This window comes from Streptococcus sp. 517s (assembly GCF_054445985.1).
On record NZ_CM136847.1, the window covers coordinates 553,725 to 611,395 of the forward strand.

46 protein-coding genes and 4 pseudogenes (2 of these 50 cut by a window edge) are annotated in these 57,671 nt (G+C 41.0%); 47 read left to right on the forward strand and 3 right to left on the reverse strand.

Features of this window, described 5'->3' with window-relative positions; genetic code table 11:
- From ACVX3R_RS03025 to ACVX3R_RS03080, 12 genes are all read left to right on the forward strand, one after another.
- Positions 1 to 1,071: the 3' portion of a putative polysaccharide biosynthesis protein gene (locus tag ACVX3R_RS03025; RefSeq protein ID WP_458795410.1), read on the forward strand. The gene continues 552 nt to the left of window position 1, outside the view; only the last 1,071 of its 1,623 coding nucleotides appear in the window; its start codon lies off the left edge, out of view; its stop codon occupies positions 1,069 to 1,071.
- Positions 1,072 to 1,274: 203 nt separating this feature from the next.
- Complete coding sequence (locus tag ACVX3R_RS03030; RefSeq protein ID WP_458795411.1) at positions 1,275 to 3,233, forward strand: peptide ABC transporter substrate-binding protein; 1,959 nt, start codon at positions 1,275 to 1,277, stop codon at positions 3,231 to 3,233.
- Positions 3,234 to 3,378: 145 nt separating this feature from the next.
- A complete protein-coding gene (locus ACVX3R_RS03035) occupies positions 3,379 to 4,473 on the forward strand; it encodes a cystathionine gamma-synthase (protein ID WP_458795412.1) in 1,095 nt (364 codons plus the stop codon).
- A gap of 7 nt (positions 4,474 to 4,480) precedes the next feature.
- Complete coding sequence (locus tag ACVX3R_RS03040; protein WP_458795413.1) at positions 4,481 to 5,647, forward strand: MalY/PatB family protein; 1,167 nt, start codon at positions 4,481 to 4,483, stop codon at positions 5,645 to 5,647.
- 92 nt (positions 5,648 to 5,739) lie between these two features.
- Complete coding sequence (locus ACVX3R_RS03045; protein WP_458795414.1) at positions 5,740 to 8,835, forward strand: DEAD/DEAH box helicase; 3,096 nt, start codon at positions 5,740 to 5,742, stop codon at positions 8,833 to 8,835.
- 47 nt (positions 8,836 to 8,882) lie between these two features.
- Positions 8,883 to 9,494 carry a cystathionine gamma-synthase gene (locus ACVX3R_RS03050; protein WP_458795415.1) on the forward strand — a complete coding sequence of 204 codons (612 nt, stop codon included), beginning with the start codon at positions 8,883 to 8,885 and terminating at the stop codon, positions 9,492 to 9,494.
- 11 nt (positions 9,495 to 9,505) lie between these two features.
- Positions 9,506 to 10,840: a UDP-N-acetylmuramate--L-alanine ligase gene (gene murC, locus ACVX3R_RS03055; RefSeq protein WP_458795416.1), complete on the forward strand. Its 1,335-nt coding sequence runs from the start codon at positions 9,506 to 9,508 to the stop codon at positions 10,838 to 10,840.
- 9 nt (positions 10,841 to 10,849) lie between these two features.
- Positions 10,850 to 11,317 (forward strand): GNAT family N-acetyltransferase, encoded by a 468-nt coding sequence (locus ACVX3R_RS03060; protein ID WP_007518436.1) that lies wholly within the window; start codon positions 10,850 to 10,852, stop codon positions 11,315 to 11,317.
- Positions 11,314 to 11,817, forward strand: coding sequence for a GNAT family N-acetyltransferase (locus ACVX3R_RS03065; RefSeq protein WP_458795417.1), 504 nt, complete (start codon positions 11,314 to 11,316; stop codon positions 11,815 to 11,817). The genes ACVX3R_RS03060 and ACVX3R_RS03065 overlap by 4 nt, the downstream gene beginning before the upstream one ends.
- Before the next feature lie 74 nt (positions 11,818 to 11,891).
- Positions 11,892 to 13,643: an endolytic transglycosylase MltG gene (gene mltG, locus ACVX3R_RS03070; RefSeq protein WP_458795418.1), complete on the forward strand. Its 1,752-nt coding sequence runs from the start codon at positions 11,892 to 11,894 to the stop codon at positions 13,641 to 13,643.
- A gap of 61 nt (positions 13,644 to 13,704) precedes the next feature.
- Positions 13,705 to 14,187 (forward strand): transcription elongation factor GreA, encoded by a 483-nt coding sequence (greA, locus tag ACVX3R_RS03075; RefSeq protein ID WP_000818770.1) that lies wholly within the window; start codon positions 13,705 to 13,707, stop codon positions 14,185 to 14,187.
- Positions 14,188 to 14,263: 76 nt separating this feature from the next.
- Positions 14,264 to 15,628 (forward strand): amino acid permease, encoded by a 1,365-nt coding sequence (locus tag ACVX3R_RS03080; protein WP_458795419.1) that lies wholly within the window; start codon positions 14,264 to 14,266, stop codon positions 15,626 to 15,628.
- Positions 15,629 to 15,663: 35 nt separating this feature from the next.
- Here the strand turns inward: ACVX3R_RS03080 and ACVX3R_RS03085 are convergent.
- Positions 15,664 to 15,801: pseudogene (locus tag ACVX3R_RS03085) on the reverse strand (transposase); the annotation flags it as partial.
- Between the two features lie 381 nt (positions 15,802 to 16,182).
- Positions 16,183 to 16,305, reverse strand: a pseudogene (locus tag ACVX3R_RS03090) (helix-turn-helix domain-containing protein); the annotation flags it as partial.
- Between the two features lie 645 nt (positions 16,306 to 16,950).
- On the opposite strand from ACVX3R_RS03090, the pseudogene ACVX3R_RS03095 reads away from it, so the two are divergent.
- The 21 genes and pseudogenes from ACVX3R_RS03095 to ACVX3R_RS03195 all read left to right on the forward strand — a co-directional run.
- Positions 16,951 to 21,051, forward strand: a pseudogene (locus tag ACVX3R_RS03095) (Spy0128 family protein); the annotation flags it as partial.
- A 33-nt stretch (positions 21,052 to 21,084) separates the two neighbouring features.
- Positions 21,085 to 23,907: pseudogene (locus ACVX3R_RS03100) on the forward strand (Spy0128 family protein); the annotation flags it as partial.
- 186 nt (positions 23,908 to 24,093) lie between these two features.
- Complete coding sequence (locus ACVX3R_RS03105) at positions 24,094 to 24,504, forward strand: GNAT family N-acetyltransferase (protein ID WP_458795420.1); 411 nt, start codon at positions 24,094 to 24,096, stop codon at positions 24,502 to 24,504.
- A gap of 59 nt (positions 24,505 to 24,563) precedes the next feature.
- The gene (locus ACVX3R_RS03110; RefSeq protein ID WP_458795421.1) at positions 24,564 to 25,160 is read left to right on the forward strand and encodes an HAD family hydrolase; all 597 of its coding nucleotides are present in this window, start codon (positions 24,564 to 24,566) and stop codon (positions 25,158 to 25,160) included.
- A 147-nt stretch (positions 25,161 to 25,307) separates the two neighbouring features.
- Positions 25,308 to 25,517 carry a helix-turn-helix transcriptional regulator gene (locus ACVX3R_RS03115; RefSeq protein ID WP_001107495.1) on the forward strand — a complete coding sequence of 70 codons (210 nt, stop codon included), beginning with the start codon at positions 25,308 to 25,310 and terminating at the stop codon, positions 25,515 to 25,517.
- On the forward strand, positions 25,507 to 25,980 hold the full coding sequence (locus ACVX3R_RS03120) for a DUF6773 family protein (RefSeq protein WP_458795422.1): 474 nt from the start codon (positions 25,507 to 25,509) through the stop codon (positions 25,978 to 25,980). The genes ACVX3R_RS03115 and ACVX3R_RS03120 overlap by 11 nt, the downstream gene beginning before the upstream one ends.
- On the forward strand, positions 25,970 to 26,458 hold the full coding sequence (locus ACVX3R_RS03125; RefSeq protein ID WP_458795423.1) for a DUF6773 family protein: 489 nt from the start codon (positions 25,970 to 25,972) through the stop codon (positions 26,456 to 26,458). Before ACVX3R_RS03120 ends, ACVX3R_RS03125 begins: the two co-directional genes overlap by 11 nt.
- 116 nt (positions 26,459 to 26,574) lie before the next feature.
- Positions 26,575 to 28,035 carry a nicotinate phosphoribosyltransferase gene (locus tag ACVX3R_RS03130; protein ID WP_458795671.1) on the forward strand — a complete coding sequence of 487 codons (1,461 nt, stop codon included), beginning with the start codon at positions 26,575 to 26,577 and terminating at the stop codon, positions 28,033 to 28,035.
- On the forward strand, positions 28,032 to 28,856 hold the full coding sequence (gene nadE / locus ACVX3R_RS03135; RefSeq protein WP_458795424.1) for an ammonia-dependent NAD(+) synthetase: 825 nt from the start codon (positions 28,032 to 28,034) through the stop codon (positions 28,854 to 28,856). The genes ACVX3R_RS03130 and nadE overlap by 4 nt, the downstream gene beginning before the upstream one ends.
- Positions 28,857 to 29,013: 157 nt before the next feature.
- Entirely contained in the window at positions 29,014 to 29,565 is a 552-nt protein-coding gene (locus ACVX3R_RS03140) for a GNAT family N-acetyltransferase (RefSeq protein WP_458795425.1), read from the forward strand.
- A gap of 163 nt (positions 29,566 to 29,728) precedes the next feature.
- A complete protein-coding gene (gene ccdA2, locus ACVX3R_RS03145) occupies positions 29,729 to 30,439 on the forward strand; it encodes a thiol-disulfide oxidoreductase-associated membrane protein CcdA2 (RefSeq protein WP_458795426.1) in 711 nt (236 codons plus the stop codon).
- 13 nt (positions 30,440 to 30,452) lie between these two features.
- Positions 30,453 to 31,016 (forward strand): redoxin family protein, encoded by a 564-nt coding sequence (locus ACVX3R_RS03150; RefSeq protein WP_458795427.1) that lies wholly within the window; start codon positions 30,453 to 30,455, stop codon positions 31,014 to 31,016.
- A 9-nt stretch (positions 31,017 to 31,025) separates the two neighbouring features.
- Positions 31,026 to 32,138: a peptide-methionine (R)-S-oxide reductase MsrB gene (gene msrB, locus ACVX3R_RS03155; protein WP_458795428.1), complete on the forward strand. Its 1,113-nt coding sequence runs from the start codon at positions 31,026 to 31,028 to the stop codon at positions 32,136 to 32,138.
- Between the two features lie 70 nt (positions 32,139 to 32,208).
- Positions 32,209 to 32,946, forward strand: coding sequence for a response regulator transcription factor (locus ACVX3R_RS03160; RefSeq protein WP_458795429.1), 738 nt, complete (start codon positions 32,209 to 32,211; stop codon positions 32,944 to 32,946).
- On the forward strand, positions 32,943 to 34,634 hold the full coding sequence (locus ACVX3R_RS03165; protein ID WP_458795430.1) for a cache domain-containing sensor histidine kinase: 1,692 nt from the start codon (positions 32,943 to 32,945) through the stop codon (positions 34,632 to 34,634). Before ACVX3R_RS03160 ends, ACVX3R_RS03165 begins: the two co-directional genes overlap by 4 nt.
- A 109-nt stretch (positions 34,635 to 34,743) precedes the next feature.
- Entirely contained in the window at positions 34,744 to 35,307 is a 564-nt protein-coding gene (locus ACVX3R_RS03170; RefSeq protein WP_458795431.1) for a TIGR01440 family protein, read from the forward strand.
- Between the two features lie 2 nt (positions 35,308 to 35,309).
- On the forward strand, positions 35,310 to 41,180 hold the full coding sequence (locus ACVX3R_RS03175) for a ZmpA/ZmpB/ZmpC family metallo-endopeptidase (RefSeq protein WP_458795432.1): 5,871 nt from the start codon (positions 35,310 to 35,312) through the stop codon (positions 41,178 to 41,180).
- A gap of 74 nt (positions 41,181 to 41,254) precedes the next feature.
- Positions 41,255 to 42,973, forward strand: coding sequence for an aminodeoxychorismate synthase component I (pabB, locus tag ACVX3R_RS03180; RefSeq protein WP_458795433.1), 1,719 nt, complete (start codon positions 41,255 to 41,257; stop codon positions 42,971 to 42,973).
- Between the two features lie 123 nt (positions 42,974 to 43,096).
- The gene (locus ACVX3R_RS03185) at positions 43,097 to 44,056 is read left to right on the forward strand and encodes an ROK family glucokinase (protein ID WP_458795434.1); all 960 of its coding nucleotides are present in this window, start codon (positions 43,097 to 43,099) and stop codon (positions 44,054 to 44,056) included.
- Positions 44,057 to 44,149: 93 nt separating this feature from the next.
- Positions 44,150 to 44,584: a GTP pyrophosphokinase gene (locus ACVX3R_RS03190; RefSeq protein ID WP_458795435.1), complete on the forward strand. Its 435-nt coding sequence runs from the start codon at positions 44,150 to 44,152 to the stop codon at positions 44,582 to 44,584.
- 52 nt (positions 44,585 to 44,636) lie between these two features.
- On the forward strand, positions 44,637 to 45,476 hold the full coding sequence (locus tag ACVX3R_RS03195; RefSeq protein WP_458795436.1) for a thymidylate synthase: 840 nt from the start codon (positions 44,637 to 44,639) through the stop codon (positions 45,474 to 45,476).
- Between the two features lie 42 nt (positions 45,477 to 45,518).
- Here ACVX3R_RS03195 and ACVX3R_RS03200 read toward each other — a convergent pair whose 3' ends face one another.
- Positions 45,519 to 45,689 (reverse strand): DUF3042 family protein, encoded by a 171-nt coding sequence (locus ACVX3R_RS03200; RefSeq protein ID WP_458795437.1) that lies wholly within the window; start codon positions 45,687 to 45,689, stop codon positions 45,519 to 45,521.
- A gap of 120 nt (positions 45,690 to 45,809) precedes the next feature.
- Here ACVX3R_RS03200 and miaA point away from each other — a divergent pair, with 120 nt between their 5' ends.
- The 14 genes from miaA to ACVX3R_RS03270 all read left to right on the forward strand — a co-directional run.
- A complete protein-coding gene (miaA, locus tag ACVX3R_RS03205) occupies positions 45,810 to 46,694 on the forward strand; it encodes a tRNA (adenosine(37)-N6)-dimethylallyltransferase MiaA (protein ID WP_458795438.1) in 885 nt (294 codons plus the stop codon).
- Entirely contained in the window at positions 46,687 to 47,925 is a 1,239-nt protein-coding gene (gene hflX / locus ACVX3R_RS03210) for a GTPase HflX (RefSeq protein WP_458795439.1), read from the forward strand. Before miaA ends, hflX begins: the two co-directional genes overlap by 8 nt.
- Complete coding sequence (locus ACVX3R_RS03215; RefSeq protein WP_458795440.1) at positions 47,918 to 48,541, forward strand: cystathionine beta-lyase; 624 nt, start codon at positions 47,918 to 47,920, stop codon at positions 48,539 to 48,541. Before hflX ends, ACVX3R_RS03215 begins: the two co-directional genes overlap by 8 nt.
- Before the next feature lie 14 nt (positions 48,542 to 48,555).
- On the forward strand, positions 48,556 to 49,485 hold the full coding sequence (rnz, locus tag ACVX3R_RS03220; protein WP_458795441.1) for a ribonuclease Z: 930 nt from the start codon (positions 48,556 to 48,558) through the stop codon (positions 49,483 to 49,485).
- A gap of 20 nt (positions 49,486 to 49,505) precedes the next feature.
- Positions 49,506 to 50,261, forward strand: a complete 756-nt coding sequence (locus ACVX3R_RS03225) for an SDR family NAD(P)-dependent oxidoreductase (protein ID WP_458795442.1) — start codon at positions 49,506 to 49,508, stop codon at positions 50,259 to 50,261.
- Positions 50,262 to 50,463: 202 nt separating this feature from the next.
- Positions 50,464 to 51,033, forward strand: coding sequence for an SMI1/KNR4 family protein (locus ACVX3R_RS03230; RefSeq protein WP_458795443.1), 570 nt, complete (start codon positions 50,464 to 50,466; stop codon positions 51,031 to 51,033).
- 18 nt (positions 51,034 to 51,051) lie between these two features.
- Positions 51,052 to 51,489: a hypothetical protein gene (locus ACVX3R_RS03235; protein ID WP_000394429.1), complete on the forward strand. Its 438-nt coding sequence runs from the start codon at positions 51,052 to 51,054 to the stop codon at positions 51,487 to 51,489.
- A gap of 2 nt (positions 51,490 to 51,491) precedes the next feature.
- Complete coding sequence (locus ACVX3R_RS03240) at positions 51,492 to 52,556, forward strand: ankyrin repeat domain-containing protein (RefSeq protein ID WP_458795444.1); 1,065 nt, start codon at positions 51,492 to 51,494, stop codon at positions 52,554 to 52,556.
- Positions 52,557 to 52,597: 41 nt separating this feature from the next.
- Entirely contained in the window at positions 52,598 to 53,188 is a 591-nt protein-coding gene (locus ACVX3R_RS03245; RefSeq protein ID WP_458795445.1) for an SMI1/KNR4 family protein, read from the forward strand.
- The gene (locus ACVX3R_RS03250; protein WP_458795446.1) at positions 53,185 to 53,934 is read left to right on the forward strand and encodes a hypothetical protein; all 750 of its coding nucleotides are present in this window, start codon (positions 53,185 to 53,187) and stop codon (positions 53,932 to 53,934) included. Before ACVX3R_RS03245 ends, ACVX3R_RS03250 begins: the two co-directional genes overlap by 4 nt.
- 18 nt (positions 53,935 to 53,952) lie before the next feature.
- Entirely contained in the window at positions 53,953 to 54,909 is a 957-nt protein-coding gene (locus ACVX3R_RS03255; RefSeq protein WP_458795447.1) for a hypothetical protein, read from the forward strand.
- A 196-nt stretch (positions 54,910 to 55,105) separates the two neighbouring features.
- Positions 55,106 to 56,857, forward strand: a complete 1,752-nt coding sequence (locus ACVX3R_RS03260; protein ID WP_458795448.1) for a glycoside hydrolase family 13 protein — start codon at positions 55,106 to 55,108, stop codon at positions 56,855 to 56,857.
- 52 nt (positions 56,858 to 56,909) lie between these two features.
- Complete coding sequence (locus ACVX3R_RS03265) at positions 56,910 to 57,632, forward strand: DUF4241 domain-containing protein (RefSeq protein ID WP_458795449.1); 723 nt, start codon at positions 56,910 to 56,912, stop codon at positions 57,630 to 57,632.
- Between the two features lie 11 nt (positions 57,633 to 57,643).
- Positions 57,644 to 57,671 carry the start of an SMI1/KNR4 family protein gene (locus ACVX3R_RS03270; RefSeq protein WP_458795450.1) on the forward strand. Its footprint extends 530 nt past the window's final position, so 28 of the gene's 558 nt are visible here — the first part of the coding sequence; its start codon is at positions 57,644 to 57,646; the stop codon falls past the right edge of the window.

Here is a 57,671-nt window from a genome sequence, read left to right on the forward strand (position 1 = left end):
ATGAAAATCGGATCAGGGGATTACTTATCAGCGGTTACTCAGTCTACCTTTGCAGCCTTTGTGGGGATGGTGGCAAGTTTTGCAGTTTTGATTTATTTTCTTTCTAAGGAGGGACTGCTCCAAAAGGTATTTGAAACACGAGATAAGATCAATAGTAAGCGACTTTTAGTCGATACCATCAAGGAAGCCATTCCCTTTATCCTGACAGGATCAGCCATCCAGCTCTTCCAAATTTTAGACCAAATGACCTTTATCAATAGTATGAAGTGGTTTACCAACTACAGCAATGAAGACTTGGTTGTCATGTTTTCTTATTTCTCTGCCAATCCTAATAAAATCACCATGATTTTGATCTCTGTAGGGGTTTCGATTGGGAGTGTTGGCTTGCCGCTTTTGACGGAAAACTATGTAAAAGGTGACTTGCCAGCGGCGGCTCGCCTAGTTCAAGATAGCCTCACCATGCTCTTCTTATTTCTACTGCCGGCAACGGTTGGAGTGGTCATGGTAGGGGAACCTCTTTATACAGTCTTTTACGGTAAGCCAGATAGTTTGGCCATGGGCTTATTTGTCTTTGCAGTTTTGCAGTCTACTATCCTAGGCTTGTATATGGTCTTGTCTCCTATGCTTCAGGCCATGTTCCGAAACCGCAAGGCAGTTCTTTACTTTGTCTATGGTTCTATTGCTAAGATCGTCTTGCAATTGCCAACCATTGCCATTTTTCACAGCTACGGTCCTTTGATTTCAACGACTATCGGCTTGATTATTCCGAATGTCTTGATGTATCGAGACATCTGCCAGGTAACGGGTGCTCGTCGAAAGATTATCTTGAAGCGAACCATTTTGATTACCATCTTAACCCTTGTCATGTTTATCTTAGTTGGCTTCTTACAATGGCTACTCGGTTTTGTCTTCCAACCAAGTGGACGTTTCTGGAGTTTCCTTTACGTAGCTCTCATCGGAGGGCTTGGAGGAGGTCTTTATGGTTTGATGAGCCTACGGACACGACTCTTAGACAAGATAATAGGTAAAGCCCAAGCGGACCGACTACGGACACGATTGAAAATATCGTAAGAAGATTTATAAATAAAAGCAATGAATTTAACCTTTCTTTAATAGAAAGGTTTTTATAGTACATTTTTCTTAAAAAAGGAGAACTTTTTCTAAAATTAAGAGTAGAAAAATCTGTTTTTTTAAGTTTTTCTTCAGAAATTGCTTGACTAAATAAAACCAAAGCTGTATAATAAGACAAATCTTTAAAACAGGAGGTTCTGGAAATGAAAAAGTCTAAGGCCAAGTATCTGACACTTGCAAGTGTCGTGTTAAGCGCAGGTATCTTACTGAGCGCATGTGGAAACTCAACTAGTTCTTCTAAAACATATAACTATGTTTATTCGAGCGATCCATCTAGTTTGAACTATCTTGCAGAAAATCGTGCAACAACCAACGACATCGTTACTAATTTGGTAGATGGATTGATGGAAAATGACCAATACGGTAACTATGTTCCATCATTGGCAGAGGATTGGACTGTTTCTCAGGACGGTTTGACCTATACTTACAAATTGCGTAAGGATGCAAAATGGTATACCTATGAGGGTGAAGAATACGCCCCTGTAACGGCCCAAGACTTTGTCACTGGGTTGAAATATGCTGCTGATAAAAAATCCGAAGCCTTGTACCTGGTTCAAGACTCTGTAGCTGGTTTGGATGATTATATCAACGGTAAAACAACTGACTTTTCAACTGTCGGTGTTAAGGCGATTGACGACCAAACGGTTCAGTACACTTTGACACGTCCAGAATCTTATTGGAATTCTAAAACAACTTCAACCATTCTCTTCCCTGTCAATGCAGACTTCCTGAAATCAAAAGGGGATGACTTTGGTAAGGTAGACCCTTCTAGTATTTTGTACAATGGACCTTTCTTAATGAAATCTTTTGTTTCAAAATCTGTTATCGAATTCAAGAAAAATCCCAACTACTGGGATGAAAAAAATGTCTTTGTGGATGATGTGAAATTGGCCTATTATGATGGTAGTGACCAAGATGCACTAGCACGTAACTTTGTAGAAGGAGTCTATAGCTACGCGCGTCTCTATCCAAATAGCTCAAGCTTTGAAGGAATTAAAGAGAAGAACAAGGATAACATCATCTATAGTATGCAAAACGCAACTTCTTATTACTTGAACTTCAACTTGGACAGAAAATCTTATAACTTCACGTCTAAATCCTCAGATATCGAAAAGAAATCAACCCAAGAAGCAGTTCTGAATAAAAACTTCCGTCAAGCCTTCAACTATGCTTATAACCGTACAGCCTATGGAGCACAATCTCAAGGGGAAGAAGGAGCAACAAAGATTATTCGTAACTTGGTTGTACCTCCAACATTTGTAAGTATCAACGGAAAAGACTTTGGTGATGTTGTTTCAGAAAAGATGGTCAACTATGGCCAAGAATGGCAAGGAATTAATTTTGCAGATGCACAAGACCCATACTACAATCCTGATAAAGCTAAGGCTAAATTTGCGGAAGCCAAGAAAGAATTGGAAGCTAAGGGTGTGCAATTCCCAATCCACTTGGATGTATCTGTAGACCAATCAGCTAAAAAAGGTGTACTTGAAGCAAGCTCTTTGAAACAATCCATCGAATCTGTTCTAGGAGCTGAGAATGTGGTTATCGATATCCAACAATTATCAACAGATGACTACGATAATTCTAGCTACCTCGCTCAAACCGCAGCTCAAAAAGACTTTGATATCTATAATGGCGGTTGGAGTGCTGACTACTTGGATCCATCAAGCTATCTAGATATCCTAAATGTCAATAACGGAGGTATGTTGCAAAACATTGGTCTAGAACCAGGTGAGGTCAATGACAAGGCTAAGGCAGTTGGTCTGGATACTTACACTCAAATGTTAGAAGAAGCGAACAAGGAGCAAGAACCAGCAAAACGTTATGAAAAATATGCTGAAGTTCAAGCTTGGCTCGTTGATAGCGCCCTTGCTATTCCAAACGTTTCTCAGGGTGGAACACCGACCTTGAGAAAGACAGTTCCATTCTCATCACCATTCTCACAAGCTGGAAATAAGGGTGTCGAATCATACAAGTATCTCAAGTTACAAGATAAGACTGTAACGACTGATGAGTATGAAAAAGCTAAAGAAAAATGGCTGAAAGAAAAAGAAGAATCAAATAAAAAAGCCCAAGAAGAACTGGCAAAACACGTTAAATAACCAGTCTATTTAACAGGAAAAACGATAGTTTCTTAAGAAACTATCGTTTTTGTATAGTTTGAAACTATAACTAGCTCTTGAAAACAAGAAAATGAGTTAGTGAAAATAAATGATACAATAGTTACTATAGATTTGGAGGTATTGTATGAGCAAAGAACTACACATCAACACAATTTTGGCTCAGGCAGGGATCAAGTCAGATGAGGCAACAGGTGCCTTAGTAACGCCGCTTCATTTTTCAACCACTTATCAGCATCCAGAGTTTGGTCAGTCTACTGGATTTGACTATACGCGTACTAAAAACCCAACTCGTAGTAAGGCGGAGGAGGTTTTGGCTGCAATCGAATCAGCGGACTATGCCCTAGCAACGAGCTCAGGTATGGCCGCGATTGTACTGGCCTTTAGTGTTTTTCCAGTAGGAAGTAAAGTCTTGGCTGTGCGAGATCTTTATGGGGGTTCTTTCCGTTGGTTCAACCAAGTGGAGCAAGAAGGCCGTTTCCATTTTACCTATGCCAATACAGAAGAAGAGTTGATTGCTGAGTTAGAGAAAGATGTGGATGTTCTCTATATCGAAACGCCAACCAATCCCTTGATGTTGGAATTTGATATTGCTAAACTAGCCAAACTAGCTCATGCCAAGGGTGCCAAGGTAGTGGTGGACAATACCTTTTACAGTCCGATTTACCAACGTCCGATTGAAGATGGTGTGGATATCGTTCTTCATTCAGCCACCAAGTATTTAGCAGGGCACAATGATGTCTTGGCTGGGGTGGTTGTGACTAATAGTTTAGAACTATATGAACAACTTTTTTACAATTTGAATACGACAGGTGCGGTCTTGTCACCATTTGATAGTTATCAGTTGATTCGCGGTCTTAAAACTCTACCTCTTCGTATGGAACGTTCTACAGCCAATGCCCAAGAAGTGGTTGCTTTTTTGAAGGATTCACCTGCTGTCAAGGAAGTGCTCTATACAGGACGTGGAGGTATGATTTCCTTTAAAGTAGTGGATGAAAAACGTGTTCCTCGCATTTTAAATAGCCTCAAGGTCTTCTCTTTTGCGGAAAGTTTGGGTGGGGTAGAGAGTCTGATTACCTATCCGACAACTCAAACCCATGCGGATATTCCAGCAGAAGTGCGCCATTCCTATGGCTTAACAGATGACCTCCTGCGCTTGTCAATCGGGATTGAAGATGCTAGAGATTTGATTGCGGACTTGCGCCAAGCTTTGGAAGGATAAGACAGATATGGGAAAATATGATTTTACAAGCCTGCCCAATCGTTTTGGGCACCATACCTATAAATGGGAAGAAGCGGAAACTGATCGAGAAGTTCTACCAGCCTGGATAGCAGATATGGACTTTGTGGTTTTGCCTGAGGTTCGACAAGCTGTACAAGCCTACGCAGATCAATTGGTCTATGGCTATACTTATGCAAGCGATGCTTTGATTGAGTCGGTTCAGGACTGGGAAGCCAGTCAACACGAGTATCACTTTGACAAGGATGCCCTCGTCTTTATCGAGGGAGTGGTGCCGGCCATCTCAACAGCTATTCAAGCCTTTACAAAAGAAGGAGAGGCTGTTCTGATTAATACACCGGTCTATCCACCTTTTGCTCGCAGTGTCAAACTCAACAATCGCCGATTGATTACCAATTCTTTGGTAGAAAAGAATGGTCTGTTTGAGATTGACTTTGACCAGCTGGAGAAGGAATTGGTGGAAGAGGATGTGAAGCTTTATATCCTTTGCAATCCCCACAATCCTGGTGGACGTGTCTGGGAAAAGGAAGTGTTAGAAAAGATTGGCCATCTCTGCCAAAAACACGGTGTTTTGTTGGTTTCAGATGAGATTCACCAAGATTTGGCCCTCTTTGGTCACAAACACCAGTCTTTCAACACCATTGATCCTGCTTTTAAAGACTTTGCCCTTATTTTGAGTAGTGCCACTAAAACCTTTAATATTGCTGGGACCAAAAATTCCTATGCAGTTATTGAAAATCCAAAGCTTCGTGTGGCTTTCCAAAAACGCCAGTTGGCCAATAATCAGCATGAAATCTCAGGCTTGGGATATTTGGCGACAGAAGCTGCCTACCGTTATGGCAAGGACTGGTTAGGAGAGTTAAAGGAAGTCATTGAGGACCACATTAACTATGTAGTGGATGTTTTGGACAACGGAACTAAGATTAAGGTCATGAAACCACAAGGAACTTACTTGATCTGGCTTGATTTTTCGGCCTATGATCTAACGGATGACCGCTTGCAAGAGCTTTTGAGAAATGAAGCCAAGGTTATCTTGAACCGAGGTTTGGACTTTGGAGAGGAGGGAACTCTTCATGCCCGCCTCAATGTAGCTATGCCGAAGTCAGTACTAGAAGAGGTTTGCCAACGCATCGTGACCACTTTTGCTACACTTTAAAAATCCAGCCTTCTAGGAGAAAAGTCTTTCTAGAAGGCTATTTTCATAGGGGAAAATGTGGTATAATGAAAAGATAAGATAAAGGGGTAACTATGGCTAAATTGATTCCAGGAAAGTTGCGCATGGAGGGTGTTACTCTCTATGAAACGGGCAATATTGAGATTATCAAGGAAAAAGGGAATCGCCTCTATACTCGTGTGGCGGGAGAAGACTTGCGCTACAGTTTAGAGGATGATCTTGTTTTTTGTGCTTGTGATTTTTTCCAAAAAAGAGGATACTGTGTTCATCTCGCAGCGCTCGAGCATTATCTGAAGAACGACGAAGAAGGCCAGGTGATTTTACAAGCCTTAGAAAAAGGACATGAAGAGCAAGAAGAGGTCGAAACCAAGGTTAGTTTTGGTGGTAGTTTTTTGGAGCGTATCCAACCTCAGAAGAGAGAGAAAATCTACACTTTGTCGGCTCAAGGCCAGGTGGAATCTGGGACCAATCGCCTCCTCTGGACTCTCCGAATCGGTTTAGTTGATAGTCAAAAATATTATGTCATTCGTGACATCCCTCTCTTTTTGAAGGTTTTAGTCCATCGAAAGCCATATATGATTGGGAAATACTATGAAAATGACTTGTCTTGGGAGGCTTTTGATACAGCTAGTCAAGATGTCCTTACTTTTTTATGTGGCTTGATTGAGGAGGGACTGAGTCAAGACCTCTTTTTCCCCAATCAAGGTCGTCACCTCTTTTTCCCTCTAACCTTTTTTGAGCAGGGAGTGGAGTTGCTGATGAACTTGGAGGATTTTCATTTTGAACACCAGATTGATAGTTATGAAAATCTTCTCTTTCATGATTTAGATTCAGAAGCAAACCTTTTCTCTTTTTCCGTGCAGGAGTATCCAGATTACTTTGAGATGGAGATTTCTGAAAGTGAGCGAGTCAACGTATTCTATGGAGGGGCAGTTCTCTTTCGTAAGGGGAATCTTTATCTCTTAAATCCTAAACAAATCAGTCTCCTAAAGGAAATAAAGGAGCTTCCTCAGGAGGAGAGAGGGAGAAAATACCTCCAGTTTGACAACAGTGATCGTGACCGCCTAGCCGCCTGTCTGCCCTTGTTTGGACAGCTGGGCACAGTTTCTGCTCCTGAGCGCTTGCAAATCAGATCCTTTTCACCAATCTTTTACTTTGATAGGGAGGATGACGGCCGCATCCGCTTGGATATCCAGTTTGACTATGGAGAGGTTAAGGTGACTAGTCGTCAACAGCTGGAACAATTACCATTTTCAAGCGATGCCGTCTTGGAAAACCAGCTATTTCAAGTCTGTCTAGGAGCTGGTTTTGAGGCCGATTTTCAGTCTTGGAGACAGGCTTTGAAGCCAGAAGCGGTTTATTCTTTCTTTCACCATACGATTCCAGCTTTTGAGAAGTTGGGTCAGGTTTTCTTGTCTGATGAGATAAATCAGCTCTACAGCGTCCAAGCTCCTCAGGTTCAAATTGAGTCCAAGGGAGGACTGTTGGAAATCCAATTTGATTTCCAAGGGATTGCCCAAGAAGAGATTGATCAAGCTCTTAAAGCCCTGACCAGCAATCAGGATTTCTATATCAGTTCTTCTGACCAAGTGTACTTTTTTGATGAGGAAACCAAGCAGATTCGTCAAAATTTGCAGGAACTGGGTGTTGAGATAAAAGATGGTTCTTTTCAGGCTCGAAAATCTCTGGCTTATAGCCTTTCTCAGCTTTTCGAAGGTCGAGACAGGATCTCCTTCTCAGAGGAATTTCAGCATTTAGCTCATGATTTGACCCATCCAGAGGACTTTCCTTTGGGAGATTTATGGGTGCAGGCGAGTTTGAGAGACTATCAGGAAAAAGGTGTCCGTTGGCTTCAGATGCTTCATCGCTATGGCTTTGGTGGCATCCTAGCCGATGATATGGGATTGGGAAAAACACTGCAAACCATTGCTTTTTTGACTAGTCAAGTGACAGAAGATAGTCGGGTATTGATTTTAGCACCGTCAGGTTTGATCTACAATTGGGCAGATGAATTCAGAAAATTTGCCCCACAGTTGGATGTGGCTGTCGTTCATGGTTTGAAAGCGAATCGAGAAGCGATTCTTTCTGAAAATCACCAAATCTATGTGACTAGCTATGCTACCTTTCGTCAAGACAGCGAGCTTTATCAAGAGATGGACTTTGATTTTCTCTTCTTAGATGAAGCTCAGGTCATGAAAAATGCCCAGACTAAGATTGCTCAGAGTTTGCGCCAGTTTGTGGTGCCGGCAGTCTTTGCTTTGTCAGGTACACCCATCGAAAATCATTTAGGAGAGTTGTGGTCTATCTTTCAAATTGTGCTTCCGGGTCTCTTACCAAGTAAAAAGGAGTTTATGAAATTACCAGCTGACCGAGTCGCGCAGTTTATCAAACCTTTCGTCATGAGGCGTAAGAAAGAAGAAGTCCTTACAGAACTGCCTGATCTGATCGAAGTCGTCTATAAAAATGAACTGGAAGATCAGCAGAAGGCCATCTATCTGGCCCAGTTGCAACAGATGCGAGACCGTCTAGCCCAAGTGACAGACCAAGAATTCCAGAGAAGTCGGGTAGAAATTTTATCTGGTCTCATGCGTTTGCGTCAAATCTGTGATACGCCAGCCCTCTTCATGGACGATTACCAAGGAGCCAGTGGTAAATTGGATAGTCTCCGAGATTTATTGCTACAAGTGGCTGATGGTGGGCATCGGGTCTTGATTTTCTCTCAGTTCAAAGGAATGTTGGAGAAAATCGAGCAAGAACTCCCAAATTTGGGCTTGACTTCCTTCAAAATTACGGGTTCAACTCCTGCTCAAGACCGGCAAGAAATGACTAAAATATTTAATCAAGGGGAAAGGGATATCTTTCTCATCTCCCTTAAGGCGGGTGGTGTCGGTCTCAATCTGACAGGAGCTGACACCGTCATCCTAGTGGACCTCTGGTGGAATCCTGCTGTCGAGGCTCAGGCTATCGGACGAGCTCACCGAATGGGACAGGAGCGGAAGGTAGAGGTTTACCGTTTGATTACTAGAGGAACCATTGAAGAAAAGATTCAAGAACTCCAAGAACAGAAGAAACACCTGGTTTCTCAAGTTTTGGATGGGACAGAATCGCGTGCGAGTCTCAGTCTGGCAGAAATTCGAGAAATTTTAGGGATTTCTGAAGCCAGCACTTGAAAAATCAAGACAATACGCTATAATGAAGTGTTGAAAGGAAATACAAAATGAAACAAGATCGATTTCCACTGGTGTCAGATGATGAGATCATGCTGACTAAAATGCCAGTCATGGACTTGTACGATGAGTCAGACTTTATTAGCAATATCAAGGGTGATTACCGCGATAAAAACTATTTGGAATGGTCTCCTATCAATGAGGAACAGGCTGTAACGCCTTCGGTAGCTAGCAAGGAGTCAAAACCAGGCCCAGAACCTAAAAAAGTTGAAAAAACGTATGCTGAGTTGGCTCGAGAAGAGGCGCGTGCGGATCTGAAGAAGAAACGTTCGGCCAAGTATTTGACTCAGGATGTTAGTCATACTAGACGACACAATGGTTCAACACTTGTTCGTCAAGGAAACCAACCAACAGCACCATTTCAAAAGGAAAATTCAGGCGAGTTTGCTAAATTTAGTAAAAACTTGAGCCAGTCCCACTATATTCTAGCCGAGGAGGCTGACCAGGTAGTAATTCCAACTCCGAAATCTCAAACGGAAAAGGCTAAAAAAAACAACTATGATTTTCTAAAGAAGAGTCAAATCTATAATAAAAAGAATAAGCAAACGGAACAGGAACGTCAGGTTGCCCAAGAGTTGAATCTGACAAGAATTACTGAGTAAGGGAGAAAAGCATGTCAAAAACATATCATTTTATTGGAATCAAGGGATCAGGGATGAGTGCCTTGGCCTTGATGTTGCATCAAATGGGACACAAGGTTCAAGGGTCAGACGTTGAAAAATACTATTTTACTCAACGTGGACTAGAGCAGGCAGGAATTACGATTCTTCCTTTTGATGAAAAGAACCTGGAAGGGGATCTTGAAATTATTGCTGGAAATGCCTTTCGTCCAGACAACAATGTTGAAATCGCCTATGCCGACAAAAATGGTATCAGCTACAAACGTTACCATGAATTCCTAGGTAGCTTTATGCGTGACTTTGTCAGCATGGGGGTTGCAGGAGCGCATGGTAAGACATCAACGACTGGGATGCTGTCTCACGTTTTGTCTCACATCACAGACACTAGCTTCTTGATTGGGGATGGAACGGGTCGAGGTTCTGAAAATGCTAAGTATTTTGTTTTTGAATCTGACGAATATGAGCGTCATTTCATGCCTTACCACCCAGAATACTCTATCATCACCAATATTGACTTTGACCATCCAGACTACTTTACAAGTCTAGAGGACGTTTTCAACGCCTTTAACGACTATGCCAAACAAATTACTAAAGGTTTGTTTGTCTACGGTGAGGATGCTGAGTTGCGTAAGATTACAGCCAATGCTCCAATCTATTACTATGGCTTTGATGCTGAGGGAAATGACTTTGTAGCTAGCGACCTTCTACGTTCTACAACTGGTTCGACCTTCACCGTTCATTTCCGCGGACAAGAGTTGGGTCAATTCCACATTCCAACCTTTGGTCGTCACAATATCATGAATGCGACAGCCGTTATTGGTTTACTTTATACAGCAGGGTTTGACTTGAACTTGGTACGTGAACACTTGAAAACATTTGCTGGTGTCAAGCGTCGTTTCACTGAAAAGGTTGTCAATGGAACCATTATTATTGATGATTTCGCCCACCATCCAACGGAAATCATTGCGACCTTAGATGCGGCTCGTCAGAAATACCCAAGTAAGGAAATTGTTGCAATCTTCCAACCACACACTTTTACTAGAACCATTGCCCTATTAGACGACTTTGCTAAAGCTTTGAGCCAGGCAGATGCTGTTTACTTGGCGAAAATCTATGGATCAGCCCGTGAGGTGGACCATGGTGACGTCAAGGTAGAAGACCTAGCAGATAAAATTAAGAAGAAAAGCCAAGTCATCACAGTTGAAAATGTATCACCACTCCTTGAGCATGATAATGCAGTCTATGTCTTTATGGGAGCAGGAGATATCCAAACCTATGAGTACTCATTCGAGCGTCTTTTGTCTAATTTGACAAGCAACATCCAATAAGAAAAAAGAATGGAAATTCCAATCACCATAGGACGGGCTACTTTATCGGATTTAGAAGAAATTGTAGCAATTGAAGAATCTTGTTTATCCTCAGAAGAAATAGTGAGCTACGAATTTTTAGAAGAGAGTATCCGTAAGATTGCGGATACCTTTCTTGTAGCTAGAGATGAAAACCAGCTCGTGGGTTATGTTTTAGGAGAGTCTCAGTCTCTTCATCCCACATGGATAGAAATAAGATCATTTGCTATTCATCCTGACCATCGCGGACAAGGTTTGGGGACCCTTCTTCTTGCTAGCTTGAAACAAGTGGCAGTGGAAGGAGGGTATGAGTATCTTCGCTTGACTTGTCCTGATGACTTGCTCTCTTATTTTGAGATGAATGGCTTTGTTGAGGAAGAAGTGCCAGAAGCTTCATGCGCAAGATTTTCGGGATGGAATCTGATTTGGGCCAATCCTTTTTATCAGGAGGAAGTATGAAAATCAGACAAGCAAGATTTTCGGATTTAGATCAAATTTTAGAGATAGAGCTGGAGAATTTCTCCCTTGAAGAGGCGATTCCTCGTTCGGTCTTTGAGGTGCACTTACGTGAAATTCAGACCAGTTTTCTGGTAGCTGAAAAGGAGGGACGTATCCTTGGGTATATTGAAGGTCCAGTCGTCCCACATCGTCATCTACAAGATCAGTCCTTTACAGAAGAGATAAAAGACTATAGCCATCGACCTGGAGGCTATATCTCTGTGACTTGTCTCTCCATAGCTAAGGAGGCACAAGCCTTGGGCGTGGGGAAAAGACTGTTAAGGGCTCTGAAAGAAGTCGCTTTAGAACATGAACGAGAAGGTATCAATTTGACCTGTCATGACTATCTCATCCCTTATTATGAAAAAAATGGCTTTGTTAACGAGGGAATATCCCAGTCAAGCTTTGCGGGTGAAAGTTGGTATGATATGGTTTGGCAACCGGAAAATAAAGAAAACTAGCTAGGGAATGCCCTAGTTGGTTGCTTTTCTGCGACTTTTAAGATATAATATTATGGATTGTCAACAAGGAGGTAATGCTTTTGACTGAAAAATCAAGAGAAGAAGAAAAATTAAGCTTTAAAGATCAGATTCTACGTGATTTAGAGAGTGTGAAAGAACAAGATAGAAGAGAGAAAGAAGTAGACATTCCAAATCTGACAGCTTCATCATCTCAAGCTAGTTCAGTAACTCCTGCAAATCCTGAATCTGATATTTCAACAGAAGAGTTGATGGCTGATTCCCTATCTGTTGTCGATAAAATTCTAAAGAATGCGCCGAGTGTTCCTCCACTTTCGAGTGCTGAAGCTGATGAAACGGATGAAAAAGAAGAGAAAGAGATTAGACAGCCTATCATTGACAAGATTGAAGTTGTAGAATCTGAAGAACCTCTAGTAGAACCGATTCAGCCAGCTGAAGAACCTGTAGTGGAACCCGTTCAACCTAAGGTGGAACCAGTTGAACTTGAACCTGAAGATAAAGAATTTAACGATACTCCGACCAAGATAGATGTGACTTATAAGACAGAAGAGGCCAATACATCAATTCCTTCTTCTGAGAATAAAGCTGAAGCACTAGTTTCAACTGGATCCTCAGACAGATTAACGGAGGAATCACGTCGTAACCGTCGTCGTAAAGGCAAAAAACCAACCAAGAAAAAGAAGAAATCAAAGGCCAAAGGTTTCCTAGTAACCTTTTTAGTCCTCTTGGTGTTTGTGGCTGCTGGTGGATACTTTGGATACGGTTACGTTCAAGACTCTTTGAAACCTATTGATGCGAGCTCTAAGGAGTATATGACAGTTCAAATTCCAGAAGGATCAAATGTGCAACAAATTGGGAGCACTTTGGAAAAATCTGGCTTGGTCAAACATGGACTTATCTTTAGTATTTATGCTAAGTATAAGGGTTCAGACTTGAAGTCAGGTTATTACAATTTGAAGAAGAGCATGAGTACGGATGACTTGATTCAAGAATTGCAAAAGGGTGGAACTCCTGAACCTCAAGAACCAGTGCTTGCAAACTTAACTATTCCGGAAGGTTATACCTTAGAGCAAATTGCTCAGACAGTAGGTCAACTCCAAGGTGATTTTAAAGAACCTCTTACAGCGGATGCTTTCATGGCAAAAGCTCAAGATGAAACCTTCATCTCCCAACTAGTAGCCAAGTATCCAAACCTTCTTGGAAGTCTTCCAACAAAAGACAGTGGCGTTCGTTATCGCCTTGAAGGTTACCTTTTCCCAGCAACCTACACTATCAAAGACAGCACCACAGTTGAAAGCTTGATTGATGATATGTTAGCAGCTATGGACAAGGCCATGTCACCGTATTACACTACGATCAAAGAAAAGAATCTGACAGTTAATGAATTGCTCAGTATTGCTTCTCTTGTCGAAAAAGAAGGTGCTAAGACCGAAGATCGTAAATTGATTGCGGGAGTTTTCTATAACCGCTTGAATCTTGGTATGCCACTTCAAAGCAACATTGCTATCTTGTATGCTGAAGGGAAACTTGGCCAAAAGATTAGCTTAGCCGATGATACTGCAATTGATACTACGATTGATTCACCTTATAATGTTTATACACATCTTGGCCTCATGCCCGGACCAGTTGATAGTCCAAGCCTCGATGCAATTGAAGCAAGTGTAAATCAGACAAAGAGTGAGTACTTGTACTTTGTAGCTAATGTTGAAGACGGTAAAGTGTACTTTGCAACGACAAAAGAAGAGCATGACCAAAACGTTGCAGAACATATCAATAGTAAATTAACACAATCAAGTAGTTCAAACTAAAATTATGTGGTTTTCCACATAATTTTGTTTTAAAAAAGTAATAGAAAAGAAAGTTGAAAAAATGGCAGAAAAAACTTACCCAATGACCCTTGAAGAAAAGAAAAAGTTAGAAAAAGAATTAGAAGAATTGAAACTCGTTCGTCGTCCTGAAGTCGTAGAGCGTATCAAAATTGCTCGTTCGTACGGGGATCTTTCAGAAAATAGTGAGTACGAAGCAGCTAAGGATGAACAAGCTTTTGTTGAAGGACAAATTTCAAGTCTAGAAACAAAAATTCGCTATGCTGAAATTGTTAATAGCGATGCAGTTGCCCAAGATGAGGTAGCAATCGGTAAAACAGTAACAATCCAAGAAATCGGTGAAGAGGAAGAAGAAGTCTACATCATTGTCGGTTCTGCAGGTGCGGATGCTTTCGCTGGGAAGGTATCAAATGAAAGTCCGATTGGACAAGCTTTGATCGGCAAAAAAACAGGCGATATTGTTACGATTGAGACACCTGTTGGTAGTTACGATGTCAAAATTTTAAAGGTTGAAAAAACAGCCTAAATAGAATGAAAATGGAGTAGTGGAGGTCTTGACTTGCTCAACTCCTTTTTGATTTTTTGAATAAATAGGAGACTATATGAGTTCAAATAAGAAAAAAAATAAAATGGAGCGTGGCTTAACCAATCGCCATGTTCAGGTGATGGCCATTGCGGGGACAATCGGAACAGGACTTTTCCTAGGTGCTGGTCGTTCTATCAGCCTTACTGGACCTTCTATCATCCTGATTTACATGATTACAGGAGCCTTTATGTTTTTGATGATGAGGGCTGTTGGGGAGATGCTATATCAGGATCCAGAACAACATACTTTTATCAACTTTATCACCCGTCATTTGGGGAAAGGCTGGGGGTATTTCTCTGTTTGGTCTTATTGGTTGTCTGTTGTCTTTATCGGTATGGCAGAAATCACTGCGATTTCGCATTATGTTCAGTTTTGGTTTCCTTCTTGGCCTAGTTGGTTGATTCAGATTGTTTTTTTAACGATTTTGGCCTTGGTCAATCTGATTGCGGTTAAGCTCTTTGGGGAAGTCGAGTTTTGGTTTGCTATGGTTAAGATTGTGGCTATTTTAGCTATGATTGCAACAGGGGTCTTTATGGTCTTGACAGGATTTGAAACACCATATGGTGCCGCAAGTCTGGCAAATATCAGCAATCAATTCTCTCTTTTCCCAAATGGAGTCATGAACTTTGTCATGGCCTTTCAAATGGTATTTTTTGCCTATCTGATGATTGAATTTATCGGAGTGACAACCTCTGAAACGAAGAATCCTCGTCAGGTTTTGCCAAAAGCAGTTAAAGAAATTCCTCTCCGAATTGTCTTCTTCTATGGTGGTGCTCTATTAGCCATTATGTCTATTATTCCCTGGAGAGAACTTGCTTCTTCAGATTCACCATTTGTAACGGTTTTTGAGCTAGCAGGTATCAAGTGGGCGGCAGCTCTGATTAACTTCGTCGTTTTGACGTCGGCCGCATCTGCTCTTAATTCGACCCTCTATTCAACAGGGCGACACCTCTACCAGATTGCCCATGATTCACCCAATCGCTTCTTAAAAGCGATCAAGGCAGATACTCTTTCTCGCCATAATGTTCCACAAAATGCTATTATTGCTTCAGCAATCTTAATTGCTCTGGCTGCCTTTATCAATGTTTTGCCAGGTGTTTCCGATGCCTTTGCTTTGATCACGGCGTCTTCATCAGGTGTTTACATCGCGATTTATATCTTGATTATGGTGGCCCACCTCAAATACCGCAAGTCACAAGACTTTATGGCGGAGGGCTACCTCATGCCCTATTACCGTTTTCTAAATCCTTTAACCATGCTCTTCTTTATCTTTGTCTTTGTAACCCTCTTTTTACAAGAATCTACCTTTATGGGAGCAATTGGTTCAGCTATCTGGATTATCGGTTTCGGAATTTATAGCCAGTGGAAATTTAGAAAATAAGGGCTCTTTGTCAACTGTAGTGGGTTGAAGAAAAGCTAAGATCGAGAAAGGACGAATTTCGTCCTTTCTTTTTTGATGTTTAGAGCGATGAAAATCCGTTTTTTGAAGTTTTCAAAGTTCCGAAAACCGAAAGCATTGCGCTTGATGACCTTGATGAGGTTATTAGCGTCTTCTGGTCTTTCGTGAATGGTATGAGAAATAGAAATTTTTCCTCTGTTTTCGACATGACCTTTTGTATGATGTGTTTTCCCACGATGACGGAGCTTGCGAATGACACCACGAGCACCATGTGAAAGCTTGTCGTCAAAGTGACTGCGATAGATGGCTCTATAAATCGTTTGATAACTAATAACAGCTTTTCCATACTCTAATCGCAACAGGCCTTCTATTTCTTCAGGAGACCATTGATAATCGAGAAATAGATGCTTGACGGTATTGCTTAAATTGTGATCTATTTCAAGCATTCGTTTCTGCCCACAGTGTGATTTAGCAATATGGTAAGATTCCTGTGCATGACTTGGAGAATAGCGTCCTTCTCTTAGATGTCGTTTCCACTCGCGACTAATACTAGACGGATGACGATGGAGCAACTTAGCAATTTGAGAAAAATTTAGGCCTTGCATACGGTAAATGAGAATACTCTCACGCTCATCTATGGTAAAATGATGGTAGCTCATAAGATTTCCTTTCGTAACTAGTTGGTTCAATTCTATTTTACTAGAAAATCTTATGAGTTTTTATTGTGCACTTATATTGTATATTCAAGACAACAAAATAGGATCTATAATTCCCTACAGTGATTTTACTCACTACATTTTTGAGCGAAGAAAAGTATCTAGGAGATTGTTAGTTATAAATCATAGTCATCCGCTATAAGCTCCAGAGGTTGGAGTAAAAATTTAACCTTGAATATAAAAAACGAACAAAGTCAGTTTTTCTGATAATTAGAATTCTATCTTATTCGTATTTTGTCTCGTTTATCGAGTATAAGGTCTCTTAAAATTAAGATTTTTTCCGCCCAGAGATTCAAATTTTGAAGGTGTTATATTAAAAATAATTGCGAATGTTGATGTATTAGCTATAAAAAAGAAGTATAAATATTTTAAAATGAAATAAATGTAGGACAGCGGATGCAGTATGCACCTTAAACTTAAAAAGTAACTGAAATAGCTATCGAAATTCATATGAGTTATCTCTGAAATACATTCAGAAATTTTTCTGCTTATTGAGAATAATTAAAGAAAATTATAAAAATTTGTCTTCTACAAAATGTTATGGTAAAATACACAAGAGAATGATAATAGTAATATAGGAGATAACGAATGAAAAGAATGTTTTCCGAATCTAAAGAACGTTTTTCTATTCGCAAGTACACTATTGGTGTCGCTTCCGTGTTGTTGTCAACACTGGTATTTGTGGAAGGAAACGTTTATGCGGATGAAGTGAAGAATAATACAGAGTCACAAACTTCAGTTGTCACACAAGAGAATCAAGGCGAGAGACACAAGGAATCTGGTCTTGAAGCAAATGAAGCTGTAACACCAGCTGAGTCAACCTCTCCAACTTCAAACGCCAGTGTCGAAGCCCCTGCGCATGTGGTTAAAGAGGAGAAGACTGAAAAACAACTAAATGAAGTTGCAACACCAGCTAGCACTAGTGTTACACCAGCTGAGTCAGCTTCTCCAACTTCAAAAGCCAGTGCCGAAGCCCCTGCACATGTGGTTAAAGGGGAAAAGACTGAAAAACAACTAAATGAAGTTGCAACACCAGCTAGCACTAGTGTTGCACCAGCTGAGTCAGCTTCTCCAACTTCAAAAGCCAGTGCCGAAGCCTCTTCATCTGCAGCTAGCGAGAAAAAAACTGAGGCGCAACCTACAACTAGATCAAGACGGTCTAAAAGAGAACTGCCTTCATCAGGTGGTGCAACAACCTATGTAAAAACAGGTGATACAATTACTGTACAAAATCCAGATGTTGAGGTGAATTTTCCAAATGGTAACGGATTGTTTACGCCAGTAGAAACTGTCATTCGCATGAATATGCCTGATAGTTTAACCATCAAACGCAATGATAAACTGGTAGTTGATATCCCAGATGCTATGAGAATCCCTACAAGTTTGCACTATGATGTGACGGGACCAGATGGTCAAGTTATTGGGAATGCTTTCTTGGATTCAATCAATAACAAAGTAATCACTACTTTTACAGATTATTTTGAAAAAAATACTCTCGGAAAAAATTATACGTTAAACATTAGTACAGGTTGGAAAGCGAATGTTAAGCCAAATGTTCCAACGGAACTCAATTTCAATGGAACCAAGATTACAGTAACAGTAGGCCCCGAAAATGCTCCAGCACCAGCAGCAAAATCAAAGGTTGAAAAATACGGAGAAGCAGTAACAGGACATCCTGAATTAATCAGATGGACCATCCGTGTAAATGCAGGAAGTCTAGTAGCTCCACAGGTTTTAAACAACTACCAATTGATTGATAGTCTTCCAGATGATCAAGAATTAGTTCAAGATGGTGATCCAGTATTAAAGGAGTTTGATGACCAAAGAAAAGCTGCATGGAGAGCAGGGCATGCAACACCAATTCCTGACGATCATGTGGATTTGTGGAATGGAAAAGCTCTCAGAGCCGAAAAGGTTCAGTCAATTTCACCGTGGGTATCTAAAGGAAATGCAATTCAATTATTAGAGAATATCAAAACAAGTTCGTCTGGTTTTTCATTCAAGATAGCACAACTGAACGAAATGATCTACGTTCGTTATATGACTAGATTGAAGAATGTTTCAGCGCACCCGACACTTGCAGAATTGCAACAAAAACACGGAAATGATATCAAAATCACCTATAACAATGGAGAAGAGTATAGTTATCAAGCATCTTTTGCCTTTAAGGCAGGAGGATCTGGTTCAGCGACAAAAGCAAAAAAACCAGCAAGGGTTGATTTATCATTTACTAAACGTTTGGACGGAAGAAATTTAAAACGTGGCGAGTTCACTTTTAATTTGATTGATAGTACGGGTAAGGTTGTTGATACTCAAACAAATGATAGTTTTGGGAATATTACTTTTGATCCACTCTTGTTTAACTCTGCAGGAACCTATCATTATACAGTTGAGGAGGTCACTGGTTCAGAAACTGGTATGACTTATGATCCAATGAAAGCTAACGTAACAATCACGGTAAATGCTAACGGAGATTCCTACGTAGCTCAAACAACTATGCCAACTGATACTGAGTTTAACAATACTTTCAAATCATCTCCTGTTAAGGTAAATCTGGAATTTAATAAAGAACTTTCAAATGGAACATTGAAAGCTGGTGACTTTAGCTTCACATTGGCTGGTGATAACAATGTAAATCAAACTGTGACTAACAAGGCTGATGGGAAAATTACCTTCAGCGAATTGTCATTCGATAAAGTTGGTGTCTACAACTACACTGTTAAAGAAGTGAAGGGGAACAAACCTGATGTAGACTACGATGAAATGACTATCGCAGTTAAGGTGACTGTAACAAAAGATGAGGATTCAGGTCTGTTAACTGCCAAAACAGAGATAACTGCAACAGGTGGTGAAGCAACTGGTACAGATGATACAACTTTCAATAATCACGTTGTTCCACCAGTAAATGTAGAGTTTGACTTCTCCAAGAAATTGAAAGGTCGCGATCTGAAAGCGAATGAATTCACATTCAAACTGTATGACGAATCAGGCGCAGAGGTAGCAACTGCAACCAATGATGCAACTGGCAATGTGAAGTTCACGGGTATTGAGTATAGTGCTAGCGATCTTGGAATAGATGCTTCAGGACAACGGAATTCAAGTAAGACCTTTAACTATACTGTAAAAGAAGTTATCCCAACAACGCCAGAAACTGGAATGACCTATGACCAAATGGAAGCAAAAGTGACAGTGACTGTTACTAAGTCAGGCCATACTTTGGTTGCAACCACACCATCTTATTCATCAACAAATGGTGTGGATGCAGATGGAAATGCAACGACAGGTGTAGATACAGAGTTCAACAATACCTTTACACCAACCCCAGTGAAGGTAAATCTTGAGTTCAACAAGTCTCTCTCAAATGGAACATTGAATGCTGGTGACTTTAGCTTCACATTGGCTGGTGATAACAATGTAAATCAAACTGTGACTAACAAGGCTGATGGGAAAATTACCTTCAGTGAATTGTCTTTTGACCGCGAAGGTGTTTACAACTATACTGTTAAAGAAGTGAAGGGTGATAAATCTGATGTAGACTACGATGAAATGACTGTCGCAGTTAAAGTCACTGTTACGAAAGATGCTACAACAGGTCTTTTGAGTGCTAAGACTGAAATGACTTCATCAGGTGGTGAAGCAACAGATGCAAATGACAGAATCTTCAACAACCATGTTGTTGCTCCAGTTAAGACTAGATTTGACTTCAGCAAAGCCCTTGCAGGTCGTCAGTTGCAAGATGATGAGTTTACTTTTGTCCTTAAAGATGCTTCTGGGAACGTTATTCAAACGAAGAAGAACAAAGCGAATGGTGTTATTGCCTTTGACGATTTGACATTTACAAATGCTCAAGTTGGAACTCACAAGTACACAGTAGAAGAAGTTCAAGGTTCACTTACTGGGGTAACTTATGACACCATGAAAGCTGAAGTAACGGTTGCTGTTACCAAATCTGGTCATACCCTTACAGCAACCAAAGCCCTTCCAACAGATACTGAGTTCAACAATACGTTCACCCCAGCAGCGACAAGCGCACAATTCAGTTTCACTAAGAAATTGGAAGGAAAAACGCTTGAAGCTGATGCCTTCACCTTTGAATTGCTTGAAAATGGCCATGTAATCCAAACGAAGAAGAATAAAGCTGACGGAACGATCCAATTTGACGCGATCTCCTACGCAGCAGAAGGAACTCATACTTATACCGTTCGCGAAGTAGCCGGAACAGATACCAATATCGATTACGATTCAATGAACGCTACTGTGACTGTAAATGTCACAAAAGACGCTCAAACAGGTCTGTTGAACGCTGCTGTAACAATGCCAGCTGATAGCGAATTTAACAACTATGCAGTAGCCCCAGTCACAGCGCAATTTGACTTTAGTAAAGTCTTGGCAGGACGCACTCTAAAAGCTGGTGAGTTCAGCTTCGTCTTGAAAGATAAGAATGGTACGGTTCTACAAACGAAGACCAATGATGCTTCAGGTAAAGTAGCCTTCGATGCGCTTACATATAAGAACAATGAAGTTGGCGAGCATAAGTACACTGTAGAAGAAGTAGCTGGTTCAGAAGCAGGAATGACTTATGATCCAATGAAGGCAGAGGTGACAGTGACTGTAACGAAAGCAGGTCATACCCTTACAGCAACCAAAGCCCTTCCAACAGATACTGAGTTCAACAATACGTTCACCCCAGCAGCGACAAGCGCACAATTCAGTTTCACTAAGAAATTGGAAGGAAAAACGCTTGAAGCTGATGCCTTCACCTTTGAATTGCTTGAAAATGGCCATGTAATCCAAACGAAGAAGAATAAAGCTGACGGAACGATCCAATTTGACGCGATCTCCTACGCAGCAGAAGGAACTCATACTTATACCGTTCGCGAAGTAGCCGGAACAGATACCAATATCGATTACGATTCAATGAACGCTACTGTGACTGTAAATGTCACAAAAGACGCTCAAACAGGTCTGTTGAACGCTGCTGTAACAATGCCAGCTGATAGCGAATTTAACAACTATGCAGTAGCCCCAGTCACAGCGCAATTTGACTTTAGTAAAGTCTTGGCAGGACGCACTCTAAAAGCTGGTGAGTTCAGCTTCGTCTTGAAAGATAAGAATGGTACGGTTCTACAAACGAAGACCAATGATGCTTCAGGTAAAGTAGCCTTCGATGCGCTTACATATAAGAACAATGAAGTTGGCGAGCATAAGTACACTGTAGAAGAAGTAGCTGGTTCAGAAGCAGGAATGACTTATGATCCAATGAAGGCAGAGGTGACAGTGACTGTAACGAAAGCAGGTCATACCCTTACAGCAACCAAAGCCCTTCCAACAGATACTGAGTTCAACAATACGTTCACCCCAGCAGCGACAAGCGCACAATTCAGTTTCACTAAGAAATTGGAAGGAAAAACGCTTGAAGCTGATGCCTTCACCTTTGAATTGCTTGAAAATGGCCATGTAATCCAAACGAAGAAGAATAAAGCTGACGGAACGATCCAATTTGACGCGATCTCCTACGCAGCAGAAGGAACTCATACCTATACCGTTCGCGAAGTAGCTGGAACAGATACAGACATTGACTATGATTCCATGAACGCAGAAGTGACTGTTAACGTCACTAAGAACGCGACAACAGGTGTCTTGACAGCCAATGTTGTTATGCCAGCTGATAGCGAATTTAACAACTATGCGGTAGCACCAGTCACAGCACAATTCGACTTCAGTAAGGCTCTTGCAGGACGTACCCTTAAAGCTGGTGAGTTCAGCTTCGTCTTGAAAGATGAGAATGGTACGGTTCTACAAACGAAGACTAATGATGCCGATGGTAAAGTTGCATTCGATGCACTTACTTACAAGAACAATGAAGTTGGCGAGCATAAGTACACTGTAGAAGAAGTAGCTGGTTCAGAAGCAGGAATGACTTATGATCCAATGAAGGCAGAGGTGACAGTGACTGTAACGAAAGCAGGTCATACCCTTACAGCAACCAAAGCCCTTCCAACAGATACTGAGTTCAACAATACGTTCACCCCAGCAGCGACAAGCGCACAATTCAGTTTCACTAAGAAATTGGAAGGAAAAACGCTTGAAGCTGATGCCTTCACCTTTGAATTGCTTGAAAATGGCCATGTAATCCAAACGAAGAAGAATAAAGCTGACGGAACGATCCAATTTGACGCGATCTCCTACGCAGCAGAAGGAACTCATACCTATACCGTTCGCGAAGTAGCTGGAACAGATACAGACATTGACTATGATTCCATGAACGCAGAAGTGACTGTTAACGTCACTAAGAACGCGACAACAGGTGTCTTGACAGCCAATGTTGTTATGCCAGCTGATAGCGAATTTAACAACTATGCGGTAGCACCAGTCACAGCACAATTCGACTTCAGTAAGGCTCTTGCAGGACGTACCCTTAAAGCTGGTGAGTTCAGCTTCGTCTTGAAAGATGAGAATGGTACGGTTCTACAAACGAAGACTAATGATGCCGATGGTAAAGTTGCATTCGATGCACTTACTTACAAGAACAATGAAGTTGGCGAGCATAAGTACACTGTAGAAGAAGTAGCTGGTTCAGAAGCAGGAATGACTTATGATCCAATGAAGGCAGAGGTGACAGTGACTGTAACGAAAGCAGGTCATACCCTTACAGCAACCAAAGCCCTTCCAACAGATACTGAGTTCAACAATACGTTCACTCCAGCAGCGACAAGCGCACAATTCAGTTTCACTAAGAAATTGGAAGGAAAAGCCCTTGAAGCTGATGCCTTCACCTTTGAATTGCTTGAAAATGGCCGTGTGATTCAAACGAAGAAGAATGACGTTCATGGGAACATCCAATTTGATGCGATCTCCTACGCAACAGAAGGAACTCATACCTATACCGTTCGTGAAGTAGCCGGAACAGATACAGACATTGACTATGATTCCATGAACGCAGAAGTGACTGTTAACGTCACTAAGAATGCGACAACAGGTGTCTTGACAGCCAATGTTGTTATGCCAGCTGATAGCGAATTTAACAACTATGCGGTAGCCCCAGTCACAGTGCAGTTCAATTTTACTAAGAAGCTTGAAGGTCGTAAATTGAAGGCTGGTGAGTTTAGTTTTGTTCTGAAGGACGAAAAAGGAAATGTGATTGAAACTGTAACCAACGATGTAACTGGTAAGATTCAATTTTCAGCTCTTACATTCAAACGTGGCGAGGAAGGAATTTATATCTACCATGTAGAAGAAGTGAAAGGTACGGAAGCTGGTATTGAGTACGATCGCATGATTGCTACTGTTGGTATTAAAGTGAAGAAGGATGGTAGAGTGTTGACTGTAACTACTCAGTTGCCAGCCGATACCGAGTTTAATAACAAGGTAACACCACCGACACCACCGACACCATCAACACCATCAACATCAGAAAAATCTAAGGGTCGTGAGTTGCCCAACACTGGTGAACAATCTAAATCTGAAGTTGTCACTCTTGGTGCTGCACTTGGTCTGGTAGGTCTAGGTTTGATTGCAAAACGCAAAAAGGAAGATGAAGCATAATATTTCGTTTTCTAAAATGAATCAAGATTTGGCTTAGAATATCTAAATTAAAGATATTCTAAAAGCGCTAATACATTTATTAAATAAATTATGAACTCATCAACTCTGCTTGGTGAGTTTTTTCTAGTTTGACAGTCTATTGAAATAAGATTATAATCAAGCTGTAACAGTTCGAAGGAGGTTTGGATGCATTTTAGATTGGAAAATAAGGAATCTCATAAAGCGCAAGAAATAAGAAATTTGATTCGTGCTTATAATCGTTCCCAAAGAGAAGAGGCTGAAAGCGAGCCCCTGAACCTTTATGTTGAAGACGAAAAGGGCAATCTCCTGGCAGGCTTAGTAGCAGAGACTTTCGGAAATTGGCTGGAAATCGAATATTTGTTTGTGAGAGAGGAATTGCGAGGACAGGGAATCGGTTCAAAACTATTGGAGCAAGCTGAAAGTGAAGCTAAGAATCGAAACTGTCGTTTTGCTTTCGTCAATACTTACCAGTTTCAAGCGCCAGATTTTTATAAAAGCCATGGCTACAAGGCAGTCTTTACCTTGCAAAACTATCCCTACACAGGGCAAAGATTTTATTACCAAAAAGATTTGTAAGGTGAATATGAAGGCATAAATCAAAGAGGGATTCTTCACATAAGCAAGGAGGTAGACAAATGGATATAATATTGGATATGGGCAACGTCTTATTAGAATGGAACAAGGATAAGATTTTACAAGACGTTTCGGATACGAAGGAAGAATATTTGGTTTTAGATAAAGCTATTTTTCAGTCGGGGCTTTGGTTAAGATTAGATATTGGGACCATGACGAGAGAAGAGTTGGTGCTTAAAGTTGTGTCGATGATTGGAAGTACCTATCAAAAGAAGGTCGAAGAAGTTATCTGGAATTGGCCTAGCTACATTGATATTTATAGGGAAGTCTTTCCTGTCTTGTCAGAACTAAAGAAAAAGGGGCATCGCATCTTTGTCTTGTCCAATACCTCAAAGGTATTTTATGACTTGCTGGATGAGCAATTATCTTCCTTAAAGGAGGTTTTAGATGGTTTTGTCCTATCCTGTGATATAAAAGCTATAAAGCCTGATTTGGCAATGTTTAAGGAGATTCTCGACAAATATCAGCTAAATCCCGCAAATTGTGTCTTTCTAGACGATATTGAGGACAATACAAACGCAGCTGAGAAATTGGGCATTAGGGCCTATCAGGTTAAGAAAAGAAGTGATGTCGTCGATATTTTGAAATCCTATATTTAAAGGTAACACTCTCTATCTTTTTGTGGTAGAGAGTTTTTTGTTAACAAAATCTTACAAAATGACATTTATATATTGCATTAAGTTAGATATATGGTATAATTTTTTTAAAAGAAGCGCAACTTTTTAAAAATGTGAAGGAGGATGCTAGTGGCTAAAAATTTAAAATTAAAACTAGCTCGTGTGGAGCTTGACTTGACACAAGGGGATTTGGCAGAGGCTGTAGGTGTTACTAGGCAGACTATAGGCTTGATTGAAGCTGGGAAATACAATCCTAGTCTCTCCCTCTGTCAGTCCATTTGCAGATGCTTAGGCAAAACTTTAGATCAATTATTTTGGGAGGAAGAAGATGAAAAATAGAAAAAAACTTGTGATCAAAGATGAACGTACGGAAAAATTGGATGGAAAGATTTCAGGAGAAATTCTCTTGGGAATGTGCCTATTTTTGGCACTGGAAATTTTTGCCAAAGTTTATATTTTCAATTTAACGCTTTTGTCCTATTTACCAGAGTTACTTTTATTGATTGGAGTCGGTTTGTATGCCATTATTCGCCGCATGTATGTTGGAATTGACATTCGAGATATTGTTGAGAATACTGGAAAAGAAAGAATTTTATCTGCTTTGGGATTTTCTATAGTGGTTTTATTGATTGATATCGTAGGCAATCGCGAGGAACTGGTCAGTCTATTGACTTGGAAGTACTCCCTAAAAGTGGTTCTAGCAGTTATCATCTATCTCGTTGGGAGTTATTCTATGGATAGAGTTATCCTATACTTGAATCGCAGAAATCAGCAAGTCTGGGAGGAAGAAGATGAAAAATAGATTTTTTTATTATCAATTATTAGACGAAAGAGAAGAACAACTGATTAACAAAGCTGGGACAGAGTCTTTTCATGTGTTTATCGGGCTCATTCTGCTAAGTTATTTGGTGGCTGTATTAGCACCTGCTCTTTTTAATCCTAATATTCTTCTGGTTACCCTTCTTTTAGGAATTTTCTTCTTTTTCAATCGTGCACGACAACTTGGAGTGACCTACTATAGTCGGTTTCATTTTAGGATTGTAGGGTGCTTGCTGGTAACTCTCGCTATTACGACTCTCTTGATGTTGCAGAATTATCAATTCAATATCGAAATTTATCAGCACAATCCTTTGAACGTTAAATACTTATCTGCTTGGGCCATTACTTATCTGATGTACCTTCCTTGGGTTTTTATCGGCAATCTCGGCCTTAAAAGTTATGGCGAATGGGCTCAAAAAAAGTTTGAGCAAGATATGGATGAATTGGAGAACGGAGAATAGCTTGTTATCTTTTTATCAATCTCAGTAAAATGTGTTATAATAGTACTAATTTATCGGATGGTGTGAAAGTGGTAGAATACGTTCATACCTTTGTAAAGAAGGAAGAAGGAAAACAGATGTATCCAGATGATAGTTTGACATTGCACACGGACTTGTACCAGATTAACATGATGCAAGTTTACTTTGACCAAGGAATTCACAATAAAAAGGCGGTCTTTGAGGTTTACTTCCGCCAGCAACCGTTTAACAACGGTTATGCAGTTTTCGCTGGTTTGGAAAGAATTGTACATTATCTTAAAGACTTACGCTTTTCAGATAGCGATATTGCCTACTTGGAGTCGCTTGGTTATCATGGGGCGTTCTTAGACTACCTACGCAATCTCAAGTTGGAGTTGACGGTTCGTTCTGCCCAAGAAGGGGACTTGGTTTTTGCTAATGAACCGATTGTGCAGGTGGAAGGTCCTCTAGCCCAATGTCAATTAGTCGAAACGGCTCTCTTAAACATCGTTAATTTTCAAACCTTGATAGCGACTAAGGCAGCACGTATTCGTTCAGTCATTGAAGATGAACCTTTGATGGAGTTCGGGACACGTCGTGCGCAAGAAATGGATGCAGCTATCTGGGGAACACGCGCAGCGGTGATTGGTGGCGCCAATGGAACCAGCAACGTGCGTGCTGGTAAGCTCTTTGATATTCCTGTCTTGGGGACTCATGCCCATGCCTTGGTACAGGTTTATGGAAACGACTATGAAGCCTTCAAGGCCTATGCGGCGACCCATCGTGATTGTGTCTTTCTTGTGGATACCTATGACACCCTTCGCATCGGTGTGCCAGCTGCTATTCAGGTGGCGCATGAACTGGGTGATCAGATTAACTTTATGGGTGTGCGGATTGACTCTGGGGATATTGCCTATATTTCCAAGAAAGTTCGTCAACAGTTGGATGAGGCTGGATATCCAGATGCTAAGATTTATGCTTCTAATGACCTAGATGAAAATACCATCCTCAACCTCAAGATGCAACACGCTAAAATTGATGTCTGGGGTGTTGGGACCAAGCTGATTACGGCTTATGACCAGCCTGCTCTTGGCGCAGTTTATAAGATTGTTGCTATTGAAGATGAAAATGGTAAGATGCGCAACACCATCAAGCTTTCAAGCAATGCTGAAAAAGTGTCGACGCCAGGTAAGAAGCAGGTATGGCGCATTACCAGCCGTGAAAAAGGCAAGTCAGAAGGTGACTACATCACCTATGATGGTGTGGATGTGAGTGGCATGACAGAAATCAAGATGTTCCATCCAACTTATACCTACATCAAAAAGACCGTTCGTAATTTTGATGCCGTTCCTCTCTTGGTGGATATCTTTAAAGAAGGGAAATTGGTTTACGATTTGCCTAGTTTGACTGAGATTCAGTCCTATGCTCGCAAAGAATTTGACAAGCTTTGGGATGAGTATAAACGGGTACTCAATCCGCAACACTATCCAGTGGACTTGGCGCGTGATATTTGGCAAGATAAGATGGACTTGATTGATAAGATGCGCAAGGAAGCCCTTGGTGAAGGAGAAGAAGAATGAGTTTGCAAGAGACCATTATCCAGCAACTGGGTGTCAAACCAGTGATTGACGCCCAGGAAGAAATCCATCGTTCCATTGATTTCTTAAAGAGATACCTGAAAAAACACACCTTCCTTAAGACTTTTGTACTAGGGATTTCTGGAGGACAAGACTCAACCTTGGCAGGGCGTTTGGCGCAATTAGCTATGGAAGAAATGCGAACTGAGACAGGAGATGACAGCTACCAATTTATCGCTGTCCGCCTGCCCTATGGAGTACAAGCTGATGAAGCAGATGCACAAAAAGCTCTCGCTTTCATCCAGCCAGATGTCAGTCTAGTTGTAAATATCAAGGAATCAGCTGATGCCATGACAGCTGCAGTCGAAGCGACAGGAAGCACTGTTTCAGACTTCAACAAGGGAAATATCAAGGCGCGTAGTCGTATGATTGCTCAATATGCCCTTGCGGGTGCCCATAGCGGAGCGGTCATTGGAACAGACCATGCTGCAGAAAATATCACAGGCTTTTTTACCAAGTTTGGTGACGGTGGTGCAGACATTCTCCCTCTTTACCGCCTCAATAAACGCCAAGGAAAACAACTCTTGAAGGAGCTTGGTGCGGACCCAGCCCTCTATGAAAAAATCCCAACAGCAGATTTGGAAGAAGAAAAACCAGGTATTGCAGACGAAGTAGCTTTGGGAGTCACTTATGAAGAGATTGATGACTACCTAGAAGGAAAAACAATCAGCCCAGAAGCCCAAGTGACTATTGAAAACTGGTGGCACAAAGGCCAACACAAACGTCACCTACCAATCACCGTCTTTGATGACTTTTGGGAGTAAAAAGGTCCTGTGGACCTTTTTAGCTTCTTGCCTAGAAACTGGGAAGCAAGAATAACCTCCAGTGAAGGTTTTTACCCTGAGCCTAGAAATGAGAAAGCGAAGAAGGTCCAGGGACCTTTTTAGCTTGAGCCTTAAGCTTAGAAAGCGAGGTAACATTATGAAAGCAATCGGTACGCAAATATTACAGACAGAACGTTTGATTTTGAGAAGATTTGTGGAGAGTGATGCGGAAGCCATGTTTCAAAATTGGGCTTCGTCTGCTGAGAATCTAACCTATGTCACCTGGGATCCTCATCCTGATGTTGAGGTGACTCGAAACTCGATTCGAAATTGGGTTGCCTCCTATGCAAATCCCAACTATTACAAATGGGCCATTTGTCTCAAAGAAAACCCGGAGCAAGTGATAGGAGATATCAGCATCATTGAAATGCACGAGGAAGATTTAAGTTGTGAAATTGGGTATGTTTTAGGAAAAAACTTTTGGGGCCGAGGTATGATGACAGAGGCCTTGAAAGCTGTGTTAGATTTTTGTTTTACTCAAGCAAGCTTTCAAAAAGTCAGAGCTCGTTACGCTAGTCTCAATCTAGCTTCAGGCCGTGTTATGGAAAAAGCGGGAATGTCTTATCTAAAAACCATTGCCAATGGTGTGGAGAGAAAAGACTACGTTGCGGACCTTATTTATTACCAGATAAGTAGGGAAGACAGGTGATTCTCTTTTCTGTTTCTACCAAAGTCAGACCTTGTCTGGCTTTTTTTGTGCCAGATTTCTAAATAAACTGATTAAATTCCTATTTTTCCCTATCATTGTCCCTGTTTTTTCTGGAATTTTGGGTCTATAATAGTTCTATCAAATCAAAGAATGGAGGAAGGCAATGGACAATGTAATCTTTTTTATCAGTGTTTTTCTTGCTGGAATTCTTTCCTTCTTTTCTCCTTGTATTTTACCCTTGTTACCGGTCTATGCAGGAGTCTTACTGGATGACAAAGATGGTGCTCAGGCTTCTAGTGGAAAATATTCAATCTCACTTGTTAGTCTATTGCGAACTCTGGCCTTTATAGCAGGGATTTCTTTTATCTTTATCTTACTGGGCTATGGAGCTAGTTTTTTAGGCAATTTGCTGTATGCTTCTTGGTTTCAGTATGTGACGGGTGCGGTTATCATTCTATTGGGCTTGCACCAGATGGAAGTCTTACATTTGCAGGGGCTCTATAAGGAAAGAAGGCTACAATTAAAGAGACAAGGGCAGAAGGGTAACGGCTATAGTCAGGCATTTTTACTGGGGTTGACCTTTAGTTTTGCTTGGACACCGTGTGTAGGGCCGGTTTTGGGCTCTGTTTTAGCCTTGGCGGCTTCAGGTGGTTCAGGTGCTTGGCAGGGAGCTGGTCTCATGTTGGTTTACACGCTGGGATTGGCGCTACCATTTTTAGTTCTAGCTCTTGCCTCCAGTTATGTTTTGAAACATTTCCGAAAACTCCATCCCTACCTCGGGACCTTCAAGAAAGTGGGTGGTTTCCTCATTATCCTGATGGGAATCTTGGTGCTTTTGGGAAATGCTTCCATTTTGACTACATTATTTGAATAGAGAGGAAGAAGAAATGAAAAAATGGCAAACATGTCTCCTTGGAGTAGGCTCAATTTGTTGCTTGGCAGCCTGTTCGGCTAAAAATATGTCAGACGAGTCTACTATGAAGGAGCAAACGAAAACAGAACAAGTTAGTTCGCAAACTGCGACTAAAGGTCAGCAAGTCGCTGATTTTGAACTGACAGGAGTAGATGGCAAGACCTATCGCTTGTCTGATTACAAGGGCAAGAAAGTCTATCTTAAATTCTGGGCTTCTTGGTGTTCTATCTGTCTAGCCAGCCTTCCAGATACGGACGAAATCGCTAAAGATGCTGGAGACGACTATGTGGTCTTGACAGTGGTGTCTCCTGGCCACAAGGGAGAACAATCTGAAGCGGACTTTAAAAACTGGTACAAGGGCTTGGATTATAAAAATTTTCCGGTTTTAATTGATCCATCAGGCAAACTCTTGGAAAGTTATGGTGTTCGTTCTTACCCAACTCAAGCCTTTATAGACAAGGAAGGCAAGCTGGTCAAAACACAACCAGGTTTTATGGATAAGGATATGATTTTAAAAGAATTGAAAGAAATGGGGTAGAGAAAGGCTATGAATGATAAAGTAAAACTTTTTGTCTTGGCAGGGGTCATTCTCCTAGCCATAACCGGTTTCTATTTTCTATTGATGCGAAATGCAGGGCAGACAGATAGCTCGCAAATTGAGAAAGCATCAGTTAGCCAAGGAGGAAAAACAGTGAAAAAAACAGAAGTGAGCAAAGACGCAGACTTGCACGAAATTTATCTAGCTGGAGGTTGTTTCTGGGGAGTGGAGGAATACTTCTCACGCGTTACCGGAGTGACAGATGCCGTTTCAGGCTATGCAAACGGTAGAGGGGAAACAACCAAGTACGAATTGATTAACCAAACAGGACATGCAGAGACTGTCCATGTCACCTATGACGCCAACCAAATTTCCCTCAAAGAAATCCTGCTTCATTACTTCCGCATTATCAATCCAACCAGCAAAAATAAACAAGGAAATGATGTGGGGACTCAGTATCGTACCGGCGTTTATTACACAGATGACAAGGATTTGGAAGTAATCAATCAAGTCTTTGATGAAGTTGCTAAAAAATATGACCAACCTCTGGCAGTTGAAAAGGAACCCTTGAAAAATTTTGTGGTGGCTGAGGACTATCATCAAGACTACCTCAAGAAAAATCCAAATGGCTACTGTCATATCAATGTCAATCAGGCTGCCTATCCTGTCATCGATGCCAGCAAATATCCAAAACCAAGTGATGAGGAATTGAAAAAGACCTTGTCAACTGAGGAGTATGCCGTCACCCAGAAAAATCAAACAGAACGAGCTTTTTCAAACCGCTATTGGGATAAATTTGAATCCGGTATCTATGTGGATGTGGCCACTGGCGAACCTCTCTTTTCATCAAAGGACAAGTTTGAGTCTGGTTGTGGTTGGCCTAGTTTCACCCAACCAATCAGTCCAGATGTTGCTACCTACCAGGAAGATAAGTCCTACAATATGACGCGCATGGAAGTGAGAAGCCGAGTTGGAGATTCTCACCTTGGCCATGTCTTTACAGATGGACCACAGGACAAGGGGGGCTTACGCTACTGTATCAATAGTCTCTCTATCCGCTTTATTCCCAAAGAGCAAATGGCAGAAAAAGGTTATGCGTATTTACTAGATTATGTCGATTAAGAAGTCTTTCCTAAGCAGTTAGAGGAGAATTTTGCTATACTGATACTAGTAAGTGGTAAAGGAGCAGAGCATGACCTACACAATCTTAATCGTAGAAGATGAGTATCTGGTAAGACAAGGCTTGACCAAGCTGGTCAATGTAGCGGCCTACGATATGGAAATCATCGGTCAGGCTGAAAATGGAAGACAGGCTTGGGATTTGATTCAAAAGCAGGTGCCAGATATCATTTTAACTGATATCAATATGCCTCAGCTAAATGGCATCCAGTTGGCCAGTCTGGTACGAGAAACCTATCCTCAGGTGCATCTGGTATTTTTGACGGGTTACGATGATTTTGATTATGCCTTATCTGCTGTCAAACTCGGTGTAGATGACTACTTGCTGAAACCCTTTTCGCGTCAGGATATTGAGGAAATGTTGGGGAAAATCAAGCAAAAACTAGATAAGGAAGAGAAGGAAGAGCAGTTACAAGATTTATTAACCGATAAGTTTGAAGGAAACCTGGCTCAGAAGATCCAGTCTCATTTGGCTGATAGTCAGTTTAGTTTAAAGAGCTTGGCCAGTGACTTAGGTTTTAGTCCGACTTATTTGAGTTCCTTGATTAAGAAAGAGTTGGGCTTGCCTTTTCAGGATTATCTGGTGAGAGAGCGTGTCAAACAGGCCAAGCTCTTGCTTCTGACCACGGATTTAAAGATTTATGAGATAGCCGAAAAGGTTGGTTTTGAAGATATAAACTACTTTACCCAACGTTTTAAACAGATTGCAGGTGTGACACCTCGTCAGTTTAAGAAGGGAGAAGACCGATGAAGCGTTCTTCTCTCCTAGTCAGAATGGTTATTTCCATCTTCCTGGTCTTTCTCATTCTCCTAGCTCTGGTTGGGACTTTCTACTATCAATCTAGTTCATCAGCCATTGAGGCCACTATTGAGGGCAATAGTCAAACGACCATTAGCCAAACTAGCCACTTTATTCAGTCTTATATCAAAAAATTAGAAACCACCTCTACCAGCTTGACCCAGCAGAAGGATGTCTTAGCCTATGCTGAGAATCCTAACCAAGACCAAGTCAAGGGAATCCGAGATCTGTTTTTGACGATCTTAAAGGCAGACCAGGACTTGAAAACGGTGGTACTGGTCACCAAATCCGGTCAGGTTATTTCTACAGATGACAGTGTGCAGATGAAAACTTCCTCAGATATGATGGCTGAGGATTGGTACCAAAAGGCCATTCATCAGGGAGCTAAGCCAGTTTTAACCCCAGCTCGTAAATCGGATAGTCAGTGGGTTATTTCTGTCACTCAAGAACTGGTTGATGCAAAGGGGGCCAATCTTGGTGTGCTTCGTTTGGATATTTCCTACGAAACTCTGGAAGCCTATCTCAACCAACTCCAGTTGGGCCAGCAGGGCTTTGCCTTTATCATCAATGAAAACCATGAATTTGTCTACCATCCGCAACACACAGTTTATAGCTCATCTAGTGAAATGGAGGCTATGAAACCCTACATCGAGACGGGGCAGGGCTATACGCTAGACCATCAATCCTACGTTAGTAAGGAACAGATTGTAGGAACAGATTGGACGGTTATAGGCGTGTCTTCGTTGGAGAAGTTAGACCAGGTTCGGAGTCAACTCATGTGGACCTTGCTTGCTGCTAGTGCCTTATCTCTTCTTGCCTGTCTCTGCTTGGTGTGGTTCAGTCTCAAACGCTGGATTGCTCCTTTGAAGGACCTAAGAGAAACCATGCTGGAAATTGCTTCTGGTACACAAAATCTGCGTGCTAAAGAAGCTGGTGCCTATGAACTGAGAGAAGTGACTCGTCAGTTCAATGCCATGCTGGATCAGATTGATCAGCTGATGGCAGATGTGCGCAGGCAGGAAGAAGCGACCCGGCAGTATGAACTTCAAGCCTTGTCAAGCCAGATTAACCCCCATTTCTTATACAATACTTTGGACACTATCATCTGGATGGCTGAGTTTCAGGATAGTCAGCGAGTGGTTCAGGTGACCAAGTCCTTGGCAACCTATTTCCGCTTGGCGCTCAATCAAGGAAAGGATTTGATTTCTCTTTCTGATGAAATCAATCATGTCCGCCAGTACCTCTTTATCCAGAAGCAACGATATGGTGATAAGCTGGAGTATGAAATTGCTGAAGATCCTGCTTTTGATAACCTAGTCTTACCCAAGTTGGTGTTGCAACCTCTTGTAGAAAATGCTCTTTACCATGGCATCAAGGAGAAGGAAGGTCAGGGCCATATTAAACTTTCTGTTCAGAGACAGGATACAGGGCTTGTCATCCGCATTGAGGATGATGGCGTTGGCTTCCAAGCTGCTGGCGATAGCAGTCAAAGTCAGCTCAAACGTGGGGGAGTTGGTTTGCAAAACGTTGATCAACGCCTCAAACTTCATTTTGGAGACAATTACCAGATGAAGATTGATTCTGCCCCCGAAAAAGGAACGACAGTTGAAATATACCTCAATAAAATCGCAACAAGCTAACTCCCAGTCTATTCTGGGAGTTTTGCTTTTAAAAATCAGAATGATTAGTTGGCCTTGATAAAATCAGTAAAAAAAGATATGATAGATAGTGACAAAAGAGGTATCAAGTATGAAGGAAAAAGACATTCAAAGAGCAACAAGCCAGATTGTAGAAGATGTATTAGAAAAGGCTAATTTGAAGCAAGGAGCTATCTTTGTTTTGGGCCTTTCTTCTAGTGAGGTGATAGGTGGTCAGATTGGCAAGGAATCCAGTCAAGAAATTGGGGAAATCATTGTGAAGACCATTCTAGCTATCCTCAAGAAAAAAGGAATTCATCTAGCCGTTCAAGGTTGTGAACATGTCAATCGAGCCCTCGTTGTTGAACGTCAGGTGGCAGAGCAGTTTGGTCTGGAAATTGTCAGCGTCCTTCCTACACTTCATGCAGGAGGTTCGGGTCAGTTGGCAGCCTTCAAGTTTATGCAGGATCCAGTTGAGGTTGAATTTATCAAGGCCCATGCTGGATTGGATATCGGAGATACTGCGATTGGCATGCATGTTAAGCATGTTCAGGTTCCGATTCGCCCTGTACTGCGTGAAATTGGGCATGCCCATGTAACGGCTCTTGCAAGTCGTCCCAAACTCATTGGAGGTGCGCGTGCGCAGTATCCACAAGATTCTATTAGAAAGTCGTGAGAATGAGAAAAACAAAACAACAACTAGAAAAAATCACCAAATATTCGATTCGTAAGCTAACTGTTGGGGTAGGTCCTGTAGCCATCGGGGCCTTCCTTTTTGGTGCTAGTACCTTTTCAGTAGATAAGGTGCAAGCCAATGAAGTTGGCGGAGCTCATAGCGTTCATTACCGTTATCTGGCGGAGCAGGAATTGACTGAGTCTGAAAAAGCCTTGATTCACCATGAGGTTCCAACAGAATTTCAAGATGATGATATTCTTTATGTAGTTTATCGTAAGAAGGCAACTAACAGTCAACAACTTCCTTACACAGGAAGTAAGGAACTAGCTTTGGCAGGTCTTGGCTTGGCAACTGCTTCTCTAGCAGTCTTTTTGGTGTCCAAAAAAGGTCGTAGAGAAGTTCTAGGTGTTCTCTTGATTGGTTCTTTAGGAGCTAGCACCTTTGTTCCTTATGGGACATTTGCTTTTGAAAATAAGGAATTGCTTTCTTATAACCAAACTATTTCAGCCTCTACACATGAAGGCTTGGCTGAAGGGATTATTCATATTGATGGCTATGAGTACATCGGTTACTTCAAGGAAGCGGAACTCCATCCATCAAGACCAGCTTCAGCTGAAAAGTCTCAGTTGCCAGTAGAAAAGCAAAGTTCAAAAGAAATCGAGAAAACAGAAGTAGCTCAGGAAAGACCTGCTGTTGCTTCGGAAATTGCCGTCGAAAAATCTGTAGTAGAGAATCCAGTTGCTCCTGCGGTTGAAGAAAAACCAGTTTCTGAGAAGCCTCAGGCTAGACAGGAAGAGAGCTTGGTAGAGATTCCTTTTGAAACGGTCACAAGCCCAGATGCTAATCTAGCAGAAGGACAGACTCGTATCGTCACAGCCGGAGTAAATGGTCAGCGTCGTCTTGTAACCAAAGTTTCGATGGTTAACGGTCAAGAAGTTAGAGAAGTCATCGAAGACCAAGTGGTTCAAAAACCTGTGTCGCAAGTCATTGCAGTCGGAACTAAGAAAGAGGTGCAACCTGCTCCAACTCCAGTACCACAAGCTGAACCAACTCACCAAGTAGCTAAAGGTACGCAAGAAGAAGGTAAGATAGGCCAAGCCTTAACGCAACCTGAATTACCAGAAGCTCCAGTAGAAGCGAAAGGAACTCAAGAGGAGGATAAAGCAGGCCAAGCTTTAGTACAGCCAGAACTTCCTGAATATAAAGAACCAGTTTCAACAAAGGGAACTCAAGAACCTGGTCAAGAAGGTCAAGCACCAGTACAAGAAGTAAACCCAGAATATAAAGTAACAACTGGTACAGTTGAGAAGTCTACCGAGAGTGAATTAGCTTTCACAACAGAAGTAGTTCCAGACGATACAAAATATGTGGATGAAGAAGTAGTTGAAACCCCTGGTTCTAAAGGTGTTCAAGTTACGAAAACAACTTACGAAACAGTGGAAGGTGTGGAGACAGATAAAGTCCTTTCTACAACTACAGAAGTGAAAATTCCTGCCGTTTCTAAAGTCGTTAAAAAAGGAACGAAACCACTTGAAGGAACAACAGTTGAAACAAGAGAAGAAGTCATTCCTTTTGCTACAAAAACAGAAGATGATGACACTTTAAAACGTGGAACAACTAAAGTTGCTCAAGAAGGTGTAGACGGTAAGAAACAAATTACTGAAACCTATAAAACGATTCGTGGAGAAAAAACAAACGATGCTCCAACAGTAGTAGAAAAAGTTATCCAAGAACCTCAAGATAAAATTATTAAGAATGGTACAAAAGGTTTAGAAAAACCAACATTACAGTGGGCTAATACTGAAAAAGATGTCTTGAAGAAGAGTGCTACAGCTACTTATACATTAAATAAGCCAGCTGGAGTAGAAATCAAATCGATTAAAGTAGCTCTGAAAGATAAGACTGGACAAGTTGTTAAAGAAGTAACGGTGGCTGAAAATAACTTAAACGCTACTTTAGATAATTTAAAATATTATCAAGGCTATACACTATCCACAACCATGGTCTATGATCGAGGCGAAGGCGAAGAGACTGAAACATTAGAAGATAAAGAAGTTCAGTTAGACCTTAAAAAAGTTGAAATCAAAAACATCAAAGAAACCAGCTTGATGAGTGTGGATGATGCTGGTGTTGAAACAGATAAGAGCTTACTTACTGAAAAACCGACAGACGTTGCTCCACTTTACTTACGAGTGACAACTCATGACAACAAAGTGACAAGACTTGCGGTAAGTTCTGTTGAAGAAGTGGTTGTCGATGGAAAAACATTGTACAAGGTCGTAGCGAAAGCTCCAGACTTAGTTCAACGTAGAGCTGATGATACACTACTAAGCGAAGAATATGTACATTACTTTGAAAAACAATTACCAAAAGTAGATAATGTGTACTACAACTTCAATGAACTTGTAAAAGACATGCAAGCTAATCCAACGGGTGAGTTTAAACTTGGTGCGGATCTTAATGCAGCAAATGTTCCGACTCCGAATAAACAATACGTGACGAACATTTTTAAAGGTAAGTTATATAGTGAAGGTGATAAACGTTATACCATTCACAATCTAGCTAGACCATTGTTCAACCGTGTTGAAAATGCTCATATTCATGACATCAACTTTGGTAATGTGAATATCAATATGCCGTGGGCTGATAAAACAGCTCCACTTGGAGATATGTTTAAGAACTCAACGATTGAGAATATTAAGGTTACGGGTAATGTGGTTGGTAATAACGACGTTACAGGTATGGTCAACAAACTAGATGAATCCAATATGCGTAATGTAGCCTTTATCGGTAAAATCGAAAGCGTGGGTAACAAAGGTTGGTGGTCTGGTGGACTTGTAAGTGAAAGCTGGAGAAGCAATGTAGATAGTTCTTATGTTGAAGCTGACATTAAAGCCAACAATGCTAAATTTGGTGGATTGATTGCCAAAGTCAACCATGGTGGAAATCCAAATGATGTTAAACAAAAAGGTCGTTTAACTAAATCTGTGGTCAAAGGGACATTGACACTCAAAACCAACAATCAAAGCGGTGGTTTAATTCACGAAAACTATGACTGGGGTTGGGTTGAAAATAACGTCAGCATGATGAAAGTGACAAATGGTGAAATGATGTATGGTTCAGGGTCAGTTGACTCAGGTGACTCATACTTCGGATTTGATTACTTCAAGAACAATGTGTATGTGAACGATGTTGCATCAGGTAACGTTTCTTATAACCGTTCAAAACAGATTAAGGGTGTCGACCAAGCAGAAGCGGATAAACGTATTGCTTCGTTCAATATCACAGCCGATAAATATGAAATCACACCATATTTGACTGATAAATTAAATCACGTAGCGTATAAAGAAGACACGTACAAAACTACTCAAGATTATAATGCAGAACGTGAACTTGCTTACCGAAATGTTGAAAAACTTCAACCATTCTACAATAAAGAGTGGATTATCAATCAAGGTAATAAGATTCCTGAAGGATCTAAATTATTAACTACAGAAGTATTATCTGTGACAGGTATGAAAGATGGTCAATTCGTGACAGACTTATCTGATACTAGTCACATTATGATTCACTATGCAGATGGTACTAAGGAAGAAAAAGTTGTCACACGTAAAGCTGATTCTCAAGTCCAACAAGTTCGTGAATATAGTATCGAAGGTCTTGGTGACGTCGTTTATACACCGAATATGGTTGTTAAAGATAGAACACAATTAATCAACGATATTAAAGCAAAATTATCAGGTGTTGAATTGATTTCACCTGAAGTGCGTGCGTTAATGGACAAACGTGGTAAAGCTGAAGAAAATACTGATGGTCGTAAAGATGGTTATATTAAAAATCTATTCCTTGAAGAAAGCTTTGAAGAAACGAAAGCTAATTTGGATAAATTAGTCAAAGCTTTAGTCGAAAACGAAGACCATCAATTGAATAGTGATGAAGCTGCCATGAAAGCTCTTCTTAAAAAAGTAGAAGACAACAAAGCTAAAATTATGATGGCTCTTACTTATTTAAATCGTTATTATGGATTTAAATACAATAATATGAGCATTAAAGACCTTATGATGTTCAAACCTGATTTCTATGGTAAGAATGTTAGTGTTATCGATAGATTGATTCAAATTGGTTCTAGCGAGAAAAACTTAAAAGGTGATAGAACTCAAGATGCTTATCGTGATGTGATTGCGGGAGCAACAGGTAAAGGTAACTTAAATGACTTCTTAACATATAATATGAAGTTATTTACAGAAGATACTGATATGAACGTGTGGTATAAAAAAGCTATTTCTCATACTAACTATGTAGTTGAGAAACAATCATCTAATCCTGATTTTGCTAATAAGAAATATCACTTATATGAAAACTTAAATAACGGCGAGCATGGTCGATACATTTTACCACTTCTGAATACTAAGAAGGCTCACATGTTCTTAATTTCAACGTACAATACGCTAGCGTTTAGTGCATTTGAGAAATATGGTAAGAATACAGAAGCTGAACGTGAAGCGTTTAAGAAAGAAATCGACTTACGTGCTCAAGAGCAAATTAATTACTTAGACTTCTGGTCAAGACTTGCTGCTGATAATGTACGTAATCAGTTGTTGAAATCTGAAAACATGGTTCCATCAGCAATTTGGGATAACCAAGATGTTCCAGGTAATGGATGGGCTGACCGAATGGGTCATAATAAGAATGGTGACTATGCTCCAGTTCGTGAGTTCTATGGACCTACAGGTAAATGGCACGGATATAACGGTATGGGTGCGTACGCTTATATCTTTTCTAACCCACAAAATTCAGAAGCTGTATACTACATCATCTCTAGTATGATTAGTGATTATGGTACATCTGCATTCACTCACGAAACAACTCATATCAATGACCGTATGGCCTACTTAGGAACATGGCGTCACCGTGAAGGGACAGATATTGAATCATTTGCTCAAGGTATGCTACAATCACCATCTCTTACAAACTATAATGGTGAATATGGTTCACTTGGATTAAATATGGCGTACGAACGTAAAAATGATGGTACACAAATTTATAACTATGATCCTAATATGTTAAGTAGTCGTGAGAAGATTGATCACTACATGAAGAACTATAACGAATCAATGATGATGCTTGATTACTTAGAAGCAGAATCTGTCATCAAGAAAAATACTGGAACTAACGATAAGTGGTTCAAGAAAATCGATAAGAAATATCGCGAAAAAGCGAGCTATAATAAGTTAGAAGGTGCACCACATCAATGGGATTTAGTTCGTGATTTAAATGATGATGAGAAGAGTATGAAACTGACAGCTATTGATCAACTTGTAGATAACAACTTCGCTACTAAACACGGGCTACCAGGTAATGGTCATTACCGTACTGAAGGATTCGATTCTGCTTATACTGTTGTGAATATGATGACTGGTATTTACGGTGGTAACACAAGTAAGAGTACGGCTGGCTCAATCTCATTCAAACACAATACATTCCGTATGTGGGGCTACTACGGTTACCTTGATGGATTCTTAGGGTATGCATCTAACAAGTATAAACAAGAATCTAAAGCAGCCGGTAACGTAGGTCTAGGTGATAACTTTATCATCCAAAAAGTTTCTAAAGGTAGATTTAATACATTAGAAGAGTGGAAGAAAGAATGGTACAAAGAAGTCAGAGCTAAAGCTGAGAAAGGTTTTGTAGAAATTGAAATTGATGGTCAAAAGATTTCAACATATGAAAAACTTCAAGAGCTATTCGATGCTGCAGTTGAAAAAGACCTTCAAGGTAATAAATTTGATAATACAGTGAATCTTAAATGGAAAGTTTACAAACAACTCTTGCAGAAATCAGACGGATTTACTGGAGATTTATTCACTAAATAGTAGATAGGACTAGTAAAATGAAAAAAGGTAGATCAGCTTTGTCTGTATCTGCCTTTTTGTGCTATACTTAAGATATGCATAGAAAAACAGTGATTGATTTTAAAGCTTTGGGCGAGAGATACATCTTTACCCAGCCGATCAAAGAGTTAAAAACGAGAGATTTAGCAGAAGTGACGGACCTGCTGGCACAAGTGGAAAGCTACCAAGAGCAAGGCTATTATGTCGTAGGCTATGTCAGCTACGAGGCTGCTCCAGCTTTTGAGGAAAAACTAGCGGTTCACAAGTTTCCTCTACTGGGCGAGTATTTGCTTTACTTTACCGTTCACGATAGGGTGGAAACATCCCCTATTCCTCTGACTTATGAGAAAGTAGATCTGCCTTCAAAGTGGCAGGAAGAAACATCTGCAGAAAATTATGAAAAGGCTATTGCCCAGATTCACCATCATTTGCGTCAAGGGGACACCTACCAGGTCAACTACACCGTCCAACTCAAGCAAGACTTAAACGCCAATCCTTTTGCCATCTACAATCGTATGGTGGTAGAGCAGGAGGCGGGCTACAATGCCTATGTGGAACATGACGAGATGGCAGTGATTTCCATGAGTCCAGAGCTCTTTTTTGAGCAAAATGACCGGGAATTAACGACTCGCCCGATGAAGGGAACAACCCAGCGTGGGGTGACTGACCAAGAAGACCTTGCTCAAGCTAGTTGGCTAGAACAGGATCCTAAAAATCGGTCTGAAAATATGATGATTGTGGACCTCTTGCGCAATGATATGAACCGTATTTCTGAAGTTGGAAGTGAACATGTGGAACGTCTTTGTCAAGTGGAGCAGTATTCGACGGTTTGGCAGATGACTTCGACCATCAAGAGTCAGTTACGAGAGGATGTGGACTTGGTTGCCATTTTTCGCTCTCTCTTTCCTTGCGGTTCCATAACAGGAGCGCCCAAAATTGCGACCATGGAAATCATCAAGAAATTGGAGCCACAACCCAGAGGAGTCTACTGCGGAACGATTGGTCTCTTGCTTCCAAATAGGCGGCGAATTTTTAATGTCGCTATTCGGACGATTCAACTGTATCAAGGGAAAGCCATCTATGGAGTTGGTGGCGGCATTACATGGGATAGCACTTGGCAATCTGAATACCGTGAGGTTCATCAAAAGGCGGCAGTGCTTTATCGTAAACAAGCACGTTTCCAATTGATTACAACTGGGAAAATCAGCCAGAAGAGTTTGCTGTTTGAAGAGCAACATTTGGAAAGACTGACAAAGGCGAGTCGTTATTTTGCCTATCCTTTTAATCCGGAAGACCTGAGACAAAAGATAGAGGAAGAGTGCAAAGTTTGTGATGTTAATCAAGACTATCGTTTGCGAATCAGTCTCAGCAAATCTGGAGAGATAGAACTCAGTCGTCAAGTATTAACACCCCTTAGTCCAAAGTTCTGTCAGGCTAAACTCTGCCTGCAAGAAGCAGATTTGAATCAATCATTTACTTACTTTAAAACAACTCATAGACCACACTTAAGTCTAGGGAAACAGGAAATCATTTACCATAATGCAGCAGGAGAATTGCTTGAAACTTCTATTGGAAATCTGGTTCTGAAAATCGCTGGGAAGCTCTATACACCACCTACCAGTCAAGGGATTTTGCCAGGAATTTACCGCCAGCATTTGCTAGAAACAGGACAGGTAGAGGAAAAAGTCTTGACTTTGGCAGACTTGAACCAAGCAGAAGCTGTCTATGGCTGTAATGCAGTGAGAGGTTTGTATGAGTTGACGCTTGAATCTTAAGTTAGCAAACTTTGGAATAAATAAGATGACAGAATTAAAATAAATTCACGCAAACCTTTGCACAAATCTAACGATTTTGTTATACTATATCTGTAAGCATTTTCAATTAAAAAGGAGAAGACGATGAGTCAAAAGATTATTGGGATTGACCTTGGTGGAACATCTATCAAGTTCGCAATTTTAACTCAAGAGGGAGAAATCCAAGAAAAATGGTCTATCAAGACCAATATTTTGGATGAAGGAAGCCATATTGTAGATGATATGATTGAGTCTATTCAGCATCGTTTGAACTTGCTTGGATTGTCAGCTACAGACTTCCGAGGTATTGGGATGGGATCACCTGGTGTGGTTGACCGTGAAAAAGGGACTGTTATCGGTGCCTACAACCTCAACTGGAAAACCCTTCAACCGATTAAAGAAAAGATTGAAAAAGCCTTGGGTATTCCATTCTTCATTGATAATGATGCCAATGTAGCTGCTCTTGGTGAGCGCTGGATGGGTGCAGGTGACAACCAACCAGACGTTGTCTTTATGACACTTGGTACCGGTGTTGGTGGCGGTATCGTTGCAGAAGGAAAACTGCTTCACGGTGTTGCTGGTGCTGCTGGTGAGCTTGGTCACATCACTGTTGACTTTGACCAACCAATCGCATGTACCTGTGGTAAAAAAGGCTGTCTTGAGACAGTTGCTTCAGCAACAGGGATTGTCAACTTGACTCGTCGTTATGCAGATGAATACGAAGGCGATGCAGCCTTGAAACGCTTGATTGATGATGGAGAAGAAGTAACTGCTAAAACTGTCTTTGACCTTGCAAAAGAAGGAGACGACCTTGCCTTGATCGTTTACCGTAACTTCTCACGTTACTTGGGAATCGCTTGTGCCAACATCGGTTCAATCCTCAACCCTTCAACGATTGTTATCGGTGGTGGAGTTTCAGCTGCAGGAGAATTCCTTCTCCAAGGTGTTCAAAAAGTCTACGACGAAAATACTTTCCCACAAGTACGTACCTCTACAAAATTAGCTCTTGCAACTCTGGGAAATGACGCTGGAGTTATCGGAGCAGCATCACTTGTATTGCAATAAAATAAAATGATTATAGAGCTTGGTGTTTATCAAGCTCTTTTTTAAAAATAGAATAAAACGAAATAGGTTTAAATTTTGGGAAGGAGCCGCTAGATGAATACATCAAAACAACCCATGTTTGAACTAGCATTGTCTATCGCTACGGAAGCTCATAGGGGGCAATTTGATAAGGCAGGGATAGATTATATAGAACATCCAATTTTTGTTGCGAGCCAAGTTGATTCTGAAGAAGAGAAAGCAGTGGCTCTGCTACATGATGTTATTGAGGACAGTCCTTTTACAGCTGAAGAACTATTACTAGCTGGTTTACCAGAAACAGTAGTTGCTGCCGTTCAGATTTTGTCAAAGAAAAAGGGGCAAGACTATCAAACATATCTAGAAAATGTGAAATCTAATCCTCTTGCGAGAGCTGTAAAATTAGCTGACCTAAAACATAATTCAGATTTATCGAGACTTGAGACTATTACTGACAAGGATTTGGAACGATTAGAAAAATATAAAAGGGCCATTGATTATCTGAGTATGTAGAAAAGATTTTTTATGCTATACTAGTTAATAATAAAAGTTGAGGTGAGAGTAAATGACAAAAGCTGATACGATTTTTAAAGAAAATATTGAACGAATCCTCAAAGACGGTGTCTTTTCTGAGCAAGCTCGTCCCAAGTACAAGGACGGGACTGTTGCCAATTCCAAGTACGTAACAGGTGCCTTTGCCGAGTATGATTTGTCTAAGGGGGAATTTCCCATCACAACCTTGCGTCCCATTGCAATCAAATCCGCTATCAAGGAAGTACTTTGGATCTACCAGGATCAGTCGAATAGCCTAGAAGTGCTGAATAACAAGTACAATGTTCACTACTGGAATGACTGGGAAGTGGGAGATACGGGAACCATCGGTGAGCGCTACGGTGCGGTCGTTAAGAAGCACGATATCATCAACAAGATACTCAAGCAGTTAGAAGCCAACCCTTGGAACCGTCGCAATATCATCTCTCTCTGGGATTATCAAGCATTTGAGGAGACAGACGGCCTCCTTCCATGCGCCTTTCAGACCATATTTGATGTCCGTCGCGTTGATGGGGAAATCTATCTGGATGCGACCTTGACTCAGCGTTCTAACGACATGCTGGTGGCCCACCACATTAACGCTATGCAGTACGTGGCCTTGCAGATGATGATTGCTAAGCATTTCGGCTGGAAGGTTGGGAAGTTTTTCTATTTTATCAACAACCTTCATATCTATGATAATCAATTTGAACAAGCAGAGGAATTGCTCCGTCGTGAGCCGTCAAACTGCCAACCTCGTTTGGTCTTGAATGTGCCTGATGGGACCAATTTCTTTGATATCAAAGCGGAAGACTTTGAGTTGGTTGACTATGATCCAGTCAAGCCACAACTGAAGTTTGATTTGGCTATTTAAGAAAATAAAAAGAAGTTGAGATTTCTCAACTTCTTTTGTTGCTTAATGTGATACGCGGCGGCGAGCTGCTTTTTTGCGGTTTTCTTCGATGAAAGCTGCTTTTTGATCTTCTGGCTCAATCACTTTCTTTTTAATTGCGTATACTGCACCTGCAACGGCAGCGACAGTGCCTGCGACACCTGTTACAAGACCTTTAGCGAATCCTTTAGCCATGAGTCTTCCTCCTTTATCTTCCCGAACAGTCAGGCTCCTCAAGAGGTAGCATTTTTCTGACTGACCTTTTTGTGATATAATAATAGTAACGAAAAAATGGGAATTTTTCAAGGAAAAAAGATGAAAACAAAAATAATTGTGATTGTTGGACCGACTGCTGTTGGGAAGACAGCCCTTGCTATTGAAGTAGCCAAGCGCTTTGGTGGAGAGGTGGTCAGCGGTGACAGTCAGCAAGTATACAGAGGGTTGGATATTGGGACGGCCAAGGCTAGCCCAGAGGAGCAAGCAGCTGTTCCTCATCATTTGATTGATGTCAGAGAGGTGACCGAGTCTTACTCGGCTTTTGATTTTGTTTCGGAAGCTAAGACAGCTATCAAGGACATCCAAAGTCGTGGCAAGCTTGCTATTATTGCTGGTGGCACAGGGCTTTATATCCAGAGCTTGCTTGAAGGCTATCATCTAGGTGGGGAGACTCCCCATGAGGAGATTTTGGCTTATCGAGCTAGTTTGGAGCCTTATTCAGATAAGGAATTAGCTCATATGGTGGAGCAAGCAGGACTTGAAATTCCCCAGTTTAACCGTCGTCGTGCCATGCGTGCCTTAGAAATCGCCCATTTTAATCAGGATTTGGAAAATCAGGAAAGTCCTTATGAACCATTGATTATCTGCTTGGATGATGAACGCAGTCAGCTTTATGAGCGTATCAACCACCGAGTGGATCTGATGTTTGAGGTTGGTCTTTTGGATGAGGCCAAGTGGCTCTTTGATCATTACCCGGATGTGCATGCTGCTAAAGGCATTGGCTACAAGGAACTCTTTCCTTATTTCCGTGGGGAGCAGACTTTAGAGGAAGCTAGTGAGAGTCTCAAACAGGCTACCCGTCGTTTTGCCAAGCGTCAGTTGACCTGGTTCCGTAATCGCATGCAGGTGACCTTTTATCAGATAGGAGAGCCTGGCGTGAAGGAGCGTATTCTAAGCCAGATTGAGGAGTTTTTAAATGATTGAAACGGAGAAAAAAGAAGAACGGGTCCTGCTAATTGGTGTTGAACTGCAGGGCATGGATAATTTTGACCTGTCCATGGAAGAGTTGGCCAGTCTGGCTAAGACAGCTGGGGCAGTCATAGTCGATAGCTACAGACAAAAACGTGAAAAATATGATTCCAAGACCTTTGTTGGCTCTGGTAAGTTGGAAGAGATTGCACTGATGGTAGATGCGGAAAAAATTAGCACTGTCATCGTCAATAATCGCTTGACTCCACGGCAAAATGTCAATCTAGAAGAAGTTTTGGGTGTCAAGGTGATTGATCGTATGCAGTTGATTCTGGATATCTTTGCTATGCGAGCTCGAAGCCATGAAGGGAAACTCCAAGTCCACCTGGCCCAGCTCAAATATCTCTTGCCTCGCTTGGTTGGTCAAGGAATCATGCTCAGTCGTCAGGCTGGGGGAATTGGTTCCCGTGGACCTGGTGAAAGCCAGCTGGAACTGAATCGTCGTAGTGTTCGAAACCAAATTACGGATATCGAGAGACAGCTTAAGGTGGTTGAGAAGAATCGAGCAACAGTCAGAGAAAAGCGTCTGGAATCAAGCACCTTTAAGATTGGTTTGATTGGTTACACTAATGCTGGGAAATCAACCATCATGAACACCTTGACCAGCAAGACTCAGTATGAAGCGGACGAGCTATTTGCGACCCTGGATGCGACGACGAAGAGCATCCATCTTGGGGGCAATCTACAGGTTACCTTGACTGATACTGTTGGGTTTATCCAAGATTTGCCGACAGAGTTGGTGTCCAGTTTCAAATCAACCTTGGAAGAAAGCAAGCATGTGGATCTTCTAGTTCATGTCATCGATGCCAGCAATCCTTATCACGAGGAGCATGAAAAAACGGTTCTGTCTATCATGAAAGACTTGGATATGGAGGATATTCCTCGTCTGATCCTTTATAATAAAGCGGATTTGGTGGAGGATTTCACGCCTACTCAAACGCCGTATACCCTCATTTCTGCCAAGTCTGAGGATAGTCGTGAGCAGTTGCAAGCATTGTTTTTGGAGAAGATCAAGGAAATTTTTGAAGCATTTACCCTGCGAGTACCTTTTTCGAAGTCCTACAAGATTCATGATTTGGAAAGTGTAGCGATTCTTGAAGATCGTGACTACCAAGAAGATGGAGAAGTGATTACAGGCTACATTTCCGAGAAAAATAAATGGAGGTTAGAGGAATTTTATGACTGATATTAAAACCTTGGCTCTAAAATATGGGGGCTATACAAGTCTGGATAAGGTCTATCTGGATCAACTTCTAGATGGCAAAACAGAACAAGAGCAGTTGGCTCTCATCACCCCTCCGCCCAGTGTAGTGAATGCTTACTTTGCAGAACTCTACCAGAAAAAGAGTCCTCAAGCTGCGACGGATTATTTTGCAGAACTAAGCCAGGAATTGAACCTCTACAATGCTGAGCCAAGTTTCACCTTTGAAAATAAGCCTTTCATTCGTCTTAATTTATCTGGCAAATCTTTTGGATTTTGCTACGAGAGTGAAGGACTGGGAAGGATTTTCTCTGAAAATGAAGAGAAAATCTCGAATGACTTGCTTTTTGAGATTGCGCAAATTTTCCCCCATCAACTCGTCTTTGAAGAGTCTGGAAAGATTTACATGAAGGATGCCGGAGACGAAGAAGTTGTTAGTGTGGAGAGTCTCACAGCTTTGACTGATTTGGAAAGCTTGGCTGATGGTCGCAAACGTCTCAAAGGTTATAGCCAAGAGGATTTATTACAAGAAGCTGTTGCTTTTTCTGGCAAGCGTTATTTCCGATCGGAAAACCGCACAGCCATGTTATATATTGATTAATTAGAAAGTATCAAATGGATATTCAATTTTTAGGAACGGGGGCTGGTCAGCCCTCTAAAGCCCGCAACGTCTCAAGTCTCGCCCTGAAACTCTTGGATGAGATTAACGAAGTTTGGCTCTTTGACTGTGGAGAAGGAACGCAAAATCGCATTCTGGAAACCACGATTCGACCACGTAAGGTCAGCAAAATCTTTATCACTCACCTGCATGGAGACCATATCTTTGGCTTGCCAGGCTTCCTTTCTAGTCGTGCCTTTCAGGCCAATGAAGAGCAGACAGATTTGGACATCTATGGACCTCAAGGAATCAAGTCCTTTGTCTTAACCAGTCTTCGTGTGTCAGGTTCTCGTCTGCCTTACCGCATTTATTTTCATGAGTTTGACCAAGATTCTCTAGGGAAAATCCTTGAGACCGATAAATTCACTGTGTATGCAGAGGAGCTAGACCACACTATTTTCTGTGTTGGCTATCGTGTCATGCAAAAGGACTTGGAAGGAACCTTGGATGCTGAGAAGCTCAAGGCTGCTGGTGTCCCATTTGGTCCGCTTTTTGGAAAAATCAAAAACGGCCAGGATGTTGTTTTGGATGATGGGACTGAAATCAAGGCAGCTGACTATATCTCAGCTCCCCGTCCTGGTAAGATTATCACTATTCTAGGAGACACCCGAAAAACCAATGCTAGTGTACGTTTAGCTGTCAATGCCGATGTCCTTGTCCATGAGTCGACTTATGGCAAGGGAGATGAAAAAATTGCTCGCAATCACGGTCACTCAACCAATATGCAGGCAGCACAGGTAGCAGCAGAAGCCAGTGCTAAGCGCCTCTTGCTCAATCATATCAGTGCTCGCTTCCTCTCAAAAGATATCAGCCAGCTTAAGAAAGATGCAGCTAGTATTTTTGAGAATGTCCATGTGGTTAAAGACTTGGAAGAAGTGGAAATCTAGAAGATTGAGAAAGGATAAGTATGCGTACTATTCTCATTACCGGAGCTAGCGGTGGATTAGCCCAAGAAATGGTCAAACTCTTGCCAAATGACCAACTGATCTTGCTAGGTAGAAACAAGGAAAAACTGGCACAACTCTACGGGAATCATCCTAATGTGGAATGGATTGAAATCGACATTACTGATGACTCAGCCCTAGAAGCTCTGGTCGCTGACCTCTATCTCCGTTATGGCAAGATTGATGTCTTGATTAACAATGCTGGTTATGGTATTTTTGAAGGGTTTGACAAGATCTCTGATCAAGACATTCACCAGATGTTTGAGGTTAATACCTTTGCCCTGATGAACCTTTCTCGTAGCATTGGGTGTCGAATGAAGGAAAGTCGAAAAGGCCATATCATCAATATCGTTAGTATGGCAGGGTTGATAGCGACTAGCAAGTCCAGTCTCTACTCAGCGACCAAGTTTGCGGCTATTGGTTTTTCAAATGCTCTTCGCCTTGAACTTATGCCCTATAGAGTCTATGTGACAACGGTCAATCCAGGACCGATTCGTACTGCCTTTTTTGACCAGGCAGACCCAGATGGGACCTACCTCAAGTCGGTTGACCGTTTCCTGCTGGAGCCAGATACGGTTGCGAAAAAAATCGTTAAGACCATAGGAAGAAATAAACGAGAGCTTAATCTCCCAGTTTTGTTGAATCTAGCCCATAAGTTTTATACCCTCTTTCCCAAGCTAGCTGATAAGTTGGCAGGAGGAATCTTTAATTATAAGTGAGAAAGCTGTTCCCTTGAGGAAGGGCTTTTTGTTTTAATTAGGAGAAGTTGTTCATCAAAAATAATCCCTGAAAATACTGGTAGTTTATCCCTATTAGATAGCTTTGCGGTATAATAGAGATAAGAATATTCATCAGAAAAAAGAAGACCTAAACTAGCTAGTTTGCTCTAGAAAATGGACTATTTATAGTCGGAGGTTGACAATGGAATTATTGACAATCGACCAAATCATTTCCATTATAGAAGAAGAAACCCTAGGGATTGACCCTGAGATAAGAGAAGGAATTGTCCTGAACCAAACAGAACTGCCTGTGTCTGAACTGGATCGTTTGAAAAAACAACTGCAAATACAAGATTTGGATCCGATTTTTAGGAAGTATATTCTGGCCTATAACTGGGGGCAGGTCGGTTTTTTAAGTTACCAGTTTGGATATGGGGACGACACTAGTCTTACTTGGCTGATCAATCGCAATTTGGAATACCACGATTACTCGACTCTACAAGAAAGAGGCTTGATCATCATTGCAAATGGAGATCCCTACACTATTTTGCTGGATTGTCAATCTGGGGCAGTCTATGCTCTTGATGCAGAGATGAACTATGATGAAAAAATATGGCTGACACCAGATTTTCTAGCATTTGTTAGAGCCATGGGAACGGCCCAATCTGCAGTTTGGAAGGGTTGTGAAAGTGACTTCATCCGCTTGATGACTAGAATAGGTCATGCGTCCAGTTTGATATTTTGGCAGAGTCTGGTCGGGTTTTATGATTGAAAATAGAAGGAGCAGGTCATGGAATTTATTGTAGCTGAGGAAGGGATTCCTCAAAATATCGGATGTCAGGGAGCCCTGATTGCCTATTATGGCAGTGAGATAGAATTTCATTATGAAACCGTTCCACCACACGGTGATGAGATTTTTTCTGCCAAGTTGCCTTTGTTGGGGCTTGATCTGCCCTTTTGGATCTATGGGAGAAATCTCATATTTTTAGATGCTTACTACCTCTTAGCAGAAACAGTTAAGAAAGGGACTTGGAATCCCATAACGAGCATGCTCATCAACATTCATACGGGGGAATACGCCAGCCTAGACCACTGGTACAATCATATATCTATTGAGCAAAACGGTCTTGAGTTGAAAAATGATTATGATGGACAAGTCCTGACTTTGAAAACGGTTGACAAACTTCATTGGCTTGCCCTAGATGCTGAATCAGAAGAAAGAAACTAAAAATGGCAAAGAAAAGAGTTACATTACCAAAAGAGTTTAAGGATTTAATGGATGAAGGAAATATTGAAGCCCTTAAAGCAGTCTATGATCGTTGTGAATTAACCGCTCATGATGGAAGATTTAGCTTATGTACACCTCTGCATATGGGAGGAGTCCCAGATGAATTGGTTATCTGGCTTGTCGAACAGGGCTTGCATATCAATATCCCTGATTATTATGGAGCGACTCCTTTGTACCGTCAGGCAACCATGGGAAGAGAGACTGTAAAACTCTTGCTCGAATTGGGGGCAGATATTGGAAAACCTAATACCTATGGTGAGACACCCCTACATGTAGCAGCTGAGTTTTTCCATCCTAAGACTGTCAAACTTCTGATTGACAAAGGAGCAGATGTTAATGCCAAAAATGATATGGGTAGAACTCCTCTAGCTTCAGTCTTGATGGTTTGTCGGGGGATTTATATTGCCCAAACTGCTGAAATTGCCTCTATGTTACTAGAGGCTGGTGCTAAGAAAACGTCTCAAATGAAGGAAAAAGTTGAACAAATCGGCAAGGATTTTGAATTTCATCGAGAAAGTATCCATCCTGACTACATCGAGGGAGCAGATCAGGGTCTAGAAAAACTTTATGCTTTGTTTGATGTCAAGCCGGTAGCCAAACGAATAACCCACGATGGAGTTTCTCTGATTCTCGTAAAAGAAGGTAGCTGGGAGGAGCAATATGAGGAACTATGGTCTTTCTTGATTCCTTCAAGTGGAGCAGCCAAAACTGTTCAGGGAGAAGTTATTCGTATACCAGGTCGAGTTCGAGATGAACTTGATCGCAATGGTGGGGTCAACTGGGACAGGGACTATAGAAAAATGCTTCAAGCTCTCCCTCAATACTTGTCTCTAGGAATCCCCCTTTCAGATCAAGAATTAGAAGAAATCAAGCAAGTCATTGCGCAAATCCACAGCAAAGAGAATGATGATGAAGCAAGTCTGGACCGTCTCTGCCAATTTGCTCTTGCTTGGATTAAGCAAAATCCTAACCCCATTCATCTAGAAGAACCAAGTTATAATCGTTGAAAGAAATTTTAAGCTAGTTAAAATAAAGAACTCATGGTGAAATGATACAACTAATTGACCAAGTTAAAAAAATAGAAACTTATATTTGTGAGTGTTTTGAAGACTGGGATTTGGATGATCCTGTAGAGGAAGGATATCTGGAAGATTATCAGGGCATTTCTGGTGCTTCCGAGGAAGAGCTTCAAGCCTTTGAGGAAATATTTGGCATTCGTCTACCTAGTGACTTCAAAGAGCTTTATAGCTATAAAAATGGGAGTAAATACCTCTCTATTTTACCTTGTGTAATTGACCAGAGAGATCTGACTTTTTCTCTCATGAGTCTGCAGGAAATTGAAACTTGTAAACAGTACTTTCAAAATAGGGATGCTCTGTTAACAGAATTTTCTGACTATTTTTCTAGTCAAGATCTAAAAAATATGCGTGATAGTAGAATTAAGCCCTATCTTTTTAATAAAAAATGGCTTCCTTTTGCTCAGTATTGTGACTCTTGTTATCTTATGCTGGATTTTGATCCAGACCAGGAGGGTCAGGAAGGTCAGGTTATTTGCTACATCCATGATCCTGACCAGGTGATCTATGCGGCTGAAAGCCTTACAAATCTGATTGAAGGGATAATGGAAGAGATCATATGAATGGACAAATGTACCAAATAGCCTGTATCGTTGCAGCAGCTAGGAAGGCTTTAAAAACTGATCAGGCAATCTTGTATCATCCTGAGCAATATATCAATAAGATTTGCTTTCAAATTTTGCCGTCAGAAAAGGGGGAAGTTATAGAACTATCTGTATCTGATTGGTTTGAAAATCTTAAGGAAAAAGGTTTGAAGGACTTAAAATTATTTTGCCCTATCTCAGTAAATGACAGAGGTATTTTAGGTTTCTCCAATACGACACAGAGTTCAATTCTCTGTTTTTATAAAGATGGGAAGGCAAGTTATTTCCTACCAAATTGGAAATCTGCTTCCCTAGGCAGGGGCTGGGATGTTACCTACACCGAGTATGAATGGGAAAGGTCTTCTCAAGACATTCCCCACTATGAAAATAATATCGAAGAATTTAAGGACATATTGGCTCGTATAGAAGATTTAGCAATTAAAATTGAATGTGACAACTTTGCCAAAGTCTTTCACTCTGCTAGAAACTTTTTGCTAGACCCAGAATCTGGTAAAGGACTGGCAGAACCTCAAATTCCACCGCAACATCTAAGCATATTTAGAGCTGCAAGCTCAGCGGATGTTTTTGGAGGAATGGGCTCCTGGAATGATGAACCTGGATGGCTGGCACAAGACAAGGGACTGGGTCAAGTATACGATGAACTTTCAGATCAATTGCTAAGAAATATTAGATCAGCCATTCTATTTGCCATCAACGAGTGGTGATGGATTAAGAGAGAAAAAATGGGGAAGTTAAAGTTAAGTCTATTGCATAAATGGGAACTAGACAAGGACTACAATAGTGTTTTCAATTCTGTCATGTTACATGATGGTAGAGCCTTTGTCTTGACCAGTGAGAAGGAAGCTTTCAATCTCTACTGTCTGCTTGAAGTATCACCTTTGGGTGTGAAGGAGATAGATGCTTGGGATTGTGACCATGTTTGGGAGGAAGAACCTCTACTCTTTACAGATGGACAAAATATTGGCATCATCAAGGCTGGCAAGGAAATAGTCTATTATACTGGTGATTTTTCTAATCCAGAAATCATTGCCATAAAGGATCCACAAAGTATACTTCCTAAAAAGGCACAAGAGAGATATTTTCAAATAGTATCAGATAGCGACCAGATACCCGTGTGTTTTGAAGATCAAGTTTATACAAATCAAGCAAGAAACTTTGCCCTTTTAGAGTTTGATCGAGAGAAAAAGCAGGCTAAGTGGACCACTTATTCGCATATTGATAAAAAAGAGTTAACCCACCACGACACGAGCTCTGATGCTTGTCCTAAAATTGATAGTATGAAATGTTGGAAGCAAGAGCTCTATGCCTTTAGCTCTGGAGAAAGTCAAACCTCTGTCAATAAATGGGGCATGGACTATTATGCTCTTGTTAAAATCTCTAGTGATGGTCGTATTATCGAAAAGTTATTAGAATCTAATAATTTAAAGGCTTTAGGCAAAAAAGCTGGTGTCAATGGAATTTTTACGGATTCGCCTTATCTTATCCTGAGCCCCCTATTTAAGAATGATGATTGGAAGGGCAAGCAAAAGCTATTTTCTCTGGCAACGAGAGAATTGTGCGATATAGCCTTGCCTAGAGGAATGAGTAAACACAAGCTTCAAAATATAACAGACAACTTTTGTTTAACCTTCCTGTACGACAGAGGATTAAAAGAACTTGCCCTTTGTCGGATTGACTAGGCTGTGAGGCTGAGTTTGGGAGCTTTTTATAGATAGGTGCTGATATTTCTTGATTAGTCTACAGTATTTATTTTGAGCTGTTTTCTTGTCAAATTTGACCAAGTATTGCAAATCGAATCTTAAAACAGTATACTAGAAATAGCAATTATGAAAACGTTTGCGTTTTTGTTGATGATGATTATTTAGGAGACAAAATATGGAATTAACAGCCATTTATCATAGACAAGAATCAGAGTATGCTTATCTTTACAAAGAAGGTCAGCTACATATCCGAATCAGAACCAAGAAAAATGATGTCCAGCAGGTCATTTTACATTATGGAGATCCCTTTATCTTCATCGAGGATAAGTATGAAGCCAAGAAAGAAATGACTAAAGCAACCTCGGATGCTTTATTTGATTATTGGCAGGTTACAGTATCGGTTGATTTTGCACGGATTCAGTATCTCTTTGAACTCCTTGATGAGGAAGGTCAGGGTATTTTCTACGGTGATAAGGGTTGTGTGGAACATACTCAAGAAAACTTGGATGCGGAAGGAAATGGCTTTAAGCTTCCCTATATTCATGAAATCGACGGATGTCAGGTTCCTAGCTGGGTTTCAAATACCGTTTGGTACCAGATTTTCCCAGAACGATTTGCTAATGGAAATCCTAATTTGACTCCAGATGGAGCTCGAGAGTGGGATGCTGCCATTGCACCTAATAGGGATGACTTTTTTGGTGGAGATTTACAAGGGATTATCGACCATCTAGACTATCTAAAAGATTTGGGAATCACTGGACTTTATCTATGTCCGATTTTTGAAGCAACGACCAATCACAAGTACGATACGACGGATTATTTTGAAATTGACCGTCACTTTGGAGACAAAGAAGTCTTTGCTAATTTAGTCGAGGAAGCTCATAAACGTGGCATTAAGATTATGCTAGATGCTGTTTTCAATCATATCGGCTACCAGTCTGCCCAATGGCAGGATGTTCTAAAAAATGGAGAAAATTCCCCTTATAAAGATTGGTTCCATATTCAAGAGTTTCCAATTACAGAAGATAAACTTCAGAATCCAAGAGAACTCCCTTATCATACCTTTGCCTTTGCTAGCTATATGCCTAAGTTAAATACAGCAAATCCTGAAGTCAAAGACTATCTTCTCAGTGTTGCAACTTACTGGATTGAGAATTTTGATATCGATGCTTGGCGCTTGGACGTTGCCAATGAAATTGACCATCAGTTCTGGAAAGATTTTAGAAAGGCAGTTCTCGCTAAAAAGCCTGATTTGTATATTTTAGGTGAAATCTGGCATACGTCTCAGCCTTGGCTAAAAGGAGATGAGTTCCATGCAGTCATGAACTACCCGCTCTCTGAAAGTATCAAGGATTATTTCTTGCGTCAGCATAAAAAGACAGAGCATTTCATTTCAGAAATCAATAGCCAGTCAATGTACTACAAGCAACAAATCTCAGAGGTTATGTTAAATCTCCTGGATTCTCACGATACAGAGCGTATTCTTACAACTGCCAAAGGAAATCTCCAACATGTCAAGGCTGCTTTAACCTTCCTCTACCTTCAAAAAGGGACTCCTTGTATCTATTACGGAACAGAGCTAGCACTAATTGGTGGACCAGACCCTGATTGCCGTCGTGTCATGCCTTGGGACCGTGTGTCTGAGGACAATGATATGCTAAATTTCATGAAGAAATTAATCAAAGTCCGTAAGGAAGTGGCAAGTATGATTCAGCATGGTTCATATAGCTTGCAAGAAGTGAAACCATATGTTCTTTCCTTGAAATGGACCTACGAAGGAAAAGAAGTTCAGGCTATCTTTAATCAGTCTAAGGAGAATGTTATCTTAGACAGAGATTCAGTTGATTTAGCGAGTCATTGCCAGTTTGAAGATGGTCAGCAAGTCATCTTGCCAGATGGATTTGTAGTTCAATTAGATTCGATTTAAATCGATTTTTAACTCTAGTACAGGTTTGTTTTAAACGAGAAAGGAAAGACCGATGGAAAAACTTCAAGTTTCTAAAGAATGGTTACAAAAATACCAAGAAATCAAGCATATTTTGACCTCGTCTGTCAATTATGCAGCATGTTTTGAGGCTAAAGAAATAGACGGCAAGGAAGTCTTTGTCCTAGATATGGGGGAAGTGACCTTCCCAAGTGGAGAAATTTTAGTTAGAGATCCCTTGGTCTGGCTCCGTAGGAATGAAAAACCCTATCTAGAGACAGTTCCCAAAGGAACATTTCCTCTCAAAACCTTAGTAGTCAAGATCGAAGAAGATCACTATCGGTATGTTGCAACAAGAGTTCAATTTACAGATAAGCTTCCAGTTGTTTACTATGAAGCCTTAACTGGTACTGAAAACTTGGATTCTGTTGAAGAAGATTCTTATTTTGGATTTTCAGTTGATGCAGGATTGGCAACTATTGTGGATGTTGAGACAAAAAATGCCTACTGTGATTTTGAAGAAAGATGGTATCAAGAAAATCCTGAAAAAAACATCTATGATGATTTCTTTGCGGAAATTTTTGCTCAAAATGCCATAGAACATCCCCTATATCAACGAGAAGGCGGTGATTGGATTAACTTTAGAATACCACATACAGACCTGACTATTCCAATGATTCAATCTGGTTTTGGAGATGGAAATTATCCTGTTTACTTTGGCTATGACAAGGATCATCAACTCTGTGATGTGGTTATTGAGTATATCTACGTAGGATAAGGAGTTGGATGATGGCACTCAATGAAGTTTATGATTATT

Excerpts from the sequence above, each read along its gene's own strand:
- ACVX3R_RS03030 (WP_458795411.1), top strand. The coding sequence starts at position 1,275 with ATGAAAAAGTCTAAGGCCAAGTATCTGACACTTGCAAGTGTCGTGTTA.
- ACVX3R_RS03035 (WP_458795412.1), top strand. The coding sequence starts at position 3,379 with ATGAGCAAAGAACTACACATCAACACAATTTTGGCTCAGGCAGGGATC.
- ACVX3R_RS03040 (WP_458795413.1), top strand. The coding sequence starts at position 4,481 with ATGGGAAAATATGATTTTACAAGCCTGCCCAATCGTTTTGGGCACCAT.
- ACVX3R_RS03045 (WP_458795414.1), top strand. The coding sequence starts at position 5,740 with ATGGCTAAATTGATTCCAGGAAAGTTGCGCATGGAGGGTGTTACTCTC.
- ACVX3R_RS03050 (WP_458795415.1), top strand. The coding sequence starts at position 8,883 with ATGAAACAAGATCGATTTCCACTGGTGTCAGATGATGAGATCATGCTG.
- murC (WP_458795416.1), top strand. The coding sequence starts at position 9,506 with ATGTCAAAAACATATCATTTTATTGGAATCAAGGGATCAGGGATGAGT.
- ACVX3R_RS03060 (WP_007518436.1), top strand. The coding sequence starts at position 10,850 with ATGGAAATTCCAATCACCATAGGACGGGCTACTTTATCGGATTTAGAA.
- ACVX3R_RS03065 (WP_458795417.1), top strand. The coding sequence starts at position 11,314 with ATGAAAATCAGACAAGCAAGATTTTCGGATTTAGATCAAATTTTAGAG.
- mltG (WP_458795418.1), top strand. The coding sequence starts at position 11,892 with ATGCTTTTGACTGAAAAATCAAGAGAAGAAGAAAAATTAAGCTTTAAA.
- greA (WP_000818770.1), top strand. The coding sequence starts at position 13,705 with ATGGCAGAAAAAACTTACCCAATGACCCTTGAAGAAAAGAAAAAGTTA.
- ACVX3R_RS03080 (WP_458795419.1), top strand. The coding sequence starts at position 14,264 with ATGAGTTCAAATAAGAAAAAAAATAAAATGGAGCGTGGCTTAACCAAT.
- ACVX3R_RS03105 (WP_458795420.1), top strand. The coding sequence starts at position 24,094 with ATGCATTTTAGATTGGAAAATAAGGAATCTCATAAAGCGCAAGAAATA.
- ACVX3R_RS03110 (WP_458795421.1), top strand. The coding sequence starts at position 24,564 with ATGGATATAATATTGGATATGGGCAACGTCTTATTAGAATGGAACAAG.
- ACVX3R_RS03120 (WP_458795422.1), top strand. The coding sequence starts at position 25,507 with ATGAAAAATAGAAAAAAACTTGTGATCAAAGATGAACGTACGGAAAAA.
- ACVX3R_RS03125 (WP_458795423.1), top strand. The coding sequence starts at position 25,970 with ATGAAAAATAGATTTTTTTATTATCAATTATTAGACGAAAGAGAAGAA.
- ACVX3R_RS03130 (WP_458795671.1), top strand. The coding sequence starts at position 26,575 with ATGTATCCAGATGATAGTTTGACATTGCACACGGACTTGTACCAGATT.
- nadE (WP_458795424.1), top strand. The coding sequence starts at position 28,032 with ATGAGTTTGCAAGAGACCATTATCCAGCAACTGGGTGTCAAACCAGTG.
- ACVX3R_RS03140 (WP_458795425.1), top strand. The coding sequence starts at position 29,014 with ATGAAAGCAATCGGTACGCAAATATTACAGACAGAACGTTTGATTTTG.
- ccdA2 (WP_458795426.1), top strand. The coding sequence starts at position 29,729 with ATGGACAATGTAATCTTTTTTATCAGTGTTTTTCTTGCTGGAATTCTT.
- ACVX3R_RS03150 (WP_458795427.1), top strand. The coding sequence starts at position 30,453 with ATGAAAAAATGGCAAACATGTCTCCTTGGAGTAGGCTCAATTTGTTGC.
- msrB (WP_458795428.1), top strand. The coding sequence starts at position 31,026 with ATGAATGATAAAGTAAAACTTTTTGTCTTGGCAGGGGTCATTCTCCTA.
- ACVX3R_RS03160 (WP_458795429.1), top strand. The coding sequence starts at position 32,209 with ATGACCTACACAATCTTAATCGTAGAAGATGAGTATCTGGTAAGACAA.
- ACVX3R_RS03165 (WP_458795430.1), top strand. The coding sequence starts at position 32,943 with ATGAAGCGTTCTTCTCTCCTAGTCAGAATGGTTATTTCCATCTTCCTG.
- ACVX3R_RS03170 (WP_458795431.1), top strand. The coding sequence starts at position 34,744 with ATGAAGGAAAAAGACATTCAAAGAGCAACAAGCCAGATTGTAGAAGAT.
- ACVX3R_RS03175 (WP_458795432.1), top strand. The coding sequence starts at position 35,310 with ATGAGAAAAACAAAACAACAACTAGAAAAAATCACCAAATATTCGATT.
- pabB (WP_458795433.1), top strand. The coding sequence starts at position 41,255 with ATGCATAGAAAAACAGTGATTGATTTTAAAGCTTTGGGCGAGAGATAC.
- ACVX3R_RS03185 (WP_458795434.1), top strand. The coding sequence starts at position 43,097 with ATGAGTCAAAAGATTATTGGGATTGACCTTGGTGGAACATCTATCAAG.
- ACVX3R_RS03190 (WP_458795435.1), top strand. The coding sequence starts at position 44,150 with ATGAATACATCAAAACAACCCATGTTTGAACTAGCATTGTCTATCGCT.
- ACVX3R_RS03195 (WP_458795436.1), top strand. The coding sequence starts at position 44,637 with ATGACAAAAGCTGATACGATTTTTAAAGAAAATATTGAACGAATCCTC.
- ACVX3R_RS03200 (WP_458795437.1), bottom strand. The coding sequence starts at position 45,689 with ATGGCTAAAGGATTCGCTAAAGGTCTTGTAACAGGTGTCGCAGGCACT.
- miaA (WP_458795438.1), top strand. The coding sequence starts at position 45,810 with ATGAAAACAAAAATAATTGTGATTGTTGGACCGACTGCTGTTGGGAAG.
- hflX (WP_458795439.1), top strand. The coding sequence starts at position 46,687 with ATGATTGAAACGGAGAAAAAAGAAGAACGGGTCCTGCTAATTGGTGTT.
- ACVX3R_RS03215 (WP_458795440.1), top strand. The coding sequence starts at position 47,918 with ATGACTGATATTAAAACCTTGGCTCTAAAATATGGGGGCTATACAAGT.
- rnz (WP_458795441.1), top strand. The coding sequence starts at position 48,556 with ATGGATATTCAATTTTTAGGAACGGGGGCTGGTCAGCCCTCTAAAGCC.
- ACVX3R_RS03225 (WP_458795442.1), top strand. The coding sequence starts at position 49,506 with ATGCGTACTATTCTCATTACCGGAGCTAGCGGTGGATTAGCCCAAGAA.
- ACVX3R_RS03230 (WP_458795443.1), top strand. The coding sequence starts at position 50,464 with ATGGAATTATTGACAATCGACCAAATCATTTCCATTATAGAAGAAGAA.
- ACVX3R_RS03235 (WP_000394429.1), top strand. The coding sequence starts at position 51,052 with ATGGAATTTATTGTAGCTGAGGAAGGGATTCCTCAAAATATCGGATGT.
- ACVX3R_RS03240 (WP_458795444.1), top strand. The coding sequence starts at position 51,492 with ATGGCAAAGAAAAGAGTTACATTACCAAAAGAGTTTAAGGATTTAATG.
- ACVX3R_RS03245 (WP_458795445.1), top strand. The coding sequence starts at position 52,598 with ATGATACAACTAATTGACCAAGTTAAAAAAATAGAAACTTATATTTGT.
- ACVX3R_RS03250 (WP_458795446.1), top strand. The coding sequence starts at position 53,185 with ATGAATGGACAAATGTACCAAATAGCCTGTATCGTTGCAGCAGCTAGG.
- ACVX3R_RS03255 (WP_458795447.1), top strand. The coding sequence starts at position 53,953 with ATGGGGAAGTTAAAGTTAAGTCTATTGCATAAATGGGAACTAGACAAG.
- ACVX3R_RS03260 (WP_458795448.1), top strand. The coding sequence starts at position 55,106 with ATGGAATTAACAGCCATTTATCATAGACAAGAATCAGAGTATGCTTAT.
- ACVX3R_RS03265 (WP_458795449.1), top strand. The coding sequence starts at position 56,910 with ATGGAAAAACTTCAAGTTTCTAAAGAATGGTTACAAAAATACCAAGAA.